This is a genomic window from Rhizobium sp. AN5, assembly GCF_900215255.1.
In the GTDB taxonomy this organism is placed as follows: domain Bacteria; phylum Pseudomonadota; class Alphaproteobacteria; order Rhizobiales; family Rhizobiaceae; genus Agrobacterium; species Agrobacterium tumefaciens.
This window is the reverse complement of the sequence record NZ_OCMJ01000001.1, coordinates 52,680-104,705: the sequence shown is the minus strand read 5'-3', so window position 1 is coordinate 104,705 and position 52,026 is coordinate 52,680. Positions and strand designations below refer to the sequence as shown.

General features: G+C 58.1%; 75 protein-coding genes and 4 tRNA genes (2 of these 79 running past the window's edge). 72 read left to right on the top strand and 7 right to left on the bottom strand.

Features of this window, described 5'->3' with window-relative positions:
- A protein-coding gene (locus CRP02_RS00700) for a hypothetical protein (RefSeq protein ID WP_097169888.1) crosses the window boundary here: on the top strand, positions 1-156 show its 3' portion. 339 nt of this gene lie to the left of the window's left edge; 156 of the gene's 495 nt are visible here — the last part of the coding sequence; the start codon falls outside the window, past its left edge; it ends in the stop codon at positions 154-156.
- Here the strand turns inward: CRP02_RS00700 and repC are convergent.
- Both repC and CRP02_RS00690 read right to left on the bottom strand, forming a co-directional pair.
- Positions 116-1,243 carry a plasmid replication protein RepC gene (gene repC, locus CRP02_RS00695; protein WP_097169887.1) on the bottom strand — a complete coding sequence of 376 codons (1,128 nt, stop codon included), beginning with the start codon at positions 1,241-1,243 and terminating at the stop codon, positions 116-118. The two genes, CRP02_RS00700 and repC, sit on opposite strands and share 41 nt — an antisense overlap.
- 168 nt (positions 1,244-1,411) lie before the next feature.
- On the bottom strand, positions 1,412-1,609 hold the full coding sequence (locus CRP02_RS00690; protein WP_097169886.1) for a ribbon-helix-helix domain-containing protein: 198 nt from the start codon (positions 1,607-1,609) through the stop codon (positions 1,412-1,414).
- A gap of 345 nt (positions 1,610-1,954) precedes the next feature.
- On the opposite strand from CRP02_RS00690, the gene CRP02_RS00685 reads away from it, so the two are divergent.
- From CRP02_RS00685 to CRP02_RS00550, 28 genes are all read left to right on the top strand, one after another.
- Positions 1,955-2,356 carry a helix-turn-helix domain-containing protein gene (locus CRP02_RS00685; RefSeq protein ID WP_097169885.1) on the top strand — a complete coding sequence of 134 codons (402 nt, stop codon included), beginning with the start codon at positions 1,955-1,957 and terminating at the stop codon, positions 2,354-2,356.
- A gap of 113 nt (positions 2,357-2,469) precedes the next feature.
- On the top strand, positions 2,470-2,697 hold the full coding sequence (locus CRP02_RS00680; RefSeq protein ID WP_097169884.1) for a hypothetical protein: 228 nt from the start codon (positions 2,470-2,472) through the stop codon (positions 2,695-2,697).
- A gap of 46 nt (positions 2,698-2,743) precedes the next feature.
- Positions 2,744-5,104 (top strand): cobaltochelatase CobT-related protein, encoded by a 2,361-nt coding sequence (locus tag CRP02_RS00675; protein ID WP_097169883.1) that lies wholly within the window; start codon positions 2,744-2,746, stop codon positions 5,102-5,104.
- A gap of 107 nt (positions 5,105-5,211) precedes the next feature.
- Complete coding sequence (locus CRP02_RS00670; protein WP_097169882.1) at positions 5,212-6,516, top strand: AAA family ATPase; 1,305 nt, start codon at positions 5,212-5,214, stop codon at positions 6,514-6,516.
- Positions 6,513-7,157 (top strand): sigma factor, encoded by a 645-nt coding sequence (locus CRP02_RS00665; RefSeq protein WP_097169881.1) that lies wholly within the window; start codon positions 6,513-6,515, stop codon positions 7,155-7,157. The genes CRP02_RS00670 and CRP02_RS00665 overlap by 4 nt, the downstream gene beginning before the upstream one ends.
- A 7-nt stretch (positions 7,158-7,164) precedes the next feature.
- Positions 7,165-7,713: a hypothetical protein gene (locus tag CRP02_RS00660; protein ID WP_143539295.1), complete on the top strand. Its 549-nt coding sequence runs from the start codon at positions 7,165-7,167 to the stop codon at positions 7,711-7,713.
- 3 nt (positions 7,714-7,716) lie between these two features.
- Positions 7,717-7,950 (top strand): hypothetical protein, encoded by a 234-nt coding sequence (locus CRP02_RS00655; protein WP_097169879.1) that lies wholly within the window; start codon positions 7,717-7,719, stop codon positions 7,948-7,950.
- Between the two features lie 6 nt (positions 7,951-7,956).
- Positions 7,957-11,322: a DNA polymerase III subunit alpha gene (gene dnaE, locus CRP02_RS00650; RefSeq protein WP_097169878.1), complete on the top strand. Its 3,366-nt coding sequence runs from the start codon at positions 7,957-7,959 to the stop codon at positions 11,320-11,322.
- The gene (locus CRP02_RS00645) at positions 11,319-11,951 is read left to right on the top strand and encodes a hypothetical protein (RefSeq protein WP_143539294.1); all 633 of its coding nucleotides are present in this window, start codon (positions 11,319-11,321) and stop codon (positions 11,949-11,951) included. Before dnaE ends, CRP02_RS00645 begins: the two co-directional genes overlap by 4 nt.
- A gap of 57 nt (positions 11,952-12,008) precedes the next feature.
- The gene (locus CRP02_RS00640) at positions 12,009-12,584 is read left to right on the top strand and encodes a hypothetical protein (protein ID WP_097169876.1); all 576 of its coding nucleotides are present in this window, start codon (positions 12,009-12,011) and stop codon (positions 12,582-12,584) included.
- 76 nt (positions 12,585-12,660) lie between these two features.
- Positions 12,661-12,924: a hypothetical protein gene (locus tag CRP02_RS00635; RefSeq protein WP_097169875.1), complete on the top strand. Its 264-nt coding sequence runs from the start codon at positions 12,661-12,663 to the stop codon at positions 12,922-12,924.
- A 119-nt stretch (positions 12,925-13,043) separates the two neighbouring features.
- Positions 13,044-14,078 (top strand): hypothetical protein, encoded by a 1,035-nt coding sequence (locus CRP02_RS00630; protein WP_143539293.1) that lies wholly within the window; start codon positions 13,044-13,046, stop codon positions 14,076-14,078.
- 117 nt (positions 14,079-14,195) lie between these two features.
- Positions 14,196-15,146, top strand: a complete 951-nt coding sequence (locus CRP02_RS00625) for a 5'-3' exonuclease H3TH domain-containing protein (RefSeq protein ID WP_097169873.1) — start codon at positions 14,196-14,198, stop codon at positions 15,144-15,146.
- Positions 15,147-15,165: 19 nt separating this feature from the next.
- A complete protein-coding gene (locus tag CRP02_RS00620; protein WP_097169872.1) occupies positions 15,166-16,281 on the top strand; it encodes a recombinase in 1,116 nt (371 codons plus the stop codon).
- 67 nt (positions 16,282-16,348) lie between these two features.
- Positions 16,349-16,894 carry an ASCH domain-containing protein gene (locus CRP02_RS00615; protein WP_097169871.1) on the top strand — a complete coding sequence of 182 codons (546 nt, stop codon included), beginning with the start codon at positions 16,349-16,351 and terminating at the stop codon, positions 16,892-16,894.
- On the top strand, positions 16,887-17,216 hold the full coding sequence (locus CRP02_RS00610) for a hypothetical protein (RefSeq protein ID WP_179783894.1): 330 nt from the start codon (positions 16,887-16,889) through the stop codon (positions 17,214-17,216). Before CRP02_RS00615 ends, CRP02_RS00610 begins: the two co-directional genes overlap by 8 nt.
- A gap of 85 nt (positions 17,217-17,301) precedes the next feature.
- Positions 17,302-18,396: a metallophosphoesterase gene (locus CRP02_RS00605; protein WP_097169869.1), complete on the top strand. Its 1,095-nt coding sequence runs from the start codon at positions 17,302-17,304 to the stop codon at positions 18,394-18,396.
- A gap of 64 nt (positions 18,397-18,460) precedes the next feature.
- Positions 18,461-18,820 carry a hypothetical protein gene (locus CRP02_RS00600; RefSeq protein WP_097169868.1) on the top strand — a complete coding sequence of 120 codons (360 nt, stop codon included), beginning with the start codon at positions 18,461-18,463 and terminating at the stop codon, positions 18,818-18,820.
- A complete protein-coding gene (locus tag CRP02_RS27050) occupies positions 18,817-19,092 on the top strand; it encodes a DUF4884 domain-containing protein (protein ID WP_102026093.1) in 276 nt (91 codons plus the stop codon). Before CRP02_RS00600 ends, CRP02_RS27050 begins: the two co-directional genes overlap by 4 nt.
- Complete coding sequence (locus tag CRP02_RS00590) at positions 19,089-21,026, top strand: AAA family ATPase (RefSeq protein WP_179783893.1); 1,938 nt, start codon at positions 19,089-19,091, stop codon at positions 21,024-21,026. The genes CRP02_RS27050 and CRP02_RS00590 overlap by 4 nt, the downstream gene beginning before the upstream one ends.
- Positions 21,023-21,235, top strand: coding sequence for a hypothetical protein (locus CRP02_RS00585; RefSeq protein WP_097169866.1), 213 nt, complete (start codon positions 21,023-21,025; stop codon positions 21,233-21,235). Before CRP02_RS00590 ends, CRP02_RS00585 begins: the two co-directional genes overlap by 4 nt.
- Complete coding sequence (locus tag CRP02_RS00580; RefSeq protein WP_097169865.1) at positions 21,232-21,684, top strand: hypothetical protein; 453 nt, start codon at positions 21,232-21,234, stop codon at positions 21,682-21,684. The genes CRP02_RS00585 and CRP02_RS00580 overlap by 4 nt, the downstream gene beginning before the upstream one ends.
- A 76-nt stretch (positions 21,685-21,760) precedes the next feature.
- Positions 21,761-22,231, top strand: coding sequence for a hypothetical protein (locus CRP02_RS00575; RefSeq protein WP_097169864.1), 471 nt, complete (start codon positions 21,761-21,763; stop codon positions 22,229-22,231).
- Entirely contained in the window at positions 22,231-22,554 is a 324-nt protein-coding gene (locus CRP02_RS00570) for a hypothetical protein (RefSeq protein WP_097169863.1), read from the top strand. The genes CRP02_RS00575 and CRP02_RS00570 overlap by 1 nt, the downstream gene beginning before the upstream one ends.
- Positions 22,554-23,126, top strand: a complete 573-nt coding sequence (locus CRP02_RS00565; RefSeq protein WP_097169862.1) for a hypothetical protein — start codon at positions 22,554-22,556, stop codon at positions 23,124-23,126. The genes CRP02_RS00570 and CRP02_RS00565 overlap by 1 nt, the downstream gene beginning before the upstream one ends.
- Positions 23,127-23,231: 105 nt before the next feature.
- Positions 23,232-24,200, top strand: a complete 969-nt coding sequence (locus CRP02_RS00560; protein ID WP_097169861.1) for a ribonucleotide-diphosphate reductase subunit beta — start codon at positions 23,232-23,234, stop codon at positions 24,198-24,200.
- Between the two features lie 17 nt (positions 24,201-24,217).
- Positions 24,218-25,900 (top strand): hypothetical protein, encoded by a 1,683-nt coding sequence (locus CRP02_RS00555; RefSeq protein ID WP_097169860.1) that lies wholly within the window; start codon positions 24,218-24,220, stop codon positions 25,898-25,900.
- 1 nt (position 25,901) lies between these two features.
- Entirely contained in the window at positions 25,902-26,120 is a 219-nt protein-coding gene (locus CRP02_RS00550) for a glutaredoxin domain-containing protein (RefSeq protein WP_097169859.1), read from the top strand.
- A gap of 23 nt (positions 26,121-26,143) precedes the next feature.
- Here CRP02_RS00550 and CRP02_RS00545 read toward each other — a convergent pair whose 3' ends face one another.
- On the bottom strand, positions 26,144-26,737 hold the full coding sequence (locus CRP02_RS00545; protein ID WP_097169858.1) for a hypothetical protein: 594 nt from the start codon (positions 26,735-26,737) through the stop codon (positions 26,144-26,146).
- Entirely contained in the window at positions 26,734-27,030 is a 297-nt protein-coding gene (locus CRP02_RS00540; protein ID WP_143539291.1) for a PadR family transcriptional regulator, read from the bottom strand. The genes CRP02_RS00545 and CRP02_RS00540 overlap by 4 nt, the downstream gene beginning before the upstream one ends.
- Before the next feature lie 172 nt (positions 27,031-27,202).
- Between CRP02_RS00540 and CRP02_RS00535 the strand changes: the two genes are divergently transcribed.
- The 6 genes from CRP02_RS00535 to CRP02_RS00510 are packed head-to-tail and all read left to right on the top strand — an operon-like array spanning position 27,203 to position 30,024.
- Complete coding sequence (locus tag CRP02_RS00535; RefSeq protein ID WP_097169856.1) at positions 27,203-27,619, top strand: hypothetical protein; 417 nt, start codon at positions 27,203-27,205, stop codon at positions 27,617-27,619.
- Between the two features lie 14 nt (positions 27,620-27,633).
- Entirely contained in the window at positions 27,634-27,837 is a 204-nt protein-coding gene (locus CRP02_RS00530; RefSeq protein ID WP_097169855.1) for a hypothetical protein, read from the top strand.
- Positions 27,824-28,744: an FAD-dependent thymidylate synthase gene (locus tag CRP02_RS00525; RefSeq protein ID WP_210200289.1), complete on the top strand. Its 921-nt coding sequence runs from the start codon at positions 27,824-27,826 to the stop codon at positions 28,742-28,744. The genes CRP02_RS00530 and CRP02_RS00525 overlap by 14 nt, the downstream gene beginning before the upstream one ends.
- Positions 28,741-28,932 (top strand): hypothetical protein, encoded by a 192-nt coding sequence (locus CRP02_RS00520; protein ID WP_097169853.1) that lies wholly within the window; start codon positions 28,741-28,743, stop codon positions 28,930-28,932. Before CRP02_RS00525 ends, CRP02_RS00520 begins: the two co-directional genes overlap by 4 nt.
- A gap of 11 nt (positions 28,933-28,943) precedes the next feature.
- Positions 28,944-29,402 carry a dUTP diphosphatase gene (dut, locus tag CRP02_RS00515; protein ID WP_097169852.1) on the top strand — a complete coding sequence of 153 codons (459 nt, stop codon included), beginning with the start codon at positions 28,944-28,946 and terminating at the stop codon, positions 29,400-29,402.
- A gap of 1 nt (position 29,403) precedes the next feature.
- Complete coding sequence (locus CRP02_RS00510; RefSeq protein WP_097169851.1) at positions 29,404-30,024, top strand: AAA family ATPase; 621 nt, start codon at positions 29,404-29,406, stop codon at positions 30,022-30,024.
- Between the two features lie 11 nt (positions 30,025-30,035).
- Here CRP02_RS00510 and CRP02_RS27270 read toward each other — a convergent pair whose 3' ends face one another.
- Positions 30,036-30,569 (bottom strand): hypothetical protein, encoded by a 534-nt coding sequence (locus CRP02_RS27270; protein WP_143539290.1) that lies wholly within the window; start codon positions 30,567-30,569, stop codon positions 30,036-30,038.
- A gap of 258 nt (positions 30,570-30,827) precedes the next feature.
- Here CRP02_RS27270 and CRP02_RS00505 point away from each other — a divergent pair, with 258 nt between their 5' ends.
- The 29 genes from CRP02_RS00505 (at position 30,828) to CRP02_RS00385 (ending at position 48,548) form a co-directional block, all read left to right on the top strand.
- The gene (locus CRP02_RS00505) at positions 30,828-31,301 is read left to right on the top strand and encodes a hypothetical protein (protein ID WP_097169850.1); all 474 of its coding nucleotides are present in this window, start codon (positions 30,828-30,830) and stop codon (positions 31,299-31,301) included.
- A 161-nt stretch (positions 31,302-31,462) separates the two neighbouring features.
- Positions 31,463-31,532, top strand: a tRNA-Ser gene (locus CRP02_RS00500).
- A 229-nt stretch (positions 31,533-31,761) separates the two neighbouring features.
- Positions 31,762-31,849, top strand: a tRNA-Cys gene (locus tag CRP02_RS00495).
- 253 nt (positions 31,850-32,102) lie between these two features.
- Positions 32,103-32,175: transfer RNA gene (locus tag CRP02_RS00490), tRNA-Pro, on the top strand.
- A gap of 300 nt (positions 32,176-32,475) precedes the next feature.
- Positions 32,476-32,552 (top strand) — tRNA-OTHER (locus CRP02_RS00485).
- Positions 32,553-32,638: 86 nt separating this feature from the next.
- Positions 32,639-35,011 carry an ATP-binding protein gene (locus tag CRP02_RS00480; protein WP_097169849.1) on the top strand — a complete coding sequence of 791 codons (2,373 nt, stop codon included), beginning with the start codon at positions 32,639-32,641 and terminating at the stop codon, positions 35,009-35,011.
- Positions 35,008-36,576, top strand: coding sequence for a hypothetical protein (locus CRP02_RS00475; RefSeq protein WP_097169848.1), 1,569 nt, complete (start codon positions 35,008-35,010; stop codon positions 36,574-36,576). Before CRP02_RS00480 ends, CRP02_RS00475 begins: the two co-directional genes overlap by 4 nt.
- A 99-nt stretch (positions 36,577-36,675) precedes the next feature.
- A complete protein-coding gene (locus CRP02_RS00470) occupies positions 36,676-37,371 on the top strand; it encodes a hypothetical protein (protein WP_097169847.1) in 696 nt (231 codons plus the stop codon).
- A gap of 36 nt (positions 37,372-37,407) precedes the next feature.
- Complete coding sequence (locus CRP02_RS00465) at positions 37,408-37,659, top strand: hypothetical protein (RefSeq protein ID WP_097169846.1); 252 nt, start codon at positions 37,408-37,410, stop codon at positions 37,657-37,659.
- Positions 37,619-37,915 carry a hypothetical protein gene (locus CRP02_RS27390; RefSeq protein WP_179783892.1) on the top strand — a complete coding sequence of 99 codons (297 nt, stop codon included), beginning with the start codon at positions 37,619-37,621 and terminating at the stop codon, positions 37,913-37,915. Before CRP02_RS00465 ends, CRP02_RS27390 begins: the two co-directional genes overlap by 41 nt.
- A complete protein-coding gene (locus tag CRP02_RS00460) occupies positions 37,912-38,457 on the top strand; it encodes an HNH endonuclease (RefSeq protein WP_179783891.1) in 546 nt (181 codons plus the stop codon). The genes CRP02_RS27390 and CRP02_RS00460 overlap by 4 nt, the downstream gene beginning before the upstream one ends.
- Positions 38,454-38,681, top strand: coding sequence for a peptide chain release factor-like protein (locus CRP02_RS00455; RefSeq protein ID WP_097169844.1), 228 nt, complete (start codon positions 38,454-38,456; stop codon positions 38,679-38,681). Before CRP02_RS00460 ends, CRP02_RS00455 begins: the two co-directional genes overlap by 4 nt.
- Positions 38,678-39,244 carry a 3'-5' exonuclease gene (locus CRP02_RS00450; RefSeq protein ID WP_097169843.1) on the top strand — a complete coding sequence of 189 codons (567 nt, stop codon included), beginning with the start codon at positions 38,678-38,680 and terminating at the stop codon, positions 39,242-39,244. Before CRP02_RS00455 ends, CRP02_RS00450 begins: the two co-directional genes overlap by 4 nt.
- A 79-nt stretch (positions 39,245-39,323) precedes the next feature.
- The gene (locus CRP02_RS00445) at positions 39,324-40,115 is read left to right on the top strand and encodes a hypothetical protein (protein ID WP_097169842.1); all 792 of its coding nucleotides are present in this window, start codon (positions 39,324-39,326) and stop codon (positions 40,113-40,115) included.
- A gap of 128 nt (positions 40,116-40,243) precedes the next feature.
- Entirely contained in the window at positions 40,244-40,600 is a 357-nt protein-coding gene (locus tag CRP02_RS00440; RefSeq protein WP_097169841.1) for a hypothetical protein, read from the top strand.
- The gene (locus CRP02_RS00435; protein WP_097169840.1) at positions 40,593-40,865 is read left to right on the top strand and encodes a hypothetical protein; all 273 of its coding nucleotides are present in this window, start codon (positions 40,593-40,595) and stop codon (positions 40,863-40,865) included. The genes CRP02_RS00440 and CRP02_RS00435 overlap by 8 nt, the downstream gene beginning before the upstream one ends.
- The gene (locus CRP02_RS00430) at positions 40,862-41,143 is read left to right on the top strand and encodes a hypothetical protein (RefSeq protein WP_097169839.1); all 282 of its coding nucleotides are present in this window, start codon (positions 40,862-40,864) and stop codon (positions 41,141-41,143) included. Before CRP02_RS00435 ends, CRP02_RS00430 begins: the two co-directional genes overlap by 4 nt.
- A gap of 10 nt (positions 41,144-41,153) precedes the next feature.
- Entirely contained in the window at positions 41,154-41,507 is a 354-nt protein-coding gene (locus tag CRP02_RS00425) for a hypothetical protein (protein ID WP_097169838.1), read from the top strand.
- Complete coding sequence (locus CRP02_RS27385; protein ID WP_179783890.1) at positions 41,507-41,647, top strand: hypothetical protein; 141 nt, start codon at positions 41,507-41,509, stop codon at positions 41,645-41,647. The genes CRP02_RS00425 and CRP02_RS27385 overlap by 1 nt, the downstream gene beginning before the upstream one ends.
- Entirely contained in the window at positions 41,644-43,098 is a 1,455-nt protein-coding gene (locus tag CRP02_RS00420) for an RtcB family protein (protein ID WP_179783889.1), read from the top strand. Before CRP02_RS27385 ends, CRP02_RS00420 begins: the two co-directional genes overlap by 4 nt.
- Before the next feature lie 80 nt (positions 43,099-43,178).
- Positions 43,179-43,592: a hypothetical protein gene (locus CRP02_RS00415; RefSeq protein ID WP_097169837.1), complete on the top strand. Its 414-nt coding sequence runs from the start codon at positions 43,179-43,181 to the stop codon at positions 43,590-43,592.
- A gap of 85 nt (positions 43,593-43,677) precedes the next feature.
- A complete protein-coding gene (locus CRP02_RS00410) occupies positions 43,678-43,881 on the top strand; it encodes a hypothetical protein (protein ID WP_097169836.1) in 204 nt (67 codons plus the stop codon).
- Complete coding sequence (locus CRP02_RS00405) at positions 43,881-44,924, top strand: NUDIX domain-containing protein (protein ID WP_097169835.1); 1,044 nt, start codon at positions 43,881-43,883, stop codon at positions 44,922-44,924. Before CRP02_RS00410 ends, CRP02_RS00405 begins: the two co-directional genes overlap by 1 nt.
- A complete protein-coding gene (locus CRP02_RS00400) occupies positions 44,921-46,366 on the top strand; it encodes a nicotinate phosphoribosyltransferase (protein WP_097169834.1) in 1,446 nt (481 codons plus the stop codon). The genes CRP02_RS00405 and CRP02_RS00400 overlap by 4 nt, the downstream gene beginning before the upstream one ends.
- A gap of 80 nt (positions 46,367-46,446) precedes the next feature.
- The gene (locus CRP02_RS27380; protein WP_179783888.1) at positions 46,447-46,587 is read left to right on the top strand and encodes a hypothetical protein; all 141 of its coding nucleotides are present in this window, start codon (positions 46,447-46,449) and stop codon (positions 46,585-46,587) included.
- The gene (locus tag CRP02_RS27750; protein WP_323455289.1) at positions 46,587-46,709 is read left to right on the top strand and encodes a hypothetical protein; all 123 of its coding nucleotides are present in this window, start codon (positions 46,587-46,589) and stop codon (positions 46,707-46,709) included. Before CRP02_RS27380 ends, CRP02_RS27750 begins: the two co-directional genes overlap by 1 nt.
- A gap of 2 nt (positions 46,710-46,711) precedes the next feature.
- Positions 46,712-47,611 carry a prohibitin family protein gene (locus CRP02_RS00395; protein WP_097169833.1) on the top strand — a complete coding sequence of 300 codons (900 nt, stop codon included), beginning with the start codon at positions 46,712-46,714 and terminating at the stop codon, positions 47,609-47,611.
- 69 nt (positions 47,612-47,680) lie between these two features.
- A complete protein-coding gene (locus CRP02_RS00390) occupies positions 47,681-47,869 on the top strand; it encodes a hypothetical protein (RefSeq protein WP_097169832.1) in 189 nt (62 codons plus the stop codon).
- Between the two features lie 373 nt (positions 47,870-48,242).
- On the top strand, positions 48,243-48,548 hold the full coding sequence (locus CRP02_RS00385) for a hypothetical protein (RefSeq protein ID WP_097169831.1): 306 nt from the start codon (positions 48,243-48,245) through the stop codon (positions 48,546-48,548).
- On the opposite strand, the gene CRP02_RS00380 is transcribed toward CRP02_RS00385, so the two are convergent.
- Positions 48,506-48,709, bottom strand: a complete 204-nt coding sequence (locus CRP02_RS00380) for a hypothetical protein (protein ID WP_143539289.1) — start codon at positions 48,707-48,709, stop codon at positions 48,506-48,508. The genes CRP02_RS00385 and CRP02_RS00380 overlap by 43 nt on opposite strands.
- 292 nt (positions 48,710-49,001) lie before the next feature.
- Between CRP02_RS00380 and CRP02_RS00375 the strand changes: the two genes are divergently transcribed.
- On the top strand, positions 49,002-49,247 hold the full coding sequence (locus CRP02_RS00375; protein WP_143539288.1) for a hypothetical protein: 246 nt from the start codon (positions 49,002-49,004) through the stop codon (positions 49,245-49,247).
- A gap of 31 nt (positions 49,248-49,278) precedes the next feature.
- On the opposite strand, the gene CRP02_RS27690 is transcribed toward CRP02_RS00375, so the two are convergent.
- Positions 49,279-49,482, bottom strand: a complete 204-nt coding sequence (locus tag CRP02_RS27690) for a hypothetical protein (RefSeq protein ID WP_097169828.1) — start codon at positions 49,480-49,482, stop codon at positions 49,279-49,281.
- A gap of 234 nt (positions 49,483-49,716) precedes the next feature.
- Here CRP02_RS27690 and CRP02_RS00365 point away from each other — a divergent pair, with 234 nt between their 5' ends.
- The 7 genes from CRP02_RS00365 to CRP02_RS00335 form a co-directional block, all read left to right on the top strand.
- On the top strand, positions 49,717-50,034 hold the full coding sequence (locus CRP02_RS00365) for a hypothetical protein (RefSeq protein ID WP_097169827.1): 318 nt from the start codon (positions 49,717-49,719) through the stop codon (positions 50,032-50,034).
- A gap of 22 nt (positions 50,035-50,056) precedes the next feature.
- Entirely contained in the window at positions 50,057-50,308 is a 252-nt protein-coding gene (locus CRP02_RS00360; RefSeq protein ID WP_143539287.1) for a hypothetical protein, read from the top strand.
- Between the two features lie 61 nt (positions 50,309-50,369).
- Entirely contained in the window at positions 50,370-50,696 is a 327-nt protein-coding gene (locus tag CRP02_RS00355) for a hypothetical protein (protein ID WP_097169825.1), read from the top strand.
- A complete protein-coding gene (locus CRP02_RS00350; RefSeq protein ID WP_097169824.1) occupies positions 50,693-50,926 on the top strand; it encodes a hypothetical protein in 234 nt (77 codons plus the stop codon). Before CRP02_RS00355 ends, CRP02_RS00350 begins: the two co-directional genes overlap by 4 nt.
- On the top strand, positions 50,923-51,627 hold the full coding sequence (locus CRP02_RS00345; RefSeq protein ID WP_097169823.1) for a hypothetical protein: 705 nt from the start codon (positions 50,923-50,925) through the stop codon (positions 51,625-51,627). Before CRP02_RS00350 ends, CRP02_RS00345 begins: the two co-directional genes overlap by 4 nt.
- 90 nt (positions 51,628-51,717) lie before the next feature.
- Positions 51,718-51,993: a hypothetical protein gene (locus tag CRP02_RS00340; RefSeq protein ID WP_097169822.1), complete on the top strand. Its 276-nt coding sequence runs from the start codon at positions 51,718-51,720 to the stop codon at positions 51,991-51,993.
- Positions 51,990-52,026, top strand: partial view of a DUF3768 domain-containing protein gene (locus tag CRP02_RS00335; protein ID WP_097169821.1) — the beginning only. It continues 311 nt past the right edge of the window; only the first 37 of its 348 coding nucleotides appear in the window; its start codon is at positions 51,990-51,992; its stop codon lies off the right edge, out of view. The genes CRP02_RS00340 and CRP02_RS00335 overlap by 4 nt, the downstream gene beginning before the upstream one ends.

Sequence of the window (52,026 nt, the reverse complement as noted above, 5' to 3'; positions counted from 1 at the left end):
AATCCAGTGGTCTCCTTTCTCATATGCTCGTCTCCCTCTCCAAAGCTAACCCCAATCAGCCAAGGCGGCACTTACCGTCCGGCTCGCCGAAAATTCTGGGCCAAGCTCGATGACGTTAATCAGATCGTGGTCGACCCGACCTTTTCAGCTTCATAATCTCGGCTTCGATATCGACGGATCCATTCTTGATGAGCCTCACCAGCGCTCGGAAATAGCCGCCCGCGTTTTTGATAGTCTCCGACCCCGGCGCGGGCCTCTGCTGGAGTTGAACCACATAAGTCAGCGTCACGGCCGCGCCCAGCGCCCCGATTTCGCGCACTGCTTCCTCCCAGGCTGACGGTGAAACACCAAACATGCCGCGGGCGCGACCGACGCACGCCACAAATTCACGGTCGCTTCTGGCAGGCCCGATAAACTCCATTGCGTCCGGGCACGCCTTCATCACATCCTCAGCCGTCGCGGTTACCCTCGGCTTCGCCTCCTCACCATTCTCTTTGCCGTTGTTACAAGACTGGTCAGGGGCATATTTGTTGTTGTCTTTGTGACGGCAAGAATTGCCGGCAGAGGCGGCATAATATCTGCTTTCTGCTTCGATCCTGATCGCCTGCCATGCATCTCGGGCACTATCGGCCGATCCCGTTACGGATCTGCGTGGTGTAACTCGTGCAAGCTCAAGGGCCCGCGAGCCGAGGTCAACTATGTCGATGTCCGGATAGACCTCAGCAAGCGTCCTCAGCGCTTCCTGAGCCGCTCTTCGGTGTATAGTGAGATCATCGAATACAGCCAAGCGCTCACGCTCGGCGTCTCTGATTGCCTGCAGCCGATCGCGTAACTCGGGGAGCATAGCGAGGAGAGGGGAGAGGTCGAAACCATACGCCTTGATGATCTGCCCACGGGGCGATCGCTGCGCATATCGCTTGCCGTTTGGCGAATCCTTTGCGCCGATGACGCCCTCTGCGAGCAGTCGCGACAAGGCGTAGCGAACAGACCGCTCCGGGATTCCCGTTCGTTCGACCAGAAATTCGTTGGACGGCCAGACGAGCATACGGTTTTCGATGAGCTCTCCACCATAGACGCCGACAAGCTGATCCAGAACGAACCGGCATGACGACGGCAATCTCAAGACCTGAGCTGCCGCTCTGGCCGCCTCATAGAGGACTTGTTTATCCGCTGTATCAGGCTCCGCGGCCGACGGCTTTGTCGGCTTTAGAGCGCGCCAGCCGGATGACTGTGCGCTTCTCATAATCCCTCGTTTCCGGGCAAAGCTTCGCCATCGACCCCAAAAGGTCGTTGACAAATCAGCGGTGATTCGGGATAACAGAGTTGCTAAATGGCTCTGGTGTCCCGACGGTCACTATCTAATTCGAAGGCTCTGGGATTGCCGTCCTGGAGCCTTCAGCCGTTTAAGCCCTTAGTTTCGTTCCTCGATCAACTTGTTAAGGGCAACCGCAACGGCCTCAGACCGATTGCGGAACTCACCCGTTTTGACTAGATCATCCAGTTGCGCCGTCAGACGGTTCTCTATCCACAAAAGAACCTGTTTTTCGCCCCGCGCCTCGCGCTTGACCCTATAACGTTCTGACGGTGTTATCTCTGCTTGGATGCCCATGCTCAAACTTCCGACTCATTCAAATCACTACATCGCTAGTGATTGCCCGATTCTCTCGATTTGTGAACCCCAAAAGTTCCAGACAATCAACAGTAGCAGCGAATCCACAATTGATCGCATAAGTTTAATTATGGAACTCAGCGATCCTTTTGCCCCAGGGAAATGCCCTTATAGAGGACTCGAATTGATGACAAGCCGAGTCCAGAAAATAAGTAAGTGTTGACATATTTTTTTCGTATGGTCTAACGACTTCCGCAACGATCCCATCAGTGTCTCGCTATAAATGAACTGTCGAAAGCGAGAGACACTGAAATTGAAAACGAACCGCCTGTCAGGGGATTTGAAATGGCTAAGGAAGCAGGAACACCTACGAGGTTTTCCAACTACATTATGAAGCTGCTCATGGAGTCTTCGAAGTCTCAAAGAGAGATAGCGGAGGCCGTCGGCTTCAAGAACCAGAACATGATCACCATGCTCAAACTTGGGCATGTGAAGCTCGCTCTCGACCGCGTTCCAGCGATGTCTAAGGCCCTTGGTGTCGACCCGGTGGATATGTTCAAACTGGCGCTCACCCAATTTTACGACGACGCCTCGGTTAGAATGCTGACCGAGCTTATGGAGACCGGGGTCTCCAAGGAAGAGCGCGCCATACTGAATACCGTCAGAGAAGCGGCGGGCGATACGCCGCCCGCCTTGACGAAGGAGCGTGAAGAGGCCCTACGGAAGCTGTTCGCGCCCGACGCGTAACGCTCCTGACCTGCAGCGGTTCAATTGGATGCTTGCTATAACCATGGCAAGCATTCTTTTTGTCCGCGAATATAAGTAATCGCATACTTACACCGTCCAAACACGAGGTCATCATGAGCGAGAAGTCACCTTTCCTCCGCAATCTGTCTTTCACGAACGAACAGGCCAACGAGGTCGCTATGGAGCTCGAAAATCGCGAGGTCGAGGAGATGAACGGTTGCACCGTCTACTCCGGAAAGCATCCGATCCACGGCAACATTCACGTTGTCATTCCAGCCATTGGCGATGCAAAGGGGCTTTTGTCGTTCGAAGTGAAGCCTGTAGTGCTCCGTTCATTTTGAGCATAAACATAAGTAATCAAATACTTATCTCAAGGAGAGACGCGACATGAACCGCGATATCATCGAACTGCGCGAGGTGATTACCAAGCTCGTGCCGCTTCTGTCTGGCAAGGGCCTGATGGTTACGCAGCGCGGTTCGCAGGCTTACGTCCAGACTGATGCCAAGACCAAGCAGCCGGTTCTGGTCAATATCCCGAACATCCCGGACAATGCAAATTCGGAGTTCATCGCGGCTATTTCCGGCTTTATCGACCACGAGGTCGCTCACGTCCTTCATACCGACTGGCACTACTACGGTGGCAAGGGCGGTATGAGCGAACGAGACCTGCGTGATCCCAGGCGTCGTGCGTTCATGAACACCCACAACATTATCGAAGACGTGATGATCGAACGGGAGCAGGTCAAGACCTTCCCTGGCGCAGCTCGCAACCTGTCGGTTACGCGCAAGTGGTTTCTCGAAAAGATCACTGATGCGGCGCTCAAGGGCGTCAAGGATCCCAAGGAGCAGTTCCGCTACATCATGGTCCCGATGATGCGCGCTCTTGGCGGGCACGAAGAAATGCAGGATTGGATGGACAAGCACGGCTACTGGAAGCATCCGCTTGTAGAGGAAATGCTCGCGACCATGAAGCCGGCCACTCTTGAGCTCCTCAAGAAGGCAACGACCACCAAGGAGACGCTCGTCGTCGCCGAAGAGGTCCATGACATTCTGATGGGCAAGATCCTGCCGCCTCCCCCGCCCCAGCCTTCAAAGACGAAGGATAAGTCTGAATCCAAGGGCAAGTCTGTGGACAAGCCCGAAAAGGAGGCTGGCGAAGGTGACGGTGATGGCGAGCGCGATCACTCGAAGTCGGAGCCGAACGAAGGCAAGTCCGGCAAGGGCAAGCAGAAGAAAAAGGACGATAAGGGCGAAGGCGACGGTGATGAAGCCGGCGATGAAAAGTCCAAGCCCGATAGTTCGAAGGGCGGCAAGAATGAGAAGAAGGATAAGGAAGACGACGCTGAGGAAGAAGCTGGCGCCGATGACGACGGCGATCCGTCTGATGGCAGCGAAGAGGATTCCGATGATGACGCCGGCGACGACGGTGACGCAGATGCTGATCCTGAGAGCGAGGTGGGCGACAGCGAAGAGGAGGATGACGCTCCTGGCGCAGATGAAGATCCACAGGACGAAGGAGACGAAAGCGGGAACGAAGGCGCTGAGGACGGCCCTGATGAAGAAGACAATTCATCCGCTGATGAATCCTCGAACAATGGCGATGACGGTGACGATGACGAAGGCGGTCGCCGCAACGAGGTATCGTCTGTCATTACCTCCGGCGACGAAGGTGGTGGCATCGGCGAGGTAGGCGACGGCAGCGAGGAGGAGCACCAGGGCGGAGGAGGAGGCGTCGGAAACGCTGCAGCCAAGTCTCTGTTCGACTACGAGGACGGCGATTTCGAAGCCGTCGATATGTCCTCGCAGATCGCGATCAAGATTTCCGATGCGGCGGTCGCGGCAATGGACCCTCGCCAGTATCTCGTCTTCACCCGCGAGATGGACGAGATCAAGCCCGTGCAGGTTCCGGATAACATGAACTCCAAGTGGGTTCCGGAAATGGAAGACGAGACTCGGCAGATGACCTCAAAGATGCAGAAGGACATCGAGCGCATGATGGCCTCTCAGTCCCACGTCATCCGCACTCCTGGTCATCGCACCGGCAAGCTTCATGCGCCATCGCTGTTCCGTGTTCCGGGCGGCGATCCGCGCGTGTTCACCCAGAAGCAGGAGCATGTGTCGAAGGATACGGCCGTATCGGTCGTCATCGACAACTCCGGCTCGATGGGCGGCCCGAAGATGAAGCTCGCCATGACGGCCGGCTATGCGCTCTGCTCGACCCTCGACCGCGTCAAGATTTCCCATGAGGTTATCGGCTTCACTACGGGTGGCTACTACGGAATGCCGCAGTCGCTGCGCGAGGCGATGGCCGAAGATGCGAAAAAGGCGCGTATCAATTGGGATCGTGTGATCCCGATCGTTATGCCGATCTACAAGACCTTCGACGAACGCCTGACCGCGACCGTGAAAAGTCGTTTCGCGTTTATGAGGAATGCCCAGGCAGGTCTCAATGGCAACATCGACGGCGAGTCCCTGGAATATGCAGCCGAGCGGCTGCTTAAACGCTCTGAAAAGCGCAAGGTCATGCTGGTTCTGTCCGATGGGCAGCCTGCAGGCGGCGCCAAGTGCGGCCCTCACCTCTCTGGTGTCGTGCAAAGCCTTGGCAAGTTGGGCGTTGAGTGCATCGGGATCGGTATCATGGACTCGTCTGTGACCAAGTATTACCCGAAGTCGACGGTTCTCCATAAGGCCGAGGATCTCCCCGGTCAGGTGATGACGGAGATCAAGAAGATTCTCACCGGCATGTAAAAAAAGTAAGCGGGAGCTTATTTTCCCGCTTGCTCTCCATCTGAAAAATAAGTAAGTCATTACTTATAGCGCAACGCGAAAGCGCTTAATCACACAAGAGGGAAGTCATGAGCCAGGCTGATGAAGCTGGCGTAGCTGTCGCTGCGCCTGACGATAAGATTTTGTGCCATATCGATAACGTTCGCGTTCACTCGATCCAGGCCCACATCAAGAATAACCACAAGGACTGGACGGTCGAGAAATACCAGGAGAAGTTTCCCGGCGAGCCGCTGTTCTCCCAGACCGCACTAGATATCATCGCCAAGAAGAAGGCAGAGAAGGAAGCCCAGACCCCTGCCGGTGGTGACGCTCACTCGATCCAGGCAAACATGCTGGTCGAAGCCGGTGTTGGTTCGCCTTCCAAGATCGTCGTCAAGCAGGCTCTCTTCCACGAGCTGTTCGAGCTTGGCACTGCGCCGGCCGCTCTGTCTGCCAAGGGTCAGCCGATTCCGATCAAGATCCTCGAAGGTCATGATCCGATCTCGGCCGACTTCCTTGCTGATATCGACAAGTCCTACGTTTTCAACATCGACCTGTTGAAGAAGGTCATCATCGGCTTTGAGCTGAACATGCCGACCTACCTCTGGGGCTTTCACGGCACTGGCAAGACCACGATTCTGCAGCAGGCAGCCGCGCGCACTCGCCGGCCGTTCATTCGTGTCCAGCATACGATCAACATGCAGGAGTCGGACGTTCTTGGTCAGTGGACCGTGCGCTCGAAGCCGGTTGAAGTCGAGGAGCTCGATGGTGCTGGCGTCAAGCATAAGGTGATGAAGCAGCAGTCCGTCACCGAGTTCCAGCTCGGGCCGCTGCCGATGGCGATGATCAACGGCTGGGTTTATTGTGCCGATGAATACGACTTCGCGATGCCGTCCGTGACCGCGGTCTATCAGCCGGTTCTCGAAGGGCAGCCGCTCCTGATCAAGGACGCGCCTCCGCACTTCCGCAAGATCATCCCGCATCCGAACTTCCGCTTCGTTGCGACCGGCAACACGAACGGCGTCGGCGACGAAACCGGCCTCTACCAGGGCACTCTCGTCCAGAACGCAGCCAACTATTCGCGCTTCGCCATCACGGAAGAGGTCGAATACATGGACGCAAAGATCGAGACCGCGATCCTGCAGTCGAAGACCGGTATCGACAGTGCCAGCGCCAACAAGATCGTCAAGATGGCGAACGAGGTGCGCAAGCTGTTCCGCGACGGCAAGATCACTATGACGGTCTCGCCGCGCGAGCTGATCCGCTGCGCATCCCTCGGCATCGCATACGGTGGTAACTGGACGCTCGGAATGGAGCTTGCCTTCGCCAACCGTCTGTCGCGTGTCGATAAGAAGGTCGTGCAGGAATATATGCAGCGGGTGTTCGGCGCATGATCAAGCGTGACCCGAAGCTCGATCGCCAGCAGATCAAGGCATTTGCTTACAAGGTGCTCAAGCGCGTTCATGCGCTTGGGGCCAAGACCCAGACCCTCGAAGATGTTGAAAGCGAGCTCTGGGTAGCGTGGTGCCTGGCCTGCGAAAAGTATGACGACAACGGCGGTGCCGCGTTTAAGACCTTTCTCTATGCTGGTCTGCGCAACCACATCAATCGCTGGGTCGAGAAGAACTTCGAGCGCTTTCATGGCGAGACCATCGCCGCGTCCCTCGACATGAAGCTGCGGGGAGACGACGCAGATTATACGGGCGCAACCTCGCTTGGCGACGTTGTTCCTGACCCGCACGAGCGTCAGGACGAAACCTATCAGCGTGAGGATTGCTTCGCTTACGCTCTGACGCGCCTGTCGCCCCGGTCGCAGATGTTTCTGACCTTCCTCAAGGACAATCCGCCGGAGCTGATGGAACGTATGAAGGATCTCGAAGCGAAATCCGCCTACGCCAAGGAAATTGGCGCTTGTTACGCAATGCCCGGCCGCATCACCAGCGCAATGATCTTTGATTTCATGGGCGCAAGCCGGGCCGAGCGCAAGCAGATCATGGATGAAGTCACCCAGATCGGGCGGCTCATTTCGAATTAGGACGATCATGACGACCATTCCTCAGTATGCGCCTGGTTGCTACGGCTCCGCAGTCGCTTTCAAAAAGGACGACACCGTATGCCGTGGATGCAAGTTCGCAAGCATGTGCGAACCCGCACACCTGGAAGCTCAGGCTGTTTTGCGAGAGCGCTACGGTATCAAGACATCCGCTCAGGTCTACGCAGAGCGTGACCGCAGGCTCGCAGAGGAACGTGCCGAGCGTGAAGCCAATCGCCCGGCTGACATGCTGGTGCTGCCGAAGAAGACACAGGAGCTGATCGACCGGCTCGACCGTGGAAACTACGACGTTAAGGGCAAGTTCTCGCGTGGCGAGAACCCGTTCGGCGCATCCATGAAGTTCATGCAGATCGTCGGTCATCTGCTCCTCAATCTTAAGAACACGCGGATCGACCGGGCGCTCATCGCAACCGCCTTCGTCAAGAAGCTGGATTGGCAGCAGGGCACGGCAGACGCTCACGCCCGCATGGCAATTCAAGCCCTCGAACACATTGGCGCCATCTGCAATCAGGACGGCATCATTTCTCTCAGGAGTTAACCCATGACGACGCAACAGAAGTCCAGAACGCGGCTCTTTTACAGTTTCGTCATCGCCGGCCGCATTCATAAGCGCGTCTCGGACGTAGGACCGGGTTCGCTCAACGAAGGCGTGCTGCGTTCCGTCGAAGACCAGATCTCCCGCAACATCGTGGCGCAGGCGCTTGCCCAGGGATGCTTGCTCCCAAAGGACGAGCCATCCGTCTTCGTCTACGATTTCCAGCCTATTAAGGGGTAATTCGCCATGCACTCGATCCTTGCAGCGCGGACTGATTTCTCAGTCGGCGAAAGCATCCTCACAACCAAGCGTCTGATTAAGAACGCCGTCGACGCCGGAGCCAAGGCCGTCGCGATGACCGACACCATGTCGATTACTGGCATGATCGACTTTACGAATAAGGCCAAGGCCGAGGGTCTGAAGCCTGTGATTGGTTGCCGGCTGCGCCTGTCCGATGATCCGACCTGGCGTCCGGGCGATGGTGAGAAAAAGAAGGATATGCCGCGCTCCTACTTCCTGACCGTCTACGCGCTCAAGGAAGTTGGCATGAAGGCGATCTTCCGTCTCTTGACGCTCGCCAACTCGGACGACCGCTTCTACTACGAGGCCAAGCTCGGCTTCGAGGATCTTTACAAGGAGCTGGCGAAGATCGCGCCGGATGACCTCGCTATCGTCCTCGGTGACGCTCACAGCATCCTGGAGCACCCCGAATACACGAAGATCGTGGATGAGCTGGAAACCCGCGTGACGCATCTGTATGCGCCGCTGATCCCGGTTAGCACGCCCTATTACGGTCGGCTTAATCAGATCGCGCTTGGCGAGTTCGCCCGGCAGAACATCAAGCCGATCGTCGTGCGTCCGGCCTTCTACGGCCAGGGCGAAGCCGACACCCAGGAAATTATGACGGCGATCTCCGACAACAACAAGATCACCGATGGCTGGTTCAAGTCGCGTTTCAACCGCGATATGCACATCATGGGCTCGGGCGAGCTCGTCGGCGAAATGAAGAAGGCGGTAGCCCACCTGGTCAAGCGCGGCATGGCTGCTTCGTATGTCGCTGATTGCTTCAAGCAGGGGCTGCTCAATACGGCTGAGCTAGTCGACCTGGTCGAATATGAATGGAAGAAGGCAGACGTGTCACTGCCGGTTATGGCGCCGAACGAGTTCGCCGCCGTGGTCGAGGAGTGCAAGAAGGGCTGGAAGGAGCGCTTCGACGCGCCGATCTTCGGTCATCAGCCGGGCGCAAAGGAGCTGGTCGAGGTTTATAAGCCTCGCCTCGCCTATGAACTCGAAACCCTCAAGCGCCTCAATTTCTCGGGTTACTTCCTGCTCGTGCAGGACGTGGTGCAGTTTGCCAAGAAGTCCGGCATCATGGTTGGCCCTGGTCGTGGTTCCGTGGGCGGATCCCTCGTCGCGTATCTGATGGGCATTACCGAGTGCGACCCGATCCGCTTCGGGCTCCTGTTCGAACGCTTCATCAATCCCGAACGTATCGACTTGCCCGACGCCGACCTCGATTTTATGTCCGAGCGCCGGCACGAGGTCTTCGAATATCTGACCAAGAAGTATGGCGCAGCGCGTGTCGCAGGCGTCAATAACTATGGCACGCTCGGCTCCGCATCCGCGATCCGCGATGTCGGCCGCGTGACGCTCATCCCCGAAAAGGACTTCTCCGTCTCCAAGTTCGTGCCGAAGCTGCACGGGCAGAACGTTCCCCTCCCCGAGGCTCGCAAGCAGGTCAAGGAGATCGACGACTTCGCCAACAACTATCCGACGCACTATCCGATGATGGAGCGCCTGGAAGGAACGATCCGCAACTTCGGTCAGCACGCAGGCGGTGTCATTGTCGCCGGTGTAGACATTGTGGATCGCGCGGTCGTGGAACGGCGCAAGGAAGGCAACGTCGTGTGCTGGGACAAGCGCATCGTCGAGGACCAGGGCCTGGTCAAGATGGACGTGCTCGGCCTGAACACGCTCGACCATATGACCCTGGCGCTCGAATATATCCGCGAGAACACGGGCAAGCGCATCGACTTGAACCGCATTCCTCTCGATGACGAGAAGGTGCTGGCGAACTTCGCCAAGGCGAACACGACTGCCATCTTCCAGTTCGAGTCCGGAGGTATGCGCCGGCTCTTGAAGGAGCTCGGCTCGACTGGCGTCATCACCTTCGAAGATATCACGGCTTGCACCGCGCTCTATCGTCCTGGCCCGATCGAGTCCGGGATGATGGATAGCTTCTATCTGCGCAAGCAGGGCAATGAGGAGATCGAATATGATCACCCGCTGATGGAGCCGGTGCTCGAAGAAACCTTCGGCGTCATCGTCTACCAGGAGCAGGTCATGAAGATCTCCCAGGTGATCGCCGGCTACTCCGGCGCCGCTGCTGACAAGCTCCGCAAGATCATGGGCAAGAAGCTGCCGGAGGAAATGAAGAAGGAGCGGAAGAAGTTCTGCGACGGCTGTGTCGCCACGATCGGCTGCACCGAGGATTGGGCAGGCGCTCTGTTCGACAAGATCGAAGGCTTCGCCGGCTACGGCTTCAACAAGTCGCACTCGGTCGAATACACGCTGATCTCCTATCAGTCGATGTATCTCAAGACCTACTATCCGGCCGAGTTCTACGCCGCAGCCCTGACCGTGCAGAAGGAAGAGAAGCTGACGGGTATCATCCGGGATGCAAAGGCGCTCGGGATCGAGGTCTCGATGCCTGACATCAATATCTCGACCAACCGCTTCGAGATGGCAACGTCTGTCCGCCTCGTCATGCCGCTCCAGCGCATCAAGGGTCTGAGCGAGAAGGCAACGAACGCGATCCTCGCAGCCCGCAAGGCCGGCCCGTTTGTCGATAAGAACGATTTCCTGTCTCGGGTGGAGAAGCGCGTCTGTAACAAGCGGGTCCAGGAGGCGCTCGACCTGGTGGGTGCTTTCTCTCGCATTGAGTCTGGTCAGGCGCCTGCTAACGACCCGAGCCGCATCAAGGACCAGATCGAACTCCTGCCGGGCCTGATCGCCGCGCATGTGCCGGTCGACCACGACTTGAACAAGGATAAGGACACGAAGGCAGCCCTTGGCGAGCTCGTGGACGAATACCGCGCAGCGCATGGGCCCAAGGCCACGACTGCAGACGGATATCCGGTCAAGCCGTTCTTCGGCAAGAGCGCCGACTTCATGATCATCTCCGATGCCCCCGGCAACGAGGAGGACACGGGCGGGATCATGGGCTTCTCGATCTCGAATAACGCAGTGGTCGAAGCGATCGAAACGGCGTCCCTCGATAGACACAACGCCTATTGGACGGCGCTCATCAAGCGTCCGAAGCGCGGCAAGCAGGTCACGCCCGACGAGATCAAGACCTACGAGCCCTACCTGGAGCGGGAGATCGAATTGTTGCAGCCGCCCGTCATCGTGCTCCTCGGCTCGACGACCGTGCGTCACTTCTTCCCGGACTTCAAGGGTAAGGCGTCAGAGCAGGCCGGCAAGGTCATCTACTCCAAGAAGTATGACGCCAACATCATCATCGGCTTCTCTCCGGGTGAAATCTATCACGACCCGGACAAGCAGGAAAACATGAATCAGGTGTTCGCAGCCGTCGCGGACTGCCTGTCATGATTTGGAACGGAGGGATTGAGATCATGCGTCCGACTTATGTTGCAAGCCTGACCGCGTTGGAGAAGCCCAAGAAGGGCTTCCTTCAGCGGATCTTGGAGTCGTTGTCCGCTGTGGGCGAAGAGCCGGTCGAGAGCAAGCCCACGGCTGATCCCACGCCCGTTCCTATGACCTACGGCAAGATGAGGTTGCCTAACGAAAACGCCAGGGTCTTAGGCACGTTCATGACATGGCGCGGAATGCCCCTGACGCCGACGCAGTATTACTACCAGCCCGCACCGGACTGGTGGCAGCCGAAGGGTAGGCACCCGATGCTGCGGTCCGTCATGAACGACGGCGACAAGGTGCTCGAACAGTTTGAGATCGAGGAGTGGAACGACATGCAGGAAAGCGAACGTCTGGCCGCGATCGATGAATGGCAGAAGAAGCTCGGGCTGGCCTCGCATGGCATCGCCGTCTCGCCGGCAGATATCGCGGCCGAGAGGGAACTCCAGCGTGAAGAGAAGATGCGCCACGTGCGCGAGCTTGCTTTCCAGATGGAGAACCACAAGCGCAAGCTCGAAAAAGAACTGGCCGAGGCTGAGGTGCGCGAACAGCACTACCAGCAGAACGAGATTTTCGGCGCTTTCTAAATGCGCGCTCCGATCGTCAGATCGCTATAATTCTAGCATCAAAGAAGGAAACCAGACATGACCAAGCCCACGACTGGCGATGCAGGGAAGGAGCTGACTGTTTACCAGGTCCGCGACTTCATTGACGCCGCAGAATTGAGGCGCGATCTCGCCTACTCTCCTAACAACCTGACCGACGCCATGATGCAGCAGGCATCCATGTTCTCACATTACGGCGTCCTGGCTGCGGAAGCTGCCAAGCAGACCGACGTTGTGAAGATGCTGGTCGAGAATACCGAGGCTGCCGTCCAGCAGATCATTCGCAACGAACTTGCGGCTGCCAGCGAGAAGATCACCGAGTCCGCGATCGCGGCCAAGGTCGCGCGCCATCCTCGCGTCATCTCCATGAAGAAGGCGCTCAACGAGGCCAAGCGGATCGAGTCCATTGGCAAGACCGCAGTTGAGGCTTTCCGCCATCGTCGTGACATGCTCGTGCAGCAGGGGCTGATCTCCCGTGAGGAGATGAAGGGCGAGCTGTCGATCCGCGAACGCTCGGCCCGCGAGGATGCTCTTGAAGCGTCCAAGATCATTGCCCTCGACCGCCTGGCGCGTCGGAATGCCGGAAACGCAGCCGCAGAAAATTCTCAGAATTAAGTGCAATCCGTCGTCATTTACGCTATAAAGTAAGTAAGCACTTACTTAGTGTGACGCCCTCCAAAGGAAGATCCTCATGGAACAGTTTATCGCATACCTGCGCAAGGTTCTTGGTCTCGAACTGACCATCGACCGCGTTGTAAGCCGTCAGAGCAAGGTCGTCCGCGACCTCGATACGCTCGAAAAGCTCCACACGGCAAGGGCTGAAAAGGCCGACAAGCGTGCCAAGGCGGCAGCCGAGAAGGCAGAAGCCGCACGTCTCGAAGCGGCTGATGCAGCCGAACTGTCGAACAATTGGAAGAATTCTGGACTGATCCGCCCTGCCCGCAAGGCAGCCTGATCCGTCGGGAACTTGAGCGATCCCATCGACACGTCGCTATAAGTAAACAGCTAGATAGCTAAATAGCTGTCGAGGCAAGTCGAAAGCACCAAAGCACAAAGCAGTAAGGAACTACGCATATGGCACTTAGCCCCGAATTGAAGAAGATGGTCTCCAGCGCGAAGAACAAGTATTCTTCCAACAACCAGAAGACCGTCAAGCCGAAGGATGGTCGTAACGCATATCGCGTTCTCGCACCGACTTCTGCCCAGGCATCCTGGGTCCCTCCTTCCGGCCAGTATTGGGCCGATCTCGGCGTTCACTGGATCAAGGCTGACAAGAACGGCAAGCCGCTCGCCGTCGTTGGCGACTGCGACACCGTTTACCAGCAGCCCTCCGTCCTGAACACCGCTATCGAGATGGCGATCAACTCGGCAATGGATGAGGAATCCAAGGAGCTCTACAACGAGTGGAAGGCCAAGAAGTCGGTCCTTCTCAATGTTGTCGACCGCTCTTCCGGTGAGGATCCGGTCGTTCTCGAACTGACCAGCACGACCTTCGGTAAGGTTATGGATCTGATCAACGTCTACGACGACGCTGGTAAGGACATCACCGACCCGTTGTCCGGTGTTGATATTATCATCACCAAGACCGGCAAGGGGCTCAACACCAAGTATGAAGTGATGGTCGATCCTGCTCCGCCGAAGCCGGTTGCTCCGGACGTTCTCGGCCGCACGACGGACCTGCACGAATTCATCGCGCAGAACTTCTTCCGCGGTGAGGAACAGAAGGCGCTCAACTGCATCGCCCAGATTGCAGGCGTCGCCGTTCCGGCTCTGACCGGTCCTGCAACTGCTGCCGGTGTCCGCACGCCGACTGCCGCTCTGTCTTCGTCGGCTGCTGCCGTCGCCGACGCTTCTACCGCATCGGCACCCGCCGCTGCACAGACTGCTGCCGCTCCGGTCGAGACCGCAGCCGCACCTGTAGTCGATCCGGCGATCGAAGCCCGCAAGGCCGAAATCCTGCGTCGCCAGCAGGAAGCAGCCGCCGAGCTCGCCGCGCTTGAAACGCCGGCGCCTGCTCCGGCCGAGACCGCGGCTCCCGCGTCCGGCATCTCCTCGCTGCCTGTCTCCGAACAGGACGCGATCCTCGCTGAGCTCGATAACCTCGTGTGATCAGCATCTGCCGAGCGGGTCGTCCCCTCCCCGCTCTGGCCGCCTCATCGTCGCGGATGAGGCTTTGCGACGACGCCTTTCCTCCCGGCGTCGTCGCCTTTCTCTTGCGAGGTTTCAATGACCAATTACACGTTGATCGACGGCAACTCGCTCGGTCACTATTACAACAATTCCAAGCCGCTCTCGATCGGAGAGACCCAGGTCCAGGCGATCTATCATCTGTTGAAGGGGGTCCGGTCGCACGTTGCAAGTTTTCAGGATTACCAGCCGGTCGTTCTGTGGGACGGCGTGTCCTGGCGCAAGCTGATGTTCGCCGAATACAAGGAGAACCGGGACCGGAAGGAGACGAAGAACGAGATCCGGATGCAGGAGATGAAGGACGCCTACAAGAAGCAGGTGCCCTATATCAAGAAGGCTCTCCGGTTTCTCGGCATTCCCCAGGTCTGGTCGCTCAACATGGAAGCTGACGACCTCGGGGCGATCCTGACCGACCGCTACACGAAGACCGGCAGCCGTATCATCCTGCTCACAGGCGACAAGGACTGGCTTCAGCTCGTCGGGCCTGGTGTCGTCTGGAAGGATTTCGCCAACGACCGGCTCGTCACGCAGAAGACCTTTCAGGATTTCACCGGTGTCGAGACCGTGCGTCAGTTCGTCGAGGTTAAGGCGCTGTGCGGCGACCAGGGCGACAACGTGGCCGGCGTGGGTGGCATCGGCGAGAAGGGCGCGATCGAGTTCATCAAGCAGTATGGCTCCGTCGCCAACTTCACCAATGGCGTGATCCTCGACAAGTCTATCGATCTTAAGGGCGTGCCGAAGAAGTATCGCAACCTGGTCGAAGACGAGAACAAGGCGATCACCTTCTCCCGCAACATCGATCTTGTGGATCTGCGCACCACGGCGCGTCCCGCGCCCCAGGCGCTTGAGGTCGATAAAGGCACGCCCGACGCCGACAAGTTTCGTCAGTTCTGCGAGATCCTGCTTTTCAAGTCGATCCTCAAGGACTTCGACGACTGGATCTCCGTCTTTCCTGCATTCCGAGCGCCTCGTCAGGCGCTTGCCGCTTAGATTTTACGAAGGAGAAAACATGAGCAAGCCCGAAGATATCATGAAGGCGCTGGCTGGCGTCATTGGCGCGAATGACCCGGAGGCAAGCGTTAAGCACTTCCTCGATACTGGCTTTCCGCCCCTCAACAACGCATCGAGCGCCAATTGGGACAACGGTGGCCCTGTCGGCCGCGTGATCGAAATCGCCGGTCCGCCGTCGTCCGGCAAGACTGCAATCGCGACTGCATTGATGACCGCAGCGCAGAAGGCAGGCGGCATCGCAGCGTTTATGGATCATGAGCGCTCGTTTATGTCGTCGGTCGCGAAAAAGATCGGTCTCGATACCACGCCCGGCATCTTCATCTATAAGAAGCCGGAAACCTTCGAACAGTCTGTCGATACCTTCCATAAGACCGTCGCCTTGATCCGCGATAAGAAGTTGATCGCCAAGGACGCTCCTATTGTGTGGGTCTTCGACAGTCTGGCTGCTATGGTTCCGCAGTCGGTCCTGCAGGACGCCAAGGGCAATGCTCGTGAGGCGGCTGAGCGCAACATGAACGACAACACGGCGCTGGCTCGTGCAACGTCAGCCCACTTCCCGGCTATTGCGATGATTGCCGAAAAGTATGACGTTCTGGTCATCTTCTTGAACCAGATGCGCAAGAAGATCGGCGTCGTGTTCGGTGATCCCCGCAAGACTACGGGCGGCGACGCGCCTGAGTTCTATTTCTCGCAGCGCCTGTGGCTGTCGGCCGCCCAGATCAAGGGCCCTAACGGTGACGTTCTCGGTATGGAAGTGTCGGGCATGTTCGTAAAGAACAAGGTCGCTCGGCCCTTCGCCAAGGCCAAGTGGCGCTTCATGTTCCAGCCCGATGGCACTGGTCGCTTTGACGTAGAACGCAGCCTGATCGAGTTCCTGAACGAAGAGAAGCTGTTCCCGACCACCAAGCCGGATGGCAAGGAAGTTCGGAAGGGCTTTGTCTTTTGGGAAGGCAAGGAGATCGCCCGCGAGAATCTGGCTCGTCAGATCGAAGCAGAAGGTCCGACTGGCTTTGCCAAGCTGCGCGCACTGCTGCCGGCCGCCTACAAGCCGCCTGTTGTTGCGGATGTCGAACTCGCAGCTCTCGTCTCGGAAGAGACGAAGGAAGCTGCCTAATCCCTGCACTCCCTCGCCCGACTTGCTATAAGTGATCTGTAAACACGAACAGCAAGTCGGGCAGAGCATGAAAGTAATATCCATCTGGCAGCCCTTCGCCTCGTTAGCGGTGAAGGGCTTCAAGACTTTTGAAACACGCACCTGGCCTGCGCCGGCTTCCATCATTGGTCAAACTATCGGTATTGCCTCCACCAAGGGTTTGAAGCCAGCGCAGCGCGCCTATTTCGAGGACGAACGGTTCGCTCATTACTATGCGACGACCGGAATGCCTCCTCTCGACACCCTGCCCTGCGGCTATCTACTTGGCACGGTGATGATCGAAGAATGCTGCCTCATGACGGAAGAGTTCATGGAGGAAGTGTCTGACGAGGAGAAGGCATACGGTCATTGGGAGCGCGGGAACTTTGCCTGGCGCTTGGCGAACCTGATGACGTTGGAGCATCCGATCCCGATCCGCGGCGCCCAGGGCATCTACGATTGGAATGGAGTCCTCCCGAATGGCAGCGAAACGGAAGTTTCCACGCCCGCCGCAGCGCCGGTTCTCGAAGGCGAACGTGAAATGGGTCGTGAAGCGCAGCTCCCGCACTATTGGAGCGGTTTACGAGTTGTCTAACGGCGATCTCTGCTACCTGGCTCGGCGCTGGCGTGGCGAAATTTTCTGCTGCGGAGAGCCAAACATCTCCGCAGCAATGGCCCTCAACAAGGAAGAATGGGCCTTTGATCACGATCACCTGCTGGAGTTTCGGCTCAAAAAGGTGAAATACGTTGGCGTCATCGAGCGCGAACGAGGCGGCATGATCTATATCACGACGCTCGAAACCTGCATGGATCCGACCAAGTTCACGTTCCGCAACTACGAGAAGCGGGGCGGCGCCATGCAGCACTACGTCAACCACAAGCACTTCATCAAGCTTGCCGGCAAGACGACCTTTTAAGTCCCGCTCTATACCTGACGCACTCCCACGCGCGTTTCGCTATAAGTGAATAAGTAAGTAAGTAATTACTTAGAAAGGTATCGCAATGCACTTCGCTGTCCTCGCTGACATTCACGCCTATGGCTCGACCGTTTACTCCTCGACTGGAGTGGACGGTATCAACACCCGTCTGTCGCTCATCCTCTCCGAGCTGCAGCGCGCGGCGCTGACCCTGCAGGCGCAGGGCGGCAAGAGCATGTTCATCGCCGGTGACATCTTCCACACGCGCGGATCGATTGATCCGGAAGTGCTGAACCCGCTGCGCGCGACCGTCGAAGAAATTCTCAACATGGGAATCGATATTCACGCGATTCCCGGCAACCACGATTTGAAGTCGAAGGATAGTCGTGCGCTGTCCTCGCAGATCGAGAACCTTGCCCAGATCTCGATCGCGGGCGGCATGTTCCGCTGCTACAATCAGGTCACGTCCTTCCAGGTCGAAGGCCAGTGGTTCGGCTTCGTGCCGTGGCGCGCGGCACTCAAGGATCTTCTCGAAGATCTGGGCGACCTGTCGGCGCATCCCGCCCACGCAGATATGCACGTCTTTATCCATGCAGGTATCGACGGTGTTCTGTCTGGTATGCCGGCGCACGGTCTGACCTCAGCCGACTTGGCTAAGTTTGGCTTCAAGCGCATTTATGCCGGCCACTACCATAACCACGTCATCTTCGAAGACGGCGCAGTCGTGTCGATCGGCGCGACCACTCATCACAATTGGGGCGATGTTGGCACTCGTGCCGGCTTCTTGATGGTCGATACCGATAGCGACGCGGTGTCGTTCCACGATACCCGCGCACCGAAGTTCACCGATCTGACCGGTCTCGACGAGACGGACATGGAGATCGAGTGCCGCGGCAATTACGTCCGCTTCCGCGGCCCGACCATGACCCAGGCCGAAATCAACGAGCTCCGCGACCAGTTCCGCAAGTGGGGTGCTCTCGGTGTCTCGATCGAGGTTCCGAAGACCACGGTCGCCACTCGTCCGTCGGCTGCTGCATCCAAGGGGCTGACGATCGACCAGTCGGTCGCGAACTTCATCGACACGGCCAAGGCGATCCCGGCATCGATCGACAAGGAGAAGCTCAAGAAGCGGTGCCAGGCGATCCTGGATGAAAGCCGCTCGATCTTCGAAGAAGCCTGACGAACTCCATTCGCTGATATGTCAAAACATATCAAAGCATTGATTTGATACAGGAAACGACATCATGACCCAGCTCTACACGGTGCATTTCACGACCAAGCAGGTCGTGTCCAAGTTCGATGAAAAGGGTCGAAAGACCGGCGAATACGAGATGGACTATCCGCAGACGCTGCACGCCCTGCCGCTTTCGACGGCCCAGAGCTACAAGAAGTTCGGTAACTGGCGCATCGAGCCCTACTACATGACCGAAGCTCAGCGTTCGCACGGCGCCAAGAAGGCCAAGACCGAGTTCCGCGGCGCCGTCCCGAGCGGGAAGAATAAGCCGTTGGCGACAACGAGCGCACCGAGCGGGAAGGCGGCCGCGCAGAGCGCTGCTGCATCCGGCAATCTGGCAGCCGCGATCAATGCGGGAGCGCGTTCGTGAAGAAAATCCTCGCACTCTTTTCCGCCGCGATCCTTCTCGCCGCATGTGGCAAGGATCCCGTCTCCACGGGGCAGAGCGACAATCCGAACGTGCCGGTCTCCAAGATGTTCGAATACGAGGGCTGCAAGGTCTATCGGTTCAAGGACGCCGGCGAATACGTCTACTATTCCAACTGCTCCGGCACCACGACCGGCTTCCACGCCGAGAGTTGCGGTAAAAACTGCACCAAGCAGGTGCCGATTGCGGTGCAGACCACGAGGAGCGACCCGTGAAGTTTCCCGAACTCGAAATCCAGCACTTCCTCGCCATCACCAACGCCAAGCTGAACCTGGCTGATCGCGGCCTCGTCCTGATCCAGGGCGACAACCAGGCAGACACGTCCGCTGACTCCAATGGCGCCGGCAAGTCGACCATTCCCGATGCTCTTTGCTGGTGCTGGTTCGGCACCACCGCGCGCGGCGTCTCCGGCGATGACGTGATCAACCGCGATGCCAAGAAGGACTGCTTCGTCCGCTCCGTCGTGATCGACGGCACGATGACCTATACGGCCACGCGCTATCGTAAGCACAAGACCGGCAAGAACACCTTCACATTAAAGCAGTTCGACGGCTTCAAGGAAACCGACCTGACGAAGGGCAAGGACGCTCTGACGCAGATTGAGGCCAACAAGGTTATCGGATCCAGCCTCGAAGTTTTTGCGGCGTCGATCTACGCCGGGCAGGAACAGATGCCCGACCTCCCCGGCATGACCGACAAGAACTTGAAGGTTCTGATCGAGGAAGCTTCCGGCGCATCCCTGCTCGAAGGCGCACATGAGATCGCCCGCAAGGGTCTTCTCGCCGCCCAGAAGAAGCTTGAAGCGGCGAACGCCGAGCACATGACGGCAAGTAGCCAGGAAGGCTTTCTCCGTGCCCAGCTTCATTCCGCCAAGAGTTCCCTTGGGTCTTGGGAAGGCCAGATGAAGGTCCGCGAGGCGGAGGCCAAGAATGAGATCGCGGCCATCATTCCGCACCTCAAGACGATCAAGGCATCGATCGAGGCGATCGACAAGGGCAAGATCGAGGCTTCCATCGCCGACTGCGATGCGAAGATCGCAGCCGTGGGCACGCAGCAGGCGGAATTACGCACCTATGACGCCAAGGTGGCCGCTGCTCACACGGCCGTCAACAACACCGCATACAGGTTCGACTTGGTTGCGCGCGAGCATTCGGTGGCCGAAGCTGCACTTGCCGGCATTCAGCACCAGCTCGGCTGCCCCTGCAAGGAGTGCGGTCGCCCGCTGACCGCAGATGAACTGCGCGCCACGACCAATTCGGCGAAGGCTCGTATCGATGAGAGGGCTGCGGAACTCGTGAAGGCGAAGGCTGATCACGAGGCTGCGGTAGAAGCTCACAGCGAAGCTGTGGCCGCTCGCGACATTTTCGCAGCAGGTATGACTGACATCAGCGCGGTCGCTGCCCAGCGCTCTGCATTCGAACGTGAGCTTGCATCCTACAACGATCTGGTGAGTAAGCAGGTCAGTCTTGCGAACACGGCCAAGACTTGGCGTGATCGCTTGGTCGCAATTCAGGCGGAAGCGAACCCGCACGCGGCAACCGTCATCCGTCTGACCAAGGAGCTAGCCGACGCTGAGGCCAAGACCAACGAGCTTGCCTCGAAGATCAAGGATGAGGAAGCGGAAGTCGCGCTCGAAACCGAGGCCGTCAAGGTCTACGGACCTGCCGGTGCACGCGCCACGATCCTTGACGACGTGACGCCGTTCCTCAATTCGCAGACGGCGAAATACCTGGCGATCCTGTCCGACGGCAATATTGAGGCGACCTGGAACACCCTGACGCCTGACGCCAAGGGCAATTTAAAGGAGAAGTTCACCATCGACGTGACCAACGCGACGGGCGGTGAAAGCTTCAAGGGTCTGTCCGGTGGTGAAAAGCGCAAGGTCAGGATCTCGACAGCTCTCGCGCTGCAGGATCTTGTGGCGACCCGCGCGACCAAGCCGATTGACCTTTTCATCGGCGACGAAATCGATGACGCGCTCGATGCGTCCGGCCTGGAACGGCTCATGCAGATTCTGGAGGAAAAGGCACGCGAACGTGGGTCGGTCTTCGTGGTCTCCCATAACGAGCTGCGCGACCATATCAAGCAGGTGCTCCTGGTCGAGAAGCTCGCCAACAAGACCACTCGCGTCACGGAGCTTGCAGCATGACCCCGCTCGAACTCACCGGCGCAGCCGCAATCTACATCGTGTGCGTCTTTCTGGCTGGCTATATCGGCGGACTGCTCACGTTGTTCTTCAATCGCAAGGGTGGGCTTGAAGCCTTCGTCCTGGTCCCGGTCGTCGGAATTGCGATCTGGCTCATCGGCGCAGTCTGCGGAGCCGTCTGGCTCGGCGTGAAGATCGGAGAAATGGGATGACCGAAGAAATCGTATTTGAACCGCCCTACCCTGGCGATCTGATTGAACTGCTGAGGTTCGCCTGGGCGGCGTCGCGTGGAAAGTCGCCGCACCTCTTGCGGCCCTCGGAAGTCGAACGTTGTGAAGAATACCTGCGCTCTCCGGCGCCGCGTTCGACCTTCCAGCGCGTGAGTAACGCAGTCGAGACCGAGTTCGCGCAGCTTCGGGCAATCAAGAAGGCAGCGATCGCCTACGTCGAGTCCGTTAATGGTGAGCCCGAGAAGGATTGCTGGGATACACCCGACGGAAAGGAAGCGCCGGGCGCTGAGCGCTTCGCTTCGGATTGGTCCTGGCAGGAGTATGACGCCAAGAAGCAGAAGGCGTTCGACGACCTTCGTGCGGCTCTTGGCGAAAACGTAACGGACAGGCTCGATAGCGCTGCCGAGGATGCAGCGGGCGCATCGATGTAGCCAACACAATATTTTGTGCGTTCCCCAGAAGAAAGCGCTATATATTAAGTAAGCACTTACTTAGAAGGAGAAAGCGATGCCGAAGGTCAAGGCCGATCAGCATCCCGAAACCAAGAAGATCCTCGAACAGGTCGGCAACGAGATTGTTGCCGCTCTCAAGGGTGAGTTCTTCGAGGTCGATGGAACCCCGATGGCGACGGTGAAATACGCAGCCGGGAATTTCAAGAAGAAGACCCTGATGGCCGGCTGGCTGTTCGCCGTCGAATACGCCTATGTCGGCACCCAGGGCAAGCTCATCCTTGGCATGACGCCGGAAGACGCCCAGGAATACAAGTGGGCCGAGCTTAACCCGAAGGAGGTCGACTTCACCTTTCCGCTGATTGGTGCGGCTGTTGCCAAGCATTTCGGCGTCGAAGGCGAGAACTTCAACACCATCGTCAACTCCGTCGTCGCCGAGCGCCTCAACGCCAAGGCGAACGAAGCCGAGCTTGAGAAGAAGCAGACGGAAATGGCTCTGCAGAATAACGAGCTGTTCGGGGCATTCTGATGCGGAGCGTCTATGCCACCGATGGCACGATCTCCTATGAACTTGAGCCGCACGAGGTCTCGTTTCTCGGGAACATGATCGTGGCGCTGCAGGCGCGCTCGGCCCTGGACCCGAATGTTGTCGCTGATGTCGTTCAGCGCAATCGATATCCGACTAGTAACCCTGATATTGCCCGGCTCCAGAACCAGCTCTTTGACCTGCAGGCTAAGCTTGCCGCCTTGCCGCCTCCTCCTCCCGCACCTGACCTGACCGACATTGAACAAGAGATTGCCGATCTGAAAACCCGGATCAACAACTTCAATCCGAATTATGGAGCCTTTTAATGGGCAAGATTCTCATCGCGGGCCTCGACGGCTCTCTGCGCAACTTCGGCATTGCGACTGCCTGGCTCGACCTCGACACGCTCGCCCTTGAAGTCAAGGATCTGACCTTGGTTGAGACGGAGAAGTCGAAGGTCAAGAATATTCGCGCGTCGTCCGACAATCTGGCCCGTGCAACCGAGCTACGCATTGGCGTTCACGCAGCCCTCAAGGGCGTTACGACCGTCTTCTACGAAGTGCCGTCGGGCGGCCAGGACTATAACGCCGTTCTCGGCTTCGGTATCGTGATCGGCACCTATGCCGGCATCCCCATTCCGGGTATCGAGGTATCCCCTGCGGAAACCAAGCTTGGCGCCGTCGGCACGAAGACCGCATCCAAGGATGAAATGATCGAATGGGCGTTCGGCAAGTATCCGAAGGCACCGTGGCTCCTGACGAAGCGGGGCGGCATCATGGTTCCGGTCAAGAAGAACGAGCACCTGGCTGACGCGGTTGCGATCATGGAAGCGGGCATCAGGACGCCTTCCTTCCAGCAGACGCTTGCCATTCTCCGGTCGGTCCCGCAGGCAGCCTGAGACCACCTTTTTATTTGTCAAGTCTAGTAAGTAAGGGCTTACTTACTTATGATGTGAGCCCGACCTAGCGTCGGGTTCAACCATTCCCAACCGACGAGAATAACCATGCTTTTCGAACGCCAGGTCGAACGTCTCCCCGACCTCTATCCTTGGGCTCAGGACTTCATCGAAGCCATGCAGGACGGCTTCTGGACCGCCAAGAAGTTCACCTTCGACAGCGATGTGACCGACTACGAGCTCCGCCTGACCGACCAGGAGCGCGAAATCATCAAGCGCTGCCTCGCTGCGATCGCCCAGATCGAAATTCAGGTGAAGGAATTCTGGCCGCTACTCGGTCGCATTCTGCCTCATCCTTCTATCTCCGATCTCGGGATCACGATGGGCTACATCGAGGTCATCCATAATAACGCCTATGAGAAGCTCCTCAAGAAGCTCGGTCTGCAGGGCGTGTTTAAGGAAAACATGAACGTGCCGGCAATCGCCGGCCGTGTCGGCTACCTGTCCAAGCACAAGGACAAGGCATTCGCCAACGACGACAAGAAGCAGTTCATCTACAGCCTGATCCTGTTCACGCTGTTCGTGGAGAATGTGAGCCTTTTCTCGCAGTTCTACATCGTCCTCTGGTTCAACCGCTTCGAGAACCGCTTCAAGGACGCCGCCCAGCAGGTGAAATACACCCGCAACGAGGAGATGCTCCATGCCCAGGCCGGCATGAAGATCATCAATACGCTGCGCGTGGAATATCCGGACCTGTTCGACGCCGAGCTGGAAGCCCGCATCAAGGAAGAGTGCCAGGAAGCCTACAAGGCTGAAGCCGCTCTGATCGACTGGATGCTCGGCGACTACGACCAGCCCAAGCTCAACGCCTCGATCCTTAAGACCTACGTCGCTCAGCGCCTCAACGAGTCGCTCGAAGGCATTGGCTACACGCCGATGTTCGAGGTCTCCGAGGCTGAGCGCGCCGAGACCTTCTGGATGACCGAAGGGCTGCTCGCGCCCGCCAAGGTCGACTTTTTCCACTCCGAGCCGACCGCCTACCAGAAGGCGGATCAGGCCGACGACGACAATTTCTAAATCGAAAGGAAACGTGAATGCGCCCTGATTGGGAACATTTCAACGATATCTCGTTGAAGACCCTCTCTCGCGGATATCTGCGGGAAGGCATTGCGAAGGAAGACCTCAAGGATGAGGCCATCAAGCGTGCGAACGCGCTTGTTGATGCTGCCGAGAAGGAGCTCGGCATGGAATTGCCGATGGTTCGCTACGGCATGAAGCGCGGCTGGGTATCGCCCGCCTCGCCGATCTGGTCGAACTTCGGCACCAACCGCGGTCTGCCCATCTCGTGCAACGGTTCCTTCGTTGACGACGACATGGACTCCATCCTGTTCAAGAACGCCGAAATCGGTGCGATGACTAAGGAAGGTGCCGGCACCTCGCTCTATATGGGCGCGCTGCGCCCGTTCGGGTCGCCTATCTCGGGCGGTGGCACGTCCGAAGGCCCGGTCCATTTCGCCCGCCTGACACAGGAGCAGGTGACTGTCGTTTCGCAGGGCAACACCCGGCGCGGTAATGCTGCCATCTGGCTGCCGATCGAGCACCAGGACGCCGATCGCTGGATGCAGATGCGTTCCACGACCGAAGGCGTTCATCATCCGATCCAGCATCTGTCCTTCGGCGTCACCATTGGCGACGACTGGATGAATGAAATGCTTGCGGAGCCGAAGGGTGGTCCGAAGCGCCGGATGATGGCGAAGATCCGCAACAAGCGGCGCGAGACCGGCTTCCCCTATATCCTGTTCCGCGACAACGCCAACAATGCCCGGCCGGAAGTCCTCAAGCGGCTCGGTCTGCTGATCTACGCTTCGAACCTCTGCACCGAGATCATGCTGCCGTCCGGGCCGGACGAAAGCTTCGTCTGCGACCTGTCCTCGGTCAACGTCCTCTACTACGAGGAATGGAAGGGCACGACCTTCGTCAAGGAGATGATCTTCTTCCTGGACGCGGTCATGTCGGAATACATCCGCAAGACCGAAGGAAAGCGGCTGCTCGCCGACGCCCATCGCTTTGCCGTTCGCTGGCGCGCGCTTGGTCTCGGAACGCTCGGCTGGCACTCCTACCTGCAGTCGCGTGAAATCCCGATCGAGACGCAGGAAGCCCGCGACCTCAACATCGAGATCCACAAGTATCTCCATGACGAGTCCCACGCCGCATCCCGCGACCTGGCGATCATCCTGGGCGAGCCTGAAGGTCTCAAGGGCACTGGTTATCGCAACCTAACGGTCAACGCGATCGCCCCGACTACCTCGTCCTCGATCATCTGCGGCCAGGTCTCGCAGTCGATTGAGCCGTGGGAAGCTGTCGTCTTCGAAAACGACAACGCGAAGGGTGTGTTCACCAACTACAATCCGCAGTTCGTCAAGCTGCTCGACCGGCTGGGCATGAACACGACCTCGGTCTGGCAGTCCATTCTGGCTGCAGGCGGCCGTGTCGAGCATCTGGACTTCCTGACCCAGCGCCAGAAGGACACCTACAAGCCGTGGGTCGATATCGACCAGATGGAGCTCGTGCGTCAGAACAATGACCGCACGCCGTTCGTCGACCAGGGCATCTCCTTCAACGTTCAGCTTCCGCCGGAAGCCACCATGAAGGACGACATCGACATCATCGTCGCGGCATGGAAGGGCGGCTCAAAGTCTCTCTACTACCGCAAGGGAATGAACAAGGCACAGGAGCTGGCCCGTGCCAACGCTTCGTGCGTAGCGTGCGAGGCGTAAGATGGCATATCACATCATGACGAGGCCGGGCTGCAACTACTGCGTCCGCGCGAAGGCTCTTCTCAAGAGCAACAAGGAGCACTTCACCGTAACCGACCACGACACGCCGGAGAAGGTCCAGCGGTTTAAGGACGCCGGTTACACGACCTTTCCGCAGGTCTTCCACGATGGGGTGCTTATTGGTGGGTATGACCAGCTTGTCGAATATCTTGAATTTTAGAAAGGTGGGGCTTCGGCCCCACCTTATTCGCCTTTGTCGAACATCTTCAAAGGTTTTGTCAGCAAGTGGGCCGGCAGGCTCGCAAAGTATTCCACAACGGACATGATCAGGTGGTAATTGAGTTGCCACTTGATCTTTTTCGCCTCCTCGCAGTCGCCTTGCTGAAGGGCTTCGTAATACTCTTCGCGCGAATCGGCTACCATCTGGCCATACACCCGTTCGAAGACGGATTTTGGCAGAACCGTCTGAAGTATCACTATGACGCGGTGCCCAGGTGGCCGTTCGATGACGGGTGCCGCCAAGGGCACTTCTGGTTCAATCTTCCAACTGTCCAATATTTTTTCAGCTTGGAGAAGCTCGGTCTCGATGTATACGGCCTTGGATTTGGCCTGATTGTCCTCAAACGAGACTAACATGTTGACTTGATTAACATGAGTCTCTCGAATAGCCCGCGTGATCGCAAGAAAATGCTCTTGAGTTTGGAGATTCCACTCGTTCGCAGGGCTAATTTTCTTTGTGCCTTTTCCGTAGGTTTTCACCTGAATGTAGGAAGGAATTCCCTCGCGGTGAAAAATGACATCGTAACATGATCTCTCTTTTTTATTGTCGTCACTCATACCGCGTATCCTTCACCAAACGCGTCATACTGCCTCCGCATTTCATTGGCGCGGTCGAAGACCCGCTGGCCCTTACCAGTGATCCAATAGCGCCTGCGCGGCAGTCCCGGAACCGAAGCTTCCTTCTCGGCTTCCGATTTAATCCACTCTTTGTCTTCCATCCTGCCGAGGTAGACGTAGATCGTTCCCCGTTTCAATTTCTCCGACTCCTTTACCATCTCAAGTCCATAGAGGCGGCGTCCGCTAGTCAAAAGCCGCAGGATCTCCATTTCCAAGTCCGTGGCACCAAACATAATCAATCCAATCAAACGTAAACCATAGGAACCAACGAGTCTTACAATAGGTATGACTGGCGAGTCTTACAAGACGTAGCACTAATAAAAAAACACTGCCGCCGAGAACAAAATGCGCAGTTCCAATTCGTTCACGCTATAAGTTAAGTAAGCACTTACTCAAGAGGAAGATATGACTCCGGACGAACTCGAAAAGCGCGGAAAGGCTTTCTTCGACAAGCTGCATCAGGACGACAAGGCCGCGCTCAAGTGGTTCCTGACCGGTCAGATCCAGAACATTCTTGCCAACGAGCACGGTATCGGTGGCTCGAAGGACGTGAGCTACCAGGTCCGCGCCCGCGCCGACGAGCGCATCAACCAGCTCCTCAAGGACGATCAGTTCCTGGAGAACCTGGCCCAGCGCCTCGCCGACAAGCATGGCAGCCGGACCAACTATCCGAAACTGGTTCTCGATGCGACCGAGAAGGGCGTCAAGGTGGCGCTCGAAAAGTCGATCGGCGAGGCCGCAAGCCGCGTGAAGATCAAGGTCTTCATCGAACCCGATCCGCTCGAAGCATCGGACCAGCCCGAGAATTTCGCAAAGTTCTAATAGAAGGAGAAGCCATGTTTGGCCTGTTCCGGCGCCAGCCGACCACGATCGTCATCAATGAGACGACCGTCGTGGAAATCACCGACGAAACTCTGGTCGAGGCGCACAATAAGCGCGTGGCCGAGCTTCTCAACCATAACAACCAGCAGCTTGAAGAAAACCGCGCCCAGCGCCGTCGGATCGCTGAATTGGAGGCACAGATCAATGTCGGGTCTTGATCGAATGTTCGCAAAGATCGTCCTTGCGTCTCGCCCGGCCGACACCACGGCTCTGCCGCTGATCACGATGCACCTGCACTATCCGGATATCATCCACGGCGAAGTGATGACGCACCGGGTCTTCTCGCGCAACGCCCGTTCGATGCGCGCGGTTCCGATCAAGACGATGGTCGAAGAAGTTCGCAACGATCCGTTCGTGCCGTGGCATTGGGGCAAGAACCAGCGCGGCATGCAGGCTTTAGAAGAATGTAATACCCGCATTCCGACCGACTTCATTCCGATGGAGCTGGAATGTAACGACCTTGATCGCGAGGAAGCTTGGCGCCACGCGGCGAGGACGGCCGCAGGCTTCGCAGAAGCGTTTGGCGAGGCCGGATATCATAAGCAGGTCGCCAACCGTCTGATTGCGCCCTTCACCTGGAAGCACACGTTGATCACCTCGACCTCGTGGGCGAACTTCCTGCATCTGCGCGATCACGACGATGCTGAGCCGCACTTCCATGACCTCGCGATTATGGTGCGCGAGGCTCTGGCTGGTGCGCAATACCAGACCCTCCTGCATGGCGATTGGCATCTGCCTTACGTCACGCGCCAGGAGAAGAAGTTCCACAGCCTCGATGTCCTGCAGAAGCTGTCGGTCGCTCGTTCGGCCCGCATCTCCTACGCTCCGTTCGATGGCGATGCCTCGATCGAGCGCGAACTGGAACGGTATGATCTGCTTGTCGGATCATCACCGCTGCACGCCTCGCCGACCGAACACCAGGCAACCCCCGACCGCGGATCAAAGCTCTACCTGGGCAATGGTAAGATGATCTTCGAGAACCCGGACCTGGGCGGCAATTTTGGACCTGGTTGGATCCAGTTCCGCAAGACGCTTGCCGGCGAATACGTGAAGGACGCGGCATGAGCACCATCACCATGAGCTTCGACGTGGCAGAGCGCCAGGGCGGCTGGTGCTTCCGTCACCCGGCCGGCGACGAAAGTGCGCCCTGGTCTAGTCCCTACCCCTCTCGCAGGGCCGCAGAAGAAGCTGCGGTCAAGGCGTGCGAAGAACATCTAGCCAGGGCTGTCGCATCCGCCCTCGGCGTTGCATAAAGGAGAACCAAATGGGTGCATCACTTTACGAAACCACGGGCGTTCGCGTCCAGCTTTTGAACGACAAGGCCAAGGTTCCGACCTACGGCTCGAATGAAGCGGCCGGCGCGGATCTTTACGCGGTCGTCGATGGCGAATTGGTAATCCCTCCTGGCGAGCGCGCCATCGTTCCGACCGGCATCGCCATCGAACTGAGCACTGGCACGGAAGCCCAGGTTCGCCCGCGTTCCGGTCTGGCTGCGAAGAACGGCATTACTGTGGTCAACGCACCGGGCACGATCGACAGCGATTATCGCGGCGAGGTGAAGGTAATTCTGCTCAACACGGGCAAGGAAGACTTTGCGATCAAGACCGGCGACCGTATCGCGCAGATGGTGATCGCGCCTGTCATTCGTGCCGAGTTCACCGTCGCCGAGTCCCTCGACGACACGGCCCGCGGCGCAAACGGCTTCGGCTCGACGGGCAAGTAATATGCTGTTTGGCATCTCCGGCGCGTCCGGCACTGGTAAGACCACCCTCGCAAAGCGGGTGGCAGAAGACCTGGGCATCACTTACATGCCCACGTCCATCACCGAATGCGGCAAGAAGCATGGGTTTGATCCCGTAGCCCCGATGTCCATTCGTTCGCGCCTCGAACTGCAGATGCACTTGCTCAATGACCATGTGGAAATGGTCACGAAGGCAGATCGTCCGTTAATCGTGGACCGCACGCCGATCGATATGGTCGCATACCTCATGGGTGAGTTCGATATGCACTCGCATATGCGCGCCACCCCCGAGGAGATCGTCGCTGCCGAGGAGTATGTGGATCTTTGCCTGGAAACCACGGCAAAGCTCTACGACTATATCTTCATCCTCGGCCAGCTCGACCATTACGAGATCAAGGAAAGCCGTCCGGCCGACAATCGGGCCTATCAGACCCACACCCAGCTTATAATGCAGGGGTGTATGTCTAGGCTCTACGGCCGGATCAACTACACGATCATCCGCTCCCAGGATCTTGAGGATCGCCATGAGGCGCTCCACGACACGATCGTAAGGCGGATGGACGACATTTCGCGTGAGCGGTCCTCGTCCGCTCACATCCACTAAGGCAGGGCGCGTCAGGTTCCCGGCGCGCCCCATTCCGCGTGGGTTATTTCCCAGCCGGGCGGAAATGGGATTGACTCGCCCCAACGCGACTTCGGACCAAGCACCCGGTTTTCGTATCGGCCGTTGGGCTTTCTGATCTCAACCAAAATTTGGCGAGCGTGAAGATTATACAGATTCCGATAGGTTGAATTTCGATGAAGCTGGATGAGCATCACATCCCAAGGATTGTCGTAGTTTGCTGGAACGTAGTTGGTATCGCCGTAAGCCCAAATCCGCCGAATATTAACAAGATTCCCCTGTGAGTTCTTCGTGCAAGAGATGACTTTTCGCTCCCTCTCACCAACAATAGTTGTCTTGTAATATTTTGTCGAAACATCAGTTACATCAACGATACCGTGGGCGACTGTATACGGCCACGATGATCCGTTTCGCGAAAAATATTCAAGCCCACCATTATTGCAACCTTGGGAGTGATCAACATCCTCTATCAAGAGATGCGGCAGGGGGCTCCCTGACCGGCAGTAGCGCTCGTTAATCCAGCCCATGATTTCCCCCGAAAATTACTGAATGCGGTCTACGATATTATTGTTTTCTATCTTTGCAACGACTTTCCGCTCACAACCTGATGCGCTCCGATGAGCGCATCGCTATAAGTAGAAATGTAAGTAAGCACATACTGACAACGAACGAAAGACAGCGCAGATGAGCATTAGTTTCGCACACCTCGTCTGCGCTGCCTCCATCATCTTTGTCGGGTGCTTGACGCTGAATTTGATCTGATCCGCAACCGAAAGGAACTACCCATGACCTACGAAAATCAGGCCGCTGATACCGCTGTCGCAACCGTCGTCAAGATCGACCCGACGCTCAACTCGATCAAGCAGGAACGCGAAGAAGCTGCCGCAGAAGCCGCGCGCATCGAAGCCGAACGCGTCGAAGCCGAGCGTGTCGCCGAAAAGCGCCATCTTATCGGCGAAGTCCTGAACATGCAGGCCGACATCGACAAGCGCTACAAGGCCGTGAAGGCGCAGAAGAAGCTCCTGAAGGGCCTTCGCGAAGACCTCGCTGCGATCGCCGATGACGAAGACCTCGATCACGACGATCTCAAGGCGCTGCTGAAGCGCGGCCACGAAGCTTACAACGTCGGTGGTGAGAACGCCTTCGCTGCTGCTGCCGGCATCGCTTCCGTTCTCGCTGCTGCGATCGCCGGCCGCGGTGGTCGTTTTCACCAGGGCGGTATCGTTCCTCGCGGCCGCGAAGTTCGCTTCGGCCTGTAAGGGTTGACGAATAGACGCCGACAGCCGTCGGGTTGGCGTCTAGGAGCCCGGTGTGTGGCCGATCATTGAAGCCGCCTCGACAGCATCGGGCTCCACCTTTGCCCAGACGGTCCCGAACGCATCGGGTAATCAGCAGAGCGAGAACTGATTAGGGTCGATATGCGGGAGTAGCACAGGGCAGTGCGGCGGGCTTGAAATCCGCGGTCGTGGTTCGACTCCACGCTCCCGATGCTAATCAAGCCGCGCAAGCGGCGACTTAAAACGAGGCGTCATAACCCACGCCTATCGCCTGTTCACCGGAGTAGCGACCCGGCGAGTCCCTGGGAGGTGTTTCGTCCTTTCTACTCCCAGGGACGTTAATTCAACGAGTTGGGACGGCCTGGCGCGCGTTAGCGTCCCAGGTAGTAGGGTGGAGCCGCGGTCCAGACCAGTGCCTAGTCGCTGGCGTCCCAGCCCATCCGATCCGGTAGCGAAGTGGTCGAACGCGCGGGACTGCAAATCCCGTTCCTTTCTTGGACTCGTCGGTTCGAATCCGACCCGGATCTCCAGTTTCGCCCGAATGGGCAACGAAGTGCGCCGAACTTGTGGAGTCTGAACACCGCTCCGCAAGGCAAGCCCCGCCACCGCCTGAGTCTAGCGCTGGGTAGATCGTGGACGCTGCGAAAGTAGCCATCTGATAGGCCGGATGAACGGGGAAACGTTTCGGTGATGAGCTCTTAGGAGCCCTGGCCGCGATTGACACCGCGGATATCACTGGCAGTCGGCCAGAGGGGTATAGGAGCTCATCACCACCATAAATACCGGGAGGTAGCTTAGGGCAGAGCACTGCCTATGGAGGGCAGCGGTCGAGGTTCGACTCCTTGCCTCCCGGCCATCTTTTTGACGAAGGGTGCTCCGATTCAGCCTGGGAGGTAGATTTAGCCCAGGCATCCCCGCATTCTCCGCAAGACCTTTACGGGTTGGAGTTACGCAAGTGCCGACAAGGCCGGCTTAGGGGAATAATCCTCGAATTGACGAGGCATAATCGGACGCTGGTGCATCTTCGGCGGCGCGGTTAGACGAGAGCAATCGCGACCACAGCAGCGCTCCCTGCTCCGTCCGAGGCCAGTTACAAACGGGTGTGCCGGTTCGATCCCGGAACTAAGAGGCACCCTTCGTCAAATCGTGTCCATGTTGGGGATTAGCTCAGGGCAGAGCAACTGGCTGACGAGTCAGACAAGGTTGAGGTTCGACTCCTCTAATCCCCAACCAGATTATCCACTCGTCACCTGACGCACTCCAACGCGTCATTCGCTATAACGAGATAAGTAAGCAATTACATAGGAGAGACGACGACAATGCAGGTTTCAACGATCGCAGAACTCGACACACATGCCGTCATCGGCGGTGGCGAGGCCAAAGCCTTCGGCATGGACGACTCCGCTGAGCTCTATGCCCTCCTCTCCGACAAGATTTACCGCGACAAGAAGCGCGCGGCGATGCGAGAGACCATCTGCAACGCCTGGGATGCACACATTATGGTCGGCAAGACCGACGTTCCGGTCGAAATCACGGTCACTGAAACCGAGATCAAGATCCGCGACTTCGGGCCTGGCATTCCGCTGGAGCTGCTGCACCCGATCTATTGCATCTACGGCAAGTCCACCAAGGTCAAGGACGAGAACCAGACGGGCGGCTTCGGCCTCGGATCCAAGGCGCCTTTCGCCGTGACGGACCACTTCACCATCGTCAACCAGCACGACGGCCTCAAGACCGTCCATGCGATCTCCCGTGGTGGTGTCGCGACCGACGGCAAGCCGGAAATGCGCGAGATGTTCCGCACCGCTTCGACCGAAACCGGTCTGACGGTCACGATCCCGATCCAGCAGCCCAAGGACCGCTACGAGTTCGAAAACCACATTCGCGCTGTCGTCAAGCAGGGCGGAATGCTTGCTACCTTGAACGGCGTGCCGCTTGAGCGCTTCGACTTCACCGAGGCCCGTAAGCACGAGTTCGGCGTCATCCCGAACATCGGGCTCAACGAAGGCCGCGTCTACGTCCTCTACGGCACGGTCATGTATCCGCTGACCAACACTGACGACGCCATGACCCGGCTCGCCGTCGAGGCGATCAATCTTTGTGGCACGAACTCGATCCTGGTGCTGATCCCGCCTCCGAACTCGATCGGCGTCACGCCGTCGCGTGAAGCGCTGTCGTTCTCGCCGCTCACCGACGAGACGTTGAACCGCCTGCTCAACAAGGCGATCAAGACGATCACGCGGGCGCTGGATCCCGCTACCATGCGGTTGCTCACCTCGATCGTTGAGAGCCGCAGCCGTCTGCAGTTGGACGACTATATCAGCCCGCGCAGCGACTACCCGGCAGGAATCCTGTCGACGCCCGATATGATCGCCGACCACGCGGTCTCCACGCACGGTCATCACCACGTTTGGATCGGCATCGACACGCGCCGCAAGCTCTACAAGATCGCCCAGAAGATGTTCCGCGACGATCGCCGGTTCTACCGGCGCGCTCCGCAGAACTTCGGCAATGCGAAGGAGCTGCACTTCAAGCGCACCTCTACGGCGGCACTGCGCATCGCGTCGAAGATGGGCCTGCTCAAGGAGCTGATGCTGTTCGACATTTACAGGCATCGCCACGACTATCCGGGACCGAAGACCAAGCGGATCGGCGAATACGAACGCTCGGGGCACGTCTATCCGGTGCTGTGCGTTGCCCGCAACATGCGCGACTTGCGCCCGATGCTCGCGCTCAAGGGTCGCGAGTTCTACGGCCACGACAAGAATACCTACGTGCCCGGCATGGTCATGCGCCAGTGGACCGAGAAGAACCTCAAGCGTCTGCAGGAACTGTGCGGCCACTTCAAGATCAGCTTGGAGCTGTTCGATTACGAGGAGGCCAAGGCAAATCGCAAGCCTGCCGTGCGCAAGACCAGCGCCGACAAGTATTTCATCCTGGAAGACATCAGCGACAAGAGCCGCGACCGTGACCATCCGGCGTCCTGCGAGGATCCGTCCTTCTACATGATGACCTGGCAGCGCGACGAGATCGCCCGGATGCCGTTCAACGAGGCATACCGCGCCCAGATCATGAAGCTCTATCCGAAGACCGCGCTCATCACGACGAAGGGCCAGGAGGAGAAGCTCAAGAAGGCCGGCTGCCGCAACCTGCACGAGGTCTTGGCTGCCCGCCTGGTCGAACTCACCAAGAAGCGCGAGGTCGTCTACGGCGAGACCATCCGGCACGACCGTTTCATCCGCGATGGTAGCAGCGCCTATCACGCCTCGACCGTCGAGGCTGCGCTCAAGCTGGCTAAGAAGGAACCCCGGATTGCCAAGCTCCTGTTCCCCGACCGGGCAAATCCCGGCGAGCTGCATCAGGAAGCAAAGCTGATCTGGGACTTCCTCTCCAGCGCTGAGTCCATGTCGGACGAGACCAAGACCATCGTCACCCAGGCTAAGGACGGCCTCAAGAAGGCGTGCGGCAAGACCTTCAAGCCGCTGAGCATCTCCAAGGCCGAGGATCACTTCCGCTACCTCAATCCGATCTGCGGCGCCTGGTTCCTCAATGAGCGGGTGTCCGAGTGGGGCGATCAGTTCACCGACGATCTGATCGAAACGATCAAGTTCCTGCAGCGCCGCGCCAAGCAGAAGTCCGCCAAGAAGTCCGCAGCCAACACCAACACCACCGCCCTCAAGGAGGCAGCATGAGCAAGGTAAAGATCCTCAGCGCCATCGCATCTAATTCCGGCGTTACCCTCTTCCTCGACAACGGGGAGGAACTAAACCTCAAGAAGGACACCAAGCGCACGAAGGAGATCCTCGATCAGACGGTCGAAGCTCTCAAGCGCGGCGAGCACATGGAAATCGACCTCGCGACCTTCTCCATCGAGAAGACTATCGAGGAGAAGACCAACGGCGTCGTGAGGTTCGTGCGCGGCCGCTTCTCCCAGCTCAAGGCATTGCTGGGCGGCACGCCGAGCGAGCCGGAGCCCAAGACCACGACTGTCGTTCTGGGCAGCGTCAAGCCGACGCCGGCTCCCACGCCGGTCATGGAGCTGACGAAGCCGTCGGTGTCGTCGCGCTACGTTCCGCAGGACAAGGGTCCGGCTGTCGAATATGAGCCGGAAGAACTGCACGCCGTCGTCAACAACAAGGTCATCCCTGGTGTCGAGGCGCTGACGCCCTACATGGATGCGATCAATCACGGCGAGGACGCCGCAGGCTTCCAGAAGTTCATGGAGCGCATCGCCTCTGTGATCGACAGCCGCTCGCATACTATCAAGGAGCTGCTCAACTTCATGAGCAAGGGCGACCTGCCGATCGCGGATGACGGCTCGATCGTCGCCTACAAGGTGCTGCAGTCCACGTCCAACGGCTTCGTCGATTGCCATTCGCGCAAGGTGACGCAGAAGCTCGGCTCCTTCGTGCAGATGGACGAGAAGCTGGTCGACCCGAACCGGCGCAACGAATGCTCGACGGGCTTGCATATCGCACGGCGCGGCTACCTCTCCGGCTTCAGTGGCGATATCATCACCCTGGTCAAGGTCGCGCCGGAAGACGTGATCGCTGTGCCGCCCGGCGAGCCGAACAAGATGCGCGCCAAGGGCTATCACATCGTCGCGGTCCTGCCGGCTGACGTTCACCCGACGCTGCGCAGCAACAAGCCGATGACCGGACACGAGAAGGCATCCAAGCTGCTCGCGGACGTGATCAAGGGCAATCACACGTCGATCCTTGAGATCGTCAACATCGGCTCGGCCTACGGTGGAAACGTCACCGTCACGCCGGTCGAAGGTGCGAAGAAGATGGCGCGTGCCGATGTCGGAACCTCCGGCGTTGCCAAGGCGCTCGATGATCGCCCCGAGGTGATCGAGGAGAAGGTCGACGTGTCGATCCGCGATCTGCGCAAGCGCGTGGATGAGGTCGAACTGTCGCGTCAGAAGAAGCCGAGCAAGGCCGTTCAGAAGGCCGCTGCGAGCGGCGATCTCTCGGCCGCTATCAGCGCTGCAATGACTGCTCCGAGCGAGCCTGTGAGCTCCCCTGAGTCAAAGATCGGCAAGGGAACTGCCAAGCCGACGCCTGAGAAGGTCGAGAAGTCGAAGAAGGTCGTCGAAAAGGCCAAGGCCGAGAAGGAACTGCCCGAAAAGCATACCCTCGCCCTGGTGCTGCACGCCGAAGGCAAGTCGAACCGTCAGATCGAGGCTGAGCTGCATATTTGCCGCAAGACCCTCAAGAAGCTGTTCGACGCTCGTGGCTTGAAGCCGAACGGCTGATCCCACTCGAATAACCCGTGCGCAATGTGATGTTCTCCGTCGCATTGCGCGCTATAAAATCAGTAAGAACTTACTTACTCACACCTGAAAAGGTTGTTCATGACAATCGTTCATCACCACACCAACATCATGACCCCGACGCCGGCTCCCGCCCTCACTAACGGTCAGCCGGTGCGCGGTCAGTATATGCACTCCGCGAACGGCCGGAAGATTTACCCGTTCGACCCGCGTGGAGAGGAGATCAACATCAACGTGGTTGCGCACCACTTGGCGACGAACAATCGCTGGAATGGCGCCACCCAGCACAAGCGTTTCAAGACGCGGATCAGCTACTCGGTTGCGGAACATTCCGTTTACTGCGCCCGCTATATCCGCGACGTTCTCAAGCGTCCTGACCTGGAGCTGGAAGCGCTGCTGCACGACGGTCCCGAATACGTGACCGGCGACATGATCCGCCCGCTCAAGCACGACCCGCGCATTCACCCGGTCATCAAGCCGCTGGAAGATAGCTGGGAGAAAGCGTTCGCCGATCGCTTCGGCCTGATCTTTCCGCTGCCCAAAGAAGTGAAGATGGCTGACGAAGCCGTTTGCGCAGCCGAGGCCGAGCAGATCGTCCCGAAGCATCCTGATGAAGAATGGCAGTCCGGTAAGATGCACGACGACAAGCACGTCGCGCCCTATGAGATTCAGATGCTCGACGCCTACGCCGCGAAGGAATTCTTCTTGATGGAATACGAAGACGCCATTCGTCGCCGGTCGAATTTCCACGCACTTCCGTCTTCGCTTGATCTATAAGTTAAGTAAGCGTTTACTTAATACGTCGAGGTAGGCATGATCGAGAAGGATGAATGGCCGAGCTACGCCGACGAGCTCGGCCGCAAAATGTCGGAGGTCTTGGAAAAGTGGACCAAGCTCTACGACGCCGGGCGGCTCACCATCAAGGAATACTACCTGATCGTGGTCTCGCTCTACGACTCCACAAGCGGCCTCGCACCGCGAGACATCAGCGATTTGCTGGCAAACATTGAAAAGGAAATACGTGATGAAGCGGCCCGTCGAAAAGCTGCAAAGGCTGGTGTGTGACGCCTGTCACTACATGGAAGATGTGGACCGCCTGCACAAGGGTCTGATCGGTAAGGAATGCCCGGACTGCCAGTCCAATATGCTGACGGCCGAGGACTACCGTATCGCCAAACGCCAGATGTGGAAGCTCTCGATCCTGTCCTGGCTCTCCCGCATGATCGCCAAGATGTATCCGGCTGCCGGTCTTGGCGTCATGACCGTCCAGACGAAGGACGGCGAATTGTTCTCCAGCCTTCACAAGGACCAGCATCTTTGAGCAAGAAGTTCCCCAAGGACACCTGGATCCTGATCGCGATCCGGAGCGGCTATCTGATCGTCTCGGAAGACGGCACCATTCGTCGCGCCAACAAGGCCGACGACAAGGGCGTCGTCGACCGGTCGAAGGGCTACTCTGTCGTCACGCAGCAGGTCCACAAGAAGTCCGGCCGGGTTTACTTCAACATGACCTATGTCGGCTACACCAAGTCGGTCCTGGTCAACCGGGTGGTCGCGCTGCGCTTCCATCCGAACCCGCTCAACTTGCCGCAGGTCAATCACATTGACGGCAACAAGGAGAATAACGCGGCTTCGAACCTCGAATGGTCGACGGGCTCGGACAACGAGAAACACGCCCATCGCACGGGATTGAAGACCGGACGCGGCTCCGCGAACTCGAACGCCAAGCTCACCGCTGACCAGGTGATGAAGATCCGCGCGGCCGCAAACGATAACACTCCGGAAGAGCTGGCGAAGACCTATGGCGTCTCGCGCTCGACGGTCATCAACATCATCAACGGCAAGACCTGGAAGCACGTATGACCCACGCGACCATCATTCCCTACGACGAGTTGAAGATCGAGGTTTACGACGCCTATCCGAGCAAGGGTATGCGTGTTGCCCGCACTCTCACCGGCGTCCAGGTGACGCATCTGCCGACCGGCACGGTTGCACGTTACCACCACGGTCGCGGCCAACACATCAATCGCGCCATCGCCCTCGAAATGCTTGAGGCGGCGCTGACTAATCCGAGGCATCGACCATGACCTATGTTCCAATTATCGCCGGTCTCGATTGGGAGACGACGGGCAAGAACGAGCCCGATCACCGCATCATCGAAGCCTACATTGGGCTCTATCGCGGTGGACAGAAGATTTGGAGCTTCGAGCAGCGCATTGACCCGCAGCGCTCAATTGCAGCCGACGCCCAGCGCGTTCACGGGATCTCGGCGACCGACTTGATCGGACAGCCCACCTGGGACGCGGTGGCTCCCACGATCAATGCGATCCTGCAGCGCGCCGACTTCATCGTCGCCCACAACGGCAATGACTTCGACAAGCCGTTCGGTGAACGCGAAATGCAGCGCATCGGTCTCACCATGACCGAGAAGCCCTGGATCGACACGATGGTCGATGGCGTCTGGGCTTGCAGCGACGGCAAGAAGCCCCGCCTTGGCGAACTCGCCTTTGCCTGCGGCGTCGACTACGACCCGACCAGGGCACATGCCGCGGCCTATGACGTGGATATCATGATGGACTGCTTCTACCGCGGTCTCGATTGGGGCTTCTTCGCCCTGCCTCAGATGGAAGGGATCGCACTCGCTGCGTAACGATCCTGCCGCATCCCAATAGTGACTGCGTTATAACAAATTCATCAAGTAACGCAGTCACTTAGAAAGGAATGCAGCGATGAGCACCGCACTCGCAACGATCCAGCAAAACGCCATGCCGAATACCGCAGACCTCGACGCACTCGACGCCGTTCTCGCAGACCTCGACATTCAGTCCGAGGGTGAGGAAGAAGGCGTGATCTACGAGACAACGCCGGAAGACGAAGCCGAACTCGAAGCAGCGGAAGAAGCCGCGGTCGCGCCGACCGTCCTCGAAAGCGAGGAGCTCGCCGATCTCGACCTGGCGCTCGCCAAGAACGAAATCTATGAGGAGCAGAAGTCATCTTCCGTTACCACGACCGAATTGCCGGCGCCGACTGCAGCCGTCCGGCCGAAGGCCAAGGGCGAGCGTAAGGCAGCATCCAGTGGCGTGACGCGCACGCCTCGCGATATCTCCAAGGTGGCCGACGAGTTCTTCGTGCTCTCGGGCGACCCGTCCACGATGTCGGACGAAGACCTCAAGACCGCCCGTGAGACGACCATGAAGCTCCTGCCGGCTCAGGTAAAGGTCGCCGAGAAGTTCGACAACCTGTTCACCGCTTTGTCCGTCGGCAAGGAGCCGTCCGTCTACGTGATGGTGGCATTCAAGCTGCTCGACAGCAAGGGCTCGATGACTTCGGCTGATGTCGTCGGCGCCTACAAGGCTTCCGGCCTTGGCGAAGGCACCGCGCGCTCGCAGTCAGGTCAGATCATGAACCTCTTCGCTACGGTCAAGATCGCTGATCGCTCCGGGCAGACGCTTACGCTCCGCTCGGACAGCAAGATTGCCGAGCGTCTGCGCAGCCTGGTGCCGGCACCTGCCGCAAGCTAACCCGACTAACTGCGTAGGTAACGGACGGCGAGTTTCCTGTTATCGCCGTCCGCTCACGACTTGATGCACCCCGTCGATGCCACCGCTATAAAGCTAAGTAAGTAATTACTTAGCGAAGGGAGATTTCTATGCAGATCGAGTTTACCGAAGAGCAACTGGACCTGGTGATATCAGCCGTCATCTGCCGCTTATGCCAAGCGAAGGAAGGTCCGGAGAATGATCCCGCTGTTGCAGACCTGATCAAGCGCTTGGACGCGGAGAAAGAGCGCCTGTTCGCTGAGAGGGGTCGTCTTCGCAGCATCACGCCCACCGACACGATCGCCCTTACCGGCCCCGAGCGTGACACAGTCATCGCTGCGCTTCGGTTGTGGCAGGACAATTCCATGATTCCGCCCGCGCTCGTGGAGATCGCCTGCAATGGGCGCGTCCAGGGTCTGACAGACGACGAAATTGATATTCTCATCGAGGAGAAGATCAATGTCTAAGGCGCTCTACCGCTTCTTCGCACGGTTGCGCCTGGCGATCGCGGCCTTCCAGCACGGACACGAAGGCCTGCCTTTCTACGCAGTCATTTACGACAGCTACGAGGGTATCGACCGCACGACCGAAGATCCTCGCGAGGAGTTCTATGAAATTTTCGACAGTCCGGAAGAGGCCGTGGAGTGCTTCTACAGCGCCTATTCGGAGCCACAGATCACTGAGAACCCGCGCCTGGTGCTGATCCTCGGCGACATGAGGAGGTATCGATGAACCTCTATTTCATCTGCGCCCACGACAATGACGGCGAGAGCCTGAATTTGTTTGTGCGCGCCGAGACACCCGCAGAGGCCTTTGAAGCCTGGAAAGCCACTGACTTCTGCTCTGGCTGGGCTTGCTGCTTCGAAGGTGTTCTTTCGTCTGAACCGCCCGAAGACGCGACCTGCGAGGACGCGAGAATCTTCCTGGTCCCGGAAAGCAATCTAGCGGGTCCGATCAGATGGCACACGCCCGACGGCGTGAACGTCGTTGCCCACGTCAACCCTATCTGAGGAAAGTCTTATGGCCGACATTTTCGTATTTGGCTCGAACCTCGCCGGCCGGCATGGCGCCGGTGCCGCGCTCTATGCTCTCAAGAACAAGGGCGCAATTCTCTTGCAAGGTGAAGGTTTGCAGGGCGAGTCCTATGGCATCGCCACCAAGGACGAGCGCATCCGCAGCCGTGGCCTGGTCGAGATCGAGAAGTCCGTGCAGGAATTCCTGCGCTTCGCCGAGGACCACCCGGAGCACACGTTCGACATCACGCCAATCGGCTGTGGTCTCGCCGGCTTCAAGCGCTCGCAGATCGAGCCAATGTTCGCCGGTATGCCATCGAACTGCCGCTTCAACAAGACTTGGGACGAGCACGTAGGCTGATGTTCCCGAAGATCGGTCAATACGACCCTAAGCTCGGGCGAGTTCGCACCGACTCGGATGATTTTTACGACCACCGGAAGCTGGTGCTGGAGAAGATCCAGGAAGCCATGCGCCGTGAGAAGGAAGGAAAGAGGAAATGAGTAATATCTCGGGCAAGACGCTCGTCGCGTGGGGCTTACAGCCTGGCGCATGGTTCAAGGAAGCGCTGCCGTTGGCTCGCCAGCTCCGCGAGGACGGCAAGACCGACAAGGAGATCATTCAGGCGCTGTTTCCGCTCCAGGCAGCCAAGGCTGTCGAGGAAGGTGTGCCGCTGCGAACCAACAACATTCCGTTCGGCCAGTTCATCGAGCCGGAAGGTGACGACGAGAAGGCGAACGTCGCCGGCGTCCTCGCCCACATGGATGCGCTAATGCGCGTTCCGACTATCGAGCGCGGCGCAGTCATGCCTGACGCTTGCCCGTCAGGCTCTGCGATAGGCACGATTCCTGTTGGTGGCGTGGTTGCGACCAAGAACGCGATCCATCCGGGCTTCCACTCGGCCGACATCTGCTGCTCGATGGCGATCTCCGTCTTCAAGCGCGACACGCCGGTCGATTATGTGCTTGATATCGCCATGAAGGCGACCCACTTCGGCGTCGGCAAGCGCACGGCGTCTGAGGTTCGTCAGCACAAGGATCTTGTGAGCCTGGTCAACGGTTTCGAAGCCAACCCGTTCTTGAAAGGGCTGGAGGATTACGCCATCCACCACTTCATGACCCAGGGTGACGGCAATCACTTCTTCTACGTGGGCGAGCTGGAATCGACCGGTCAGATGGCGATCGTTACTCATCATGGCTCTCGTGGGCTGGGCGGTCAGCTCTACAAGCGGGGCAAGGCTGCAGCCGAGCGCCATACGCGGATCGTCGCCCCGAGGATCCCGTTGCACAATGCCTGGATCGAGGCGGATAGCCAGGTGGGCCAGGATTACTGGCAGGCTCTTCAGGCGCTGCGCCTTTGGACGAAGATGAACCACTTCGCCATTCACAACCTGGTCGCCAAGCGGCTCGGTAATCAGATCATCGGGCAGTTCTGGAACGAGCACAATTTTGTCTTTCAGCGCTCCGACGGGCTGTTCTACCACGCCAAGGGCGCAACGCCGTCCTTCAAGGGCTTCTCAAAGGATGACCAGGGTCTGACGCTGATCCCGATGAATATGGCACAGCCCATCCTGATCGCCGAGCACAAGAACAACGAGAACGCTCTCGGGTTCGCACCGCATGGTGCCGGGCGCAATCTCTCCCGCACGGCGCATATCAAGCGCCTCATGGAAGAGTTCGGCGACACGCGCGGTCTGGGCCCGAATGCGATCAAGGCGATCATGGATCGTGAAACGGCCGGCCTTGATGTCCGCTTCTACACCGGTGATCCGGACGTATCCGAACTGCCGAGCGCCTACAAGAACGCAAGCCAGGTGCAAGCTCAGATTGAAAAGTTCGAACTCGCCAAGATTGCCGACCGGATTCTTCCGCGTGGCTCGATCATGGCCGGCGAAATGAAGTGGCACAAGGGCAAGAAGCCCAAGAAGGATACGCAGCCCGCAGAGGCTGCGTAACCCGAAAGACCCCTGCCGAAGTCCAACTCAGAATGCGCGATAAGTAATTATCGAAACGCAAACAACGAGGTATGTCTCAAATGAACGTCAAGTCTCTCCTTCTCGCCGGCCTGATTGTCGCTGCTGGTTTCGCTTCCAATCAAGCGCTCGCCCTGGACGATCGCGACCTTTCGGACTTTGCGTGCCGCGACTACGGCGCACAGTCCACCCGCTGCGAACCGCACTGGAAGGTGAACGAGCGCCGCGAGGTCGAGTATCAGCAGAAGGTGCTGCCGTTCCTCAAGAAGAACGGCTACCCGAGCGAAATCCGCGTCGAAGATCCGGATATGATGAAGGCCGTCAAGGCGGGCTGGGGTGTGCGTAAGAATTGCTACAAGCTACCTGCCGGCGCTGCCACCGGTGACAAGTCCGTCGACAAGGCGAAGGCCGTCTATTGCCTGGTCAAGGAGCGCGGCTTCAAGATCGCGCCACCCAAGATCGTCGCGGCTTACTAACATCAACAAGGGAGCGCTCATCATCCGCAGCGCTCCCTTTTTCTTCACGCTATAACATAAGTAAGCAATTACTTAGTGAGGAACAATGCCGCCAACAGCAGTCAAGCTTGTTCAGGAAGAACTTGGTCTGATCACCAACGCGCGCTTCCTTGATATCGGCACCAACAAGCAGGTCGTGGGCGGCACGCTCAATGGCCGAACCTTCTATTCCGCACCGATCCAGGAGATCGACGGCGATGTCATCCGGACTGCCGAGGGCAGCTTCCGCTTTTCGAGGAGCATCCACTGATGCGCGACTTTCACTACGGCGTCTTCATCGGCCGTTTCCAGCCTCTTCATCTGGGCCACGAGGCCGTCATTCGCGGCGCGCTTGAGCGTGTTGAAACCCTGATCGTCGTTGTTGGTTCGAGCCACATGGCGCCCACGCCCAAGAACCCTTTCACCTTCGCTGATCGCGAAGCGATGTTTACACGGGTTTTCCATCACGAGCTGGAAACCGGCCGTCTGATCCTGGTCCCGCTCTACGATTACGAGCACGACTACGATTGGGAGAAGAACCTGCGCCGTGGCGTCGAGAATGCGATCCTCAATCACGCCAACAAGGGTGGCATTCGCCTGCATGGGTTAAACGACTTCAAGGTCGCGCTCGCCGGCTTCGGCAAGGATGCCTCGTCTTACTATCTGAATATGTTTCCCCAGTGGGACAATATTCAGATCGACATTCAGCACGGCACGCTCAACGCGTCCGATATCCGCGACGATTACCTTCGCCGGCTCCCGCGCCTGCCGCATGACGCTTGCTCGCCGCAGGTCGTCACCTGGCTCAAGGAGTTTGCTCTTACGCCGCGCTTCAAGGATCTGGTCGCCTGGAAAGACGGTCTCGCCAAGGACAAGGAGACCTACGGCGACGGTCCGTTCCTGGCTGCCGATGCTCTCGTCTTTCATCGCGGCAAGATCCTTCTCGTCACGCGCGGCAAGGCTGCCGGTCGTGGTCAGAAGGCTATGCCGGGCGGGTTCGTCGAGAAGGGCGAACGCTTCTTCGATGCCGCGCTACGCGAAGCGATGGAAGAGACCGGGCTCGATCGCGAGACACTTGAGGAACACTGCGCCGGCGAGTGGCTGTGTGACAACCCGAACCGCTCTCTCCGCGGTCGCATCGTGTCGATGGCCTTCGTGTTCGCCATTCCCGCCGACGTGGAACTCCCGGCCGTCAAGGCGGGTGACGATGCGGCTCATGCCGATTGGTATGACTTCGCGTCGCTCACGACCGCTGAGTTCTACGAAGACCATCATTCCATCATCACCAACTTGCTCAAGGGAGACTACCTGTGAGGAACATCATCCTGTCCACGGACAGCTATAAGCAGTCCCATTTCAACCAGTATCCGCCCGGCGCGCAGTTCATCTCCTCCTACATCGAGGCGCGCAAGCAGTCGGATCGCCCGCAGTTCTCCGTCTTCTTCGGTTTGCAGGCGTTTCTGTCGGAATACCTGACGATGCCGATTCAGGCAGCGGACATCGTGGAAGCCAAGGAGCTTTGCCTTAAGCACGGCCTGCCGTTCAACGAGGAAGGCTGGCGCTATATCCTTGAACATCATGACGGCTACCTGCCGATTGAGATTCAGGCTCTGCCGGAAGGTTCGTTCGTTCCGCGCGGCACGCCGATGATCCAGGTCAAGAACACCGACCCGAAGGTTCCGTGGCTTACGAGCTTCGTCGAAACCGCGCTGTTGCGCGCCATCTGGTATCCGACCTCTGTCGCGACGATCTCCTTCATCACCAAGGCGATCATCTATGACGGCCTGAAGCGCTCATCCGACGATCCGGATGGTCAGATCCCGTTCAAGCTGCATGACTTCGGCGCCCGTGGAGTCTCGTCTGGCGAATCCGCGATGCTGGGCGGTATGGCTCACCTGGTCAATTTCAAGGGCACCGACACCCTCGAAGCCATTCAGGGCGCGATGCACTACTACGATGCTCAGGAGATGCCCGGCTTCTCCATTCCGGCGTCGGAGCATTCGACCATGACGAGCTGGGGTCAGGACCGCGAAGCGGATGCCTACTCCAATATGATCGACAACTTCGGTCACGGTCTGTTCTCGGTCGTCTCCGACAGTTACGACCTGTTCAACGCGGTCGAGAACATCTTCGGCGACGAGCTCAAGGAGAAGATCCTCAATATCGACGGCACGCTCGTTATCCGTCCTGACTCCGGCGATCCGGTCGAAACGCCCGTTGCGGTCATCAAGAAGCTTTGGGATATCTTCGGCGGGACCACGAACTCGAAGGGGTTCAAGGTTCTCGACAAGCATGTGCGCGTCATCCAGGGCGACGGCATGACGCCGCAGTCTGTTGCTGCCCTGGTTGCCCGGATGCTGATGGAAGGCTTCTCCATCGACAATATCGCCTTTGGCATGGGTGGTGGGCTCTTGCAGTCCCACAAGCGCGACGATCAGCGCTTCGCCATGAAGGCTAATGCCATCGACTTCGGAAATGGCTGGCAGGACGTGCAGAAGAAGCCCGCGACGGATCCCTCGAAGTCTTCCAAGGCTGGTCGTGTCGCCGTGGTCATGAATGACGGCGAATTCGAAACCATCCGCGAGGACGCGCTGCCCGAGGGCATCGACAACCAGCTCCAGGTCGTCTTCCGCAACGGCGATTTCATCACGACCCAGTCCTGGGAGCAGATTACCGATCGCGCCCACAAGTCGCTCGTTGGCTTTGTCGCTTCGACCATGCAGCGCGTCAACGCCGAGGTGCAGGCGGCTGCATAAGCCGCTCACTACCTGCAGCACTCCAAACTGTGTAGCGATATAAGTAAGTCGTTACTTAGTTCACAGAAAGCGAGAACGACATGCGCCCTGAAGACATGAACACCATCAACCACGACGGCAAGGCATACAACGGTAACCGCGGTGCTGTCATCGTCGCCATCGTCTTCACGGGCGCTCTCGCCCTCGCCGGCCTGGTCGAAGGCATCAAGGCTCTCCTGTGATGGGAAAGCTCGCGATGTTCCTCGGCTTTGCCGTCCTTCTCGTCGTGTTCGCCATTGGCGTCTACCGCACGAGTCTGTTTCTCACCAATCGTTCCGACAAGTCTAAAGGAGACAAGGAATAACCATGAGCCCCGCAAAGATTTTCTCTGGCATTATCGCCGGTATCGCCCTGTTCGTCGCTCTCGGCGTCGTAGGCGGCTCCTTCTACACTGTCGATGAAGGCGAGAAGGCGATCGTCCTTCGCAACGGCGCCGTGACCGGTGTGGCTGATGCCGGCTTCCACTGGAAGGCACCCTGGGTCGACGATACGAAGGAAGTTTCCCTTCGCGACGGCATGATCACCTTTGACGAGATCAAGGCTTACACCCGCGATGGTCAGACCGCGACCGTTCACCGCGTTTCGATCGGCTACCGCGCCAAGCCTGCAAATGAATCCGTCCTGGAGATCTATACCCGCTACGGCACTGTCGAACAGGCAGTGAGCCAGATGGTCACGCGTCGCGTCGGTGAAACGCTCGAAACGGTCTTTGGACAGTTCACCGCTGACACCGCGATCCAGAAGCGCGCCGAGCTTGGCGCCGAATTCACCAAGCGCATCCGCAACATCGATGGACCTGTCGAGATCCTCTCGGCGCAGATCGAAAACTTCTCGCTGCCGGATAGCTACGAGGACAATATCGAAGCCAAGATGACCCAGGAGGTCGAGGTCAAGAAGCTCGAACAGAAGGCGCTGCAGGCGAAGATCAACGCTGAAATTGCGGTGACGAATGCGCAGGCCCAGGCTGATAGCCAGCTCGCGGTCGCAGAAGCCAACGCAGCCGGCAAGCTTGCTGACTCCAAGGCTGTCGCTGAAGGTAATCGCCTTATCGGCGAAGCCGACGCTGCTGCCATCAAGGCCAAGTCCGACGCTCTGTCTGCCAACCCGAACCTGATCGAATACCAGAAGGCTCTGCAGTGGAAGGGCGAACTGCCGACCACGATGACGCCGAACTCTGCGATCCCGTTCTTCAACGCGATCAAGTAACCGCGGATCCCGCAGTCGACTGGAGAAGCCCGCCTCGTGCGGGCTTTTCTGGTTAGAAGGAGGCACAACATGCTCAAGATCACCACAATCCTGCTGATTTTCAACTTCACGGGTCCAGAGCCCGATATCAAGCGCGCAAATGCTGTGTTTACGAGCCGCGACGAATGCCGGCTGGTCGCCGCGGTCGTCAAAAAGGAGTTGAATATGCTCAGGCCCGGTTCGAAGGTCGTATGCGCACCCCGCGCCGGGTCCCGCTAGTAAACCTGCCGACATCCGCTATAGATGCTGCTAAAGTGATCGAATCGAAGGCGAAAAGCAGTGTGCGCGAGGTCCAGGCGCGCGCTGGTGAGGATGGGCCGCACCAGCACCCAGCGAGTGCCCTCGCCTACGATAGGAGAGATATGATGTGGCTTGTGCCATTGAGTATCACCTTTGAGATACGAAAAACCCGCACCACCTGGACAGTGAGAGTGCGGGTCTTATTCGTCTCGTAAGGTAAACGGGTCAGGAGTTAGCGCTCCTGGCCCACTCCGCTAATATGTGTCGCCCGGCGCTTTCCGTCAAGCACCTCCCGATATCCACGATCGAACATGCGAAATTATCTCTGTCAGCAACGAGACGGAGATCTCAAATGTATTTCTACAGCGATACTGCGCCGCGCGCCCATTCCGACATCGACGTATGGAAGATGAACGGCTCGGAAGCCTATCTGCGCCACTACTCCAATTATCTGTTCCTCAACTTCGTAGCCGTCAAGGGCACGCGGGAAGAGCGTGCCTCGGTCGAGAAAGAGATCCTGATTTGTGAGCGGAAGCTCAAGTTCTGGGAGCGGCATCCAAAGTTTGATGCCGCTTATGTCCAGGGCCAGAAGGAGAAGCTGATAAAGCAGTGGCGTCAGGATGCCGCGGGTGCGTCCGGGAAGACCTCGGCGCCGTAAAACAGCGCGCCTTTGGAAAGTTCCTCGATCTCGGTAGAGGATTGTTCTACGAAGGCTTCTTGGGAGAATGGGATATCATTCCTCGCCAAATATACTGTGATCGCTCCGGTGATGGCCTGTCGCAAACCTTCGGTATGCTGATAGAATTCCATGTGGGTCATTCCGTCCGTTCCTGTTATGTTCCGTAGGACAAAATTCCTACACTCGGCGCCGAGAGTCAACCACTTTATGCACGGTGATGTTGTGAATTTTGAATCGCCTACCGCTATCCACGCTGTCGTGAGATACATTTAAGCACGTCGAGAAGCGAGATCCGGGATCGCTACGGAGCTGTCAAGCTACGTCGCCTTCAGGTGCCGATATTAGAGCAAGGTTTTTGGTTGCAATGTCTTGTCTGTTTCGCCCCAGTTCGTTACCAAGATCGCTTCTAAACGAACAATGCAGGGCATGTATATGAACACAGCATGGATGGTAGTTCTGGTGATGGTCCTTGGCGGTGGCAAAGCGCCCGAGACCCAAGTTGTCGTTCAAGGCATAGTGGATCAGAAAGAATGCAACTTTCGAGCTACGACGCTGAATGACCAGCCGCCGGCGACTGTCGATGCTGCCACGGGTCGACCGATCCTGTCGCGGACCTACGTCTGCACACCGGTCAGTCCCGCTGACCTGCAGCGCGATCTCGACAAACTCCAGAAATAACAAAAAGGCCCGTCACAAGCGGGCCTTTTCTTTATTGCTGCGGTGATTGTATCGGAAATACCTCGGCGCCGAGGAAATATGCTTCGCGTAGAAACAGGTCCAGATCAACCTGCGTCTCCGCGAGAAAGCGCCCTACGTCGAAGGTGAACCGACGCTCCTTGAAATGCGTCTCCATTGCGCCGACTACCGCGGCCTTGAGTTCGTTTACGTTCGCGTCAAAGTCATTCCTTAGCATCTGTTTTCTCCGTTCAACCCCAATCACCAGCCCTGGCCCTTGAAACGCGTCAAAGTGGAGATTATGGCTCAGCTTTAAGCCGAATATCTGCCGGTTTGCAACTTCTTTATGGACAAGAAGTTCGGACGGTTAACGAGGGATCAGTGCGCTTCCTCGTTGATTTAGCTATAAGTTAAAAGAAGAAACACGCAGTTTCTGGTTGAAATAGAATGCATCTGACGGAGTGAGCACCTTATGTCTAATACTAACAACTTTCTAGCTGCCGAACAGATTACGGGCACGCAGATCGTGGAAGAAGGAGACGTTGCGCTGCTCCTTAAGAAAAACGGCGCCGTGCAGGCGCTGACGTTTGGTTATGATCGCAATCGGTTACTGCAGCCCAATGAACACCTCAACGACGAGGACCGGGCAATGCTTGAGCAGGGTAAGAAGTTATTCGCCCTCGCCTTCGCGGCCGGTCATCCGCAGCTTATGCAGACGCTCATCGACATCGCCTCTGATCCTGATGTGATCGACTTTGCGACCCTTACGGCCAGCAAGGTGCGGCACTGATCAAAAGAAAGTGACCCGTCCCGTGAACGTGACCAACAGACAGCGGCTCGAATTTGCAGCCGCTGGCTTCCTGGCCGAGATGCGCAAGCAGTGGGCCAAGCTCCACCCCGAGGATCCCTGCCCCGTCAAGAACCTGTCCGACTACCCGGAGAATGAACGCTCGGCGCTGATGGCCGGCGTTCAGAAGGCAGTGCAGTATGCAGGGCCGGACACCGACAATGCCTTCGCAGCCTGGGTTGCGAAGAGGGAAGAAGATGGTTCGCGCGCAACCTGATGCGCTTCCTCAAACTTTTGCGCTATAAATTAAGTAAGCAATTACTTAGGAGGCTCGAATAATGATTGTGCCCATGCTTATCAATGCCGCGCTGAAGTCTGGCGCGATCCAGATCGAGGAAGGCTCAAACGACGTGCGGCTCGTCACCAGGAAGCTCGGTGCGACCGTTGTCTTGGCGAAGCTGACCCATGAGGCCGTCTACCAGATGTCCCGGACGCCTGACGATCCCGCTACTTTCGCGGAGTGGAAGGCAAAGGCGCGTGCGGCCGGAACGCAGTCCGCACCCCCGGCTGAGCCCGAGAAGGTGCTTGCCGACGCCCCGGTGCCCCTGCCGGTTCCCAAGCGCCAGCGTCCGCAGCTCCAGCTCATCCAGGGCGGTGTAGCATGAGTGCCCGTCTGGTTAAGATTATCCGCGAGCAGGCCGAGACTGTGAAGCCCGACAAGCGCGAGGTCTGTGTCTACACCAAGACCCGCAGCTTTACCGGCGTCATCACCAAAGCCGACTTCACCAATAACGTGCTGGGCATCCGCGTGGTTGCGCCTGACGGCGACTGGCACACCCTGATTGCGATGGAAGCGATCGAGGCGATTCAGCCGCGCTGGGAGGATGCAGCATGAGCGGCCAATACATTGTCGAGTTCGACGGCCTGAAGCTTGAAGCTCAAGACGTAAAGCTTCCGACCCCTGACTACCTGGCGGACCTTGCAGAAAGCCTTAAGGGATGGAGACCGGGCGAACTGAGCATCGTTATGGCGTCACCCAGCCGCGGTTACAACAAGTCGATGCTGACGGAAACGCTCATGCTGGCATTGGGACGCAGCAGCCCCTCGCGCGAACTCAAGATGACCGCGACCAAGACGCGAGGGACACATGAAGCCTCGGGCGACCTGTTCTACTTTCTCAACGAGATCGCTATTGGTGAAAGCCCCTTCAACAACTTATGGACCGAAAATCCGGTTAGGGCGCCTGTTGTTTTCGAGGGCGACCTGTTGGGTAAGTTCGAGGATCCAGATCACCCGGACTGCACGGTTTACGCCTCGCTCATGAAAGTCGACAGGCGCGATCCGCGCAATCCGAACCCGCTGGCTGGCACCAGCCGCAGCTTCTACGTCAGCCGCAAGGGTTTCAAGGAGCAGGTCAAGAACAAGACCACGGCGCTTGCTAAGGCAGAGATCATGCACAAGCGCCTGGTTGCCGAACGAAAGGCGGTTCTTACCGAGCTGGAACGCCAGCGCCGGCTGGAAGAGGAGCGTCAGATCGAGGAAGCGCGCAGCAGCAGCGAACACCTACGGGCGCTCCCTGCTTATGGAGGGTTCTGATGATGCCTTGGTATATGGATTCTGACCTCTTCCTCGTCGGCTATATCGTCGGCGCACCGGTTGGCGCACTCATCGCAGTGGGGTTGGCTCGTGTCTTCTTCCCCTGAGCGCATCATCGCCGCGGCAATCAACTTCGGAGCGATCATCTCGCTTCCTCCTCCCGCCCGGCATCACACCATCATCCAGACGATGGATCTGGAAATGCAGAACCTCGACGGCACTTGGGCGACACCCCAGACGCAGGGGTTTCTGACCGATACCGGCCGATTCGTGAACCGTGTCGAAGCCTATTACCTCGCCATCGGCTCCGGCCAGCTCAAGGAGACGAAGCCGACGCCACAGCTATATTCGGAGGACCTCTGGTGACAGACGACAAAAAGAAGGCCCGCATCGCGGCCC

Excerpts from the sequence above, each read along its gene's own strand:
- CRP02_RS00570 (WP_097169863.1), top strand. The coding sequence starts at position 22,231 with ATGCGGAGCGTCTATGCCACCGATGGCACGATCTCCTATGAACTTGAG.
- CRP02_RS00375 (WP_143539288.1), top strand. The coding sequence starts at position 49,002 with ATGAACACAGCATGGATGGTAGTTCTGGTGATGGTCCTTGGCGGTGGC.
- CRP02_RS00520 (WP_097169853.1), top strand. The coding sequence starts at position 28,741 with ATGAGCACCATCACCATGAGCTTCGACGTGGCAGAGCGCCAGGGCGGC.
- CRP02_RS00350 (WP_097169824.1), top strand. The coding sequence starts at position 50,693 with ATGAGTGCCCGTCTGGTTAAGATTATCCGCGAGCAGGCCGAGACTGTG.
- CRP02_RS00445 (WP_097169842.1), top strand. The coding sequence starts at position 39,324 with ATGAGCACCGCACTCGCAACGATCCAGCAAAACGCCATGCCGAATACC.
- CRP02_RS00505 (WP_097169850.1), top strand. The coding sequence starts at position 30,828 with ATGACCTACGAAAATCAGGCCGCTGATACCGCTGTCGCAACCGTCGTC.
- dut (WP_097169852.1), top strand. The coding sequence starts at position 28,944 with ATGGGTGCATCACTTTACGAAACCACGGGCGTTCGCGTCCAGCTTTTG.
- CRP02_RS00345 (WP_097169823.1), top strand. The coding sequence starts at position 50,923 with ATGAGCGGCCAATACATTGTCGAGTTCGACGGCCTGAAGCTTGAAGCT.
- CRP02_RS00660 (WP_143539295.1), top strand. The coding sequence starts at position 7,165 with ATGACGACCATTCCTCAGTATGCGCCTGGTTGCTACGGCTCCGCAGTC.
- CRP02_RS00470 (WP_097169847.1), top strand. The coding sequence starts at position 36,676 with ATGACAATCGTTCATCACCACACCAACATCATGACCCCGACGCCGGCT.
- CRP02_RS00655 (WP_097169879.1), top strand. The coding sequence starts at position 7,717 with ATGACGACGCAACAGAAGTCCAGAACGCGGCTCTTTTACAGTTTCGTC.
- CRP02_RS27750 (WP_323455289.1), top strand. The coding sequence starts at position 46,587 with ATGGGAAAGCTCGCGATGTTCCTCGGCTTTGCCGTCCTTCTCGTCGTG.
- CRP02_RS00555 (WP_097169860.1), top strand. The coding sequence starts at position 24,218 with ATGCGCCCTGATTGGGAACATTTCAACGATATCTCGTTGAAGACCCTC.
- CRP02_RS00420 (WP_179783889.1), top strand. The coding sequence starts at position 41,644 with ATGAGTAATATCTCGGGCAAGACGCTCGTCGCGTGGGGCTTACAGCCT.
- CRP02_RS00425 (WP_097169838.1), top strand. The coding sequence starts at position 41,154 with ATGGCCGACATTTTCGTATTTGGCTCGAACCTCGCCGGCCGGCATGGC.
- CRP02_RS00605 (WP_097169869.1), top strand. The coding sequence starts at position 17,302 with ATGCACTTCGCTGTCCTCGCTGACATTCACGCCTATGGCTCGACCGTT.
- CRP02_RS00455 (WP_097169844.1), top strand. The coding sequence starts at position 38,454 with ATGACCCACGCGACCATCATTCCCTACGACGAGTTGAAGATCGAGGTT.
- CRP02_RS00405 (WP_097169835.1), top strand. The coding sequence starts at position 43,881 with ATGCGCGACTTTCACTACGGCGTCTTCATCGGCCGTTTCCAGCCTCTT.
- CRP02_RS00620 (WP_097169872.1), top strand. The coding sequence starts at position 15,166 with ATGAGCAAGCCCGAAGATATCATGAAGGCGCTGGCTGGCGTCATTGGC.
- CRP02_RS00410 (WP_097169836.1), top strand. The coding sequence starts at position 43,678 with ATGCCGCCAACAGCAGTCAAGCTTGTTCAGGAAGAACTTGGTCTGATC.
- CRP02_RS00440 (WP_097169841.1), top strand. The coding sequence starts at position 40,244 with ATGCAGATCGAGTTTACCGAAGAGCAACTGGACCTGGTGATATCAGCC.
- CRP02_RS00535 (WP_097169856.1), top strand. The coding sequence starts at position 27,203 with ATGACTCCGGACGAACTCGAAAAGCGCGGAAAGGCTTTCTTCGACAAG.
- CRP02_RS00630 (WP_143539293.1), top strand. The coding sequence starts at position 13,044 with ATGGCACTTAGCCCCGAATTGAAGAAGATGGTCTCCAGCGCGAAGAAC.
- CRP02_RS00430 (WP_097169839.1), top strand. The coding sequence starts at position 40,862 with ATGAACCTCTATTTCATCTGCGCCCACGACAATGACGGCGAGAGCCTG.
- CRP02_RS00435 (WP_097169840.1), top strand. The coding sequence starts at position 40,593 with ATGTCTAAGGCGCTCTACCGCTTCTTCGCACGGTTGCGCCTGGCGATC.
- CRP02_RS00465 (WP_097169846.1), top strand. The coding sequence starts at position 37,408 with ATGATCGAGAAGGATGAATGGCCGAGCTACGCCGACGAGCTCGGCCGC.
- CRP02_RS00690 (WP_097169886.1), bottom strand. The coding sequence starts at position 1,609 with ATGGGCATCCAAGCAGAGATAACACCGTCAGAACGTTATAGGGTCAAG.
- CRP02_RS00480 (WP_097169849.1), top strand. The coding sequence starts at position 32,639 with ATGCAGGTTTCAACGATCGCAGAACTCGACACACATGCCGTCATCGGC.
- CRP02_RS00510 (WP_097169851.1), top strand. The coding sequence starts at position 29,404 with ATGCTGTTTGGCATCTCCGGCGCGTCCGGCACTGGTAAGACCACCCTC.
- CRP02_RS00600 (WP_097169868.1), top strand. The coding sequence starts at position 18,461 with ATGACCCAGCTCTACACGGTGCATTTCACGACCAAGCAGGTCGTGTCC.
- CRP02_RS00395 (WP_097169833.1), top strand. The coding sequence starts at position 46,712 with ATGAGCCCCGCAAAGATTTTCTCTGGCATTATCGCCGGTATCGCCCTG.
- CRP02_RS00450 (WP_097169843.1), top strand. The coding sequence starts at position 38,678 with ATGACCTATGTTCCAATTATCGCCGGTCTCGATTGGGAGACGACGGGC.
- CRP02_RS27385 (WP_179783890.1), top strand. The coding sequence starts at position 41,507 with ATGTTCCCGAAGATCGGTCAATACGACCCTAAGCTCGGGCGAGTTCGC.
- CRP02_RS27270 (WP_143539290.1), bottom strand. The coding sequence starts at position 30,569 with ATGGGCTGGATTAACGAGCGCTACTGCCGGTCAGGGAGCCCCCTGCCG.
- CRP02_RS00675 (WP_097169883.1), top strand. The coding sequence starts at position 2,744 with ATGAACCGCGATATCATCGAACTGCGCGAGGTGATTACCAAGCTCGTG.
- CRP02_RS00580 (WP_097169865.1), top strand. The coding sequence starts at position 21,232 with ATGACCGAAGAAATCGTATTTGAACCGCCCTACCCTGGCGATCTGATT.
- CRP02_RS00545 (WP_097169858.1), bottom strand. The coding sequence starts at position 26,737 with ATGAGTGACGACAATAAAAAAGAGAGATCATGTTACGATGTCATTTTT.
- CRP02_RS00585 (WP_097169866.1), top strand. The coding sequence starts at position 21,023 with ATGACCCCGCTCGAACTCACCGGCGCAGCCGCAATCTACATCGTGTGC.
- CRP02_RS00670 (WP_097169882.1), top strand. The coding sequence starts at position 5,212 with ATGAGCCAGGCTGATGAAGCTGGCGTAGCTGTCGCTGCGCCTGACGAT.
- CRP02_RS00475 (WP_097169848.1), top strand. The coding sequence starts at position 35,008 with ATGAGCAAGGTAAAGATCCTCAGCGCCATCGCATCTAATTCCGGCGTT.
- CRP02_RS00355 (WP_097169825.1), top strand. The coding sequence starts at position 50,370 with ATGATTGTGCCCATGCTTATCAATGCCGCGCTGAAGTCTGGCGCGATC.
- CRP02_RS00390 (WP_097169832.1), top strand. The coding sequence starts at position 47,681 with ATGCTCAAGATCACCACAATCCTGCTGATTTTCAACTTCACGGGTCCA.
- CRP02_RS00530 (WP_097169855.1), top strand. The coding sequence starts at position 27,634 with ATGTTTGGCCTGTTCCGGCGCCAGCCGACCACGATCGTCATCAATGAG.
- CRP02_RS00685 (WP_097169885.1), top strand. The coding sequence starts at position 1,955 with ATGGCTAAGGAAGCAGGAACACCTACGAGGTTTTCCAACTACATTATG.
- CRP02_RS00565 (WP_097169862.1), top strand. The coding sequence starts at position 22,554 with ATGGGCAAGATTCTCATCGCGGGCCTCGACGGCTCTCTGCGCAACTTC.
- CRP02_RS27690 (WP_097169828.1), bottom strand. The coding sequence starts at position 49,482 with ATGCTAAGGAATGACTTTGACGCGAACGTAAACGAACTCAAGGCCGCG.
- CRP02_RS00540 (WP_143539291.1), bottom strand. The coding sequence starts at position 27,030 with ATGTTTGGTGCCACGGACTTGGAAATGGAGATCCTGCGGCTTTTGACT.
- dnaE (WP_097169878.1), top strand. The coding sequence starts at position 7,957 with ATGCACTCGATCCTTGCAGCGCGGACTGATTTCTCAGTCGGCGAAAGC.
- CRP02_RS00625 (WP_097169873.1), top strand. The coding sequence starts at position 14,196 with ATGACCAATTACACGTTGATCGACGGCAACTCGCTCGGTCACTATTAC.
- CRP02_RS00385 (WP_097169831.1), top strand. The coding sequence starts at position 48,243 with ATGTATTTCTACAGCGATACTGCGCCGCGCGCCCATTCCGACATCGAC.
- CRP02_RS00615 (WP_097169871.1), top strand. The coding sequence starts at position 16,349 with ATGAAAGTAATATCCATCTGGCAGCCCTTCGCCTCGTTAGCGGTGAAG.
- CRP02_RS00680 (WP_097169884.1), top strand. The coding sequence starts at position 2,470 with ATGAGCGAGAAGTCACCTTTCCTCCGCAATCTGTCTTTCACGAACGAA.
- CRP02_RS00525 (WP_210200289.1), top strand. The coding sequence starts at position 27,824 with ATGTCGGGTCTTGATCGAATGTTCGCAAAGATCGTCCTTGCGTCTCGC.
- CRP02_RS27380 (WP_179783888.1), top strand. The coding sequence starts at position 46,447 with ATGCGCCCTGAAGACATGAACACCATCAACCACGACGGCAAGGCATAC.
- CRP02_RS00415 (WP_097169837.1), top strand. The coding sequence starts at position 43,179 with ATGAACGTCAAGTCTCTCCTTCTCGCCGGCCTGATTGTCGCTGCTGGT.
- CRP02_RS00640 (WP_097169876.1), top strand. The coding sequence starts at position 12,009 with ATGACCAAGCCCACGACTGGCGATGCAGGGAAGGAGCTGACTGTTTAC.
- CRP02_RS00560 (WP_097169861.1), top strand. The coding sequence starts at position 23,232 with ATGCTTTTCGAACGCCAGGTCGAACGTCTCCCCGACCTCTATCCTTGG.
- CRP02_RS00550 (WP_097169859.1), top strand. The coding sequence starts at position 25,902 with ATGGCATATCACATCATGACGAGGCCGGGCTGCAACTACTGCGTCCGC.
- CRP02_RS00635 (WP_097169875.1), top strand. The coding sequence starts at position 12,661 with ATGGAACAGTTTATCGCATACCTGCGCAAGGTTCTTGGTCTCGAACTG.
- CRP02_RS00365 (WP_097169827.1), top strand. The coding sequence starts at position 49,717 with ATGTCTAATACTAACAACTTTCTAGCTGCCGAACAGATTACGGGCACG.
- CRP02_RS27390 (WP_179783892.1), top strand. The coding sequence starts at position 37,619 with ATGAAGCGGCCCGTCGAAAAGCTGCAAAGGCTGGTGTGTGACGCCTGT.
- repC (WP_097169887.1), bottom strand. The coding sequence starts at position 1,243 with ATGAGAAGCGCACAGTCATCCGGCTGGCGCGCTCTAAAGCCGACAAAG.
- CRP02_RS00665 (WP_097169881.1), top strand. The coding sequence starts at position 6,513 with ATGATCAAGCGTGACCCGAAGCTCGATCGCCAGCAGATCAAGGCATTT.
- CRP02_RS00380 (WP_143539289.1), bottom strand. The coding sequence starts at position 48,709 with ATGACCCACATGGAATTCTATCAGCATACCGAAGGTTTGCGACAGGCC.
- CRP02_RS00645 (WP_143539294.1), top strand. The coding sequence starts at position 11,319 with ATGATTTGGAACGGAGGGATTGAGATCATGCGTCCGACTTATGTTGCA.
- CRP02_RS00575 (WP_097169864.1), top strand. The coding sequence starts at position 21,761 with ATGCCGAAGGTCAAGGCCGATCAGCATCCCGAAACCAAGAAGATCCTC.